This is a genomic window from Streptomyces sp. NPDC056231 (assembly GCF_048270745.1).
In the GTDB taxonomy this organism is placed as follows: Bacteria; Actinomycetota; Actinomycetes; order Streptomycetales; family Streptomycetaceae; genus Streptomyces.
The window spans coordinates 1-56402 of the sequence record NZ_JBLVKW010000019.1 but is presented as its reverse complement, the minus strand read 5'-3'; the positions used below and the strand labels follow the sequence as shown (position 1 = coordinate 56402).

Sequence of the window (56402 nt, the reverse complement as noted above, 5' to 3'; positions counted from 1 at the left end):
GTTGAGCACGTACTTCATGTTCCTGGAGCTGCGACACAAGGTCGAAATCCACCGGATGACCGGCCGGGTGGTCGAGTGCCCGATCGACGAGATGAACCGGCCGCGCGGGGCCGAGGACGCCCAGCTGCGGATCCCGCCGAATGAGCCGGAGATCGGGACGTTATTCACCGGCTGGGGCGGCGAGCTGGCCACCTGCCGGAAGTTCGCCCCCACCGCCCGGAACTACACCGCCTCGAAGCTGATGTCCCAGGTCGGCCTGCGGGTGAGCGAGGCATGTGGGCTCGACCTGGACGACATCAAGTGGGACCTGGGCCGCTTCGGCAAACTCCACGTCCGCCACGGCAAGGGGGCCCGTGGCTCGGGGCCGCGCGAGCGGATGGTTCCGCTGATCAACGGTGCCGACCGGACACTGCGGTGGTTCATCGAAGACGTGTGGGGCCAGTTCGATGACGATCACACTCGCCCTGGTGCCCCGCTGTTCCCCTCCGAGCGCAAGAACACCGACGGCTCCGCCCGCCGGGTCGGCGACGACGCCCTGCGCAACGGGCTCGACAACGCGGTCCAGGCTCATCTGGCGAGTTGGACGGACAGGTTGACACCGCACGTCCTGCGACATTTCTGCGCGTCCCAACTCTACGGAAACGGGCTGGACTTGCTCGCTATCCAGGAGGTCTTAGGACATTCCTGGATCGCTACGACCATGCGGTATATCCACGTGCAGCAGACCCGGGTCGAGGACGCCTGGGTCGCCGGGATGGAACGGGCCGCGAAGCGGCTGGAAGGACTGGCCCGATGAGGTGGAACCTGCGGCTGACCGCCGCGAACAAGGGTATCTGGAAGGCGTCCGAACTCCAGCGGAGCCTGGCCGAGCACGGCCTGGTGATCTCGGCCGGCAAGATGTCCGGGCTGTGGTCCGGGCAGCCGGTCTCGCTCAAGCTGGAGGACCTGGACGTCATCTGCGTGGTCCTCGGCTGCGAGATCGGAGACCTGCTGATCCCCGAACCGGAGAAGGTCCGCCGCCCTGGCCAGGCAGAGGAGACCGAACGGGCCGCGGTCGGTGCGGGAACCGCCGCACCGAAGGTGATCCCCAAGCGCCGGGACGGCCGGTCGCTGCCGCCGGAGTGAGCCGATGGCACGGTTCCCGAAGGGCTACGTCAAGCCCACCGACTCCTGCGACAGCTGCCTGGCCTGGGGAAACTTCAGCGGCCGCCTCTGCCCCACCTGCTACATGTTCGGCCGCGGCCACGATGTGGCCGCATGCACCGGCTGCCACCGCGTCCAGCCGCTGAAGTGGAACTACTGCCGCCTGTGCTGGTGCCAGGCCCGCCTCCGTGCGAAGGCCGTCGTCGGCCAGCCCACGGACGAGACGGACGTGCGGAACCGGCTCGCCGCCGTCCGGCATCACCAACTGTTCTTCGTCGGGATGCACTACCGCAGGAGACCAACCCCCGCGGCTCGGACGCGCGGAGGACGGCGGGGAGCCCCGCCCAAACCACCTCCTTCACCGGCCTGGCGCCCGGATCCCGGCTGGCGGCAGCTACCGCTGTTCACACAGATCCCCCGTGACTACAGCCGGCTCGCTCTGGCCGACGCCGATCTGACCAGCCCTTGGCTGGCCTGGGCGAAGTACCTTGCCCACCGGCTCGCCGAGGCCCGCGGCTGGGGACGTAACATCCGCTTCGCGGTCAACCGCGGCCTGGCCCTCGTCCTCACCGGCTACGTCGAGGGCGACGTCATCCGGCACACGGAGATCTTCGCCCCGCTGCGGGCCCTGGACCTGCCGGTCGGCCACACCGTCACGGTCCTGGACGAGATGGGGATCTTCGAGGACGACAGCGAACCCTCCTTCGAACGCTGGCTCGCCGAGAGGCTGGAGGGTCTCGCACCCGGCATCCGCTCGGAGGCCGAGCGCTGGACCCGCGTCCTGCGCGACGGCGGCCCCCGCAGCCTCCCGCGACGGGAAGGCACGGTCTGGCTCTACCTCAACCGAGTCCGCCTGGCCCTGCTGGAATGGTCGAACCCCTACGACCACCTGCGCGAAGTGACCCGCGACGATGTCCTCACCTACATCAAGACACTGCACGGCCACCAGCGCCACGACCAACTCGTCGCCCTGCGCTCGCTGTTCACATGGGCCAAGCGGAACGGGCTGATCTTCCGCAACCCCACCAGTCGGATCAAGGTCGGACAATACGAGTACGCCGTGCTGCAACCGCTCGTCCCCGAGCAGGTCGACCGCTCCGTCGCGGCGGCCACCACCCCGGCGACGCGGCTCATCCTCGCCCTCGCAGCGGCCCACGCCGCCCGGGTCGCCCAGATCGCCAACCTCATGCTCGACGACCTCGACCTCGGCAACCGGCGGCTGACCATCGCCGGACGTGTCCGCCCGCTCGACGACCTCACCCTGAAGCTGCTGCTGGAGTGGCTGGAGCACCGGCGAAACCGGTGGCCGAACACCGCGAACCTCCACCTACTGATCAACAACCAGACCGCCACGAAGACCAGCCGCGCCAGCAACCACTGGATCAGCGCCGCGATGCGCGGGCAGGACGCGACGCTGGAACGGCTCCGCGTCGACCGCCAACTCGAAGAGGCCCTGACCCACGGGCCCGACCCGCTCCACCTCGCCGAAGTGTTCGGGCTCGATGAGAAGACCGCGATGCGTTACGCCGACTCGGCCCGTCAGCTGCTTCTGGCCTCGCCCGTGAGCCCCCCGGCGGAACTGTCAGAGAAGCCGAATAATGTCCAGTGACGTCCGTCCAGTAGGAGAGACCATGGCTCTCGACGCCGTTGAAGCGATCCGCCAGCTTCAAGACCGGAGTTCCGCCAAGCGCCGCTCGGCCGCGAAGCGACTTCGAAAACTGGGCGACTCAGATGCCGGTCCTGCCCTGCTCGAAGCCCTGAAGAATGAGGTGAGGGATTCGCGGACCTGGGAAACCCAGTACCAGATGACGATGGCGCTCGGTACTTGCGGCTCCCCGTCCGACCTTCCCTACCTGCGAGATCTCGTCCTTCAGCGCGACACTCTCCATGCGGTTCACACTGCCGGGGGCGACGCCATCGTCCGGCTGAGCTACATGGAGCACTCCCACACCGAGGCGATTCGCTGGTGCATGAGTACCGGTAACGAGACTCTTGTGGGCGGAGCGTTGCAGGCCGTGGCCATGCTCCGGCTTGCCCTGGATCAGGAAACCGTGACAAACGTCCTCGACTTCATCGAAGCCAGGTCCCCACAGGATGGGATCTACTTCTGGCCCGCTGTTGCCGCGGCCGGCTGGACCGGGCAGCGAGCGCACGACTTCCTCACCTCATGCGTCTCAAGCCCCCGATCCGATGTCGCCGAAGCCGCCACTAACTCCCTTGCCGGGAACTACGGCACCTACCGACCCTTGTAAGCGGTCCCGCACCCTGGGTTCGTCATGAACCCGCGCCTCCTCGCCTGAGAATCGGCTGTCGGACCCGTGGGTTCCTACCGAGAACCCTTCAGTTTTCGCGAACTCACGGGGCTCCTCGGCCTTGGGGACCATCGGTACAGCCGTTGGCGCTAAGCCCTTGATCATGGTCGCTAGTGCCGCATCAAGCAACGTTCGCCCCGTCAGGCAACCAGTGGATCACGTCGTCTCGCCGCGGCCGTCTGCCGATCATTCTGACGTCGTCCTCCCGGCCAGGAAGCGGGAGTTCGGCGTAGCTGGCTACGTGCCAAGATCTCGGAATGAATGAACTGAAGATTCATCCTCGCGCCGGTGATCACATGCCGGGCTGCACCGAGGCTCTCGCCACCGTTCACGCGGCAGATCGCTACCCAGTGGATTGGCCTGCCGATCCCGAAGGATGGCTGACTCCCCGAAGCATGCTCGCTGCCTGGGTGGCCGTAGACGGTTCGGAGATCCTGGGCCATGTGGTCCTAGCCCGTCCAGGGAAGGCGCTTGCGACCGCTGTCGGGCTGCCCGCTCAGCGTCTGGTATCTGTCGCACGGCTCTTCGTCAGCGCCCGTGCTCGTCGACGAGGGGTAGCGGCCAAGCTGCTGGACAAGGCGGTCGAAGAAGCGGTAGTCCACGGACTGAGGCCCGTTCTGGAAGTCGAGGCCGGTGCGACCGCGGCCATCAAGCTCTACGAGCGTGCCCGCTGGCGTTATGTCGGTAGTTTCGCGGCCGACTGGACCACGGCCGACGGCCGCGTCGCGCAGATGCGCTCGTATGTTGGCCCCTCCGAACGAGGCGAACGTTGCCTGATGCGGCACTAGCTGCGGGTCTCCGAGTTCGGGTGGGGCTGGGCCTGGAGGCGTTCGCGGAGGTCGATCTCTTCGGGGGTGAGCGGGTCCTCGGGGCGGCGGATGCGTACGGGCTTGGGCCTGAGCGGCAGGCCGTCGTCCACCGTGGCGGCCTCGGCTTCGGCCAGGGCTCGGTAGAGCGAGGCGACCGATGGGGACTTGCCCGCGTTCTTCCCGACCTTGACGGTGAGTTTCTTTGCGATCTCGGGGACGGGGACGCCCTTGTCCTTGAGTGCGACGGCGAAGGTGAGCATGTCGTCGTCGATGACCTTAGGGCGTCCTCCGTGGTTGCCCTTGGATGCGGCGATGACCTGGCCTTCGAGGGTCTTCTCCCGGATGTAGTTGCGCTCGATCTGCCCGGCGACGGCGAGGACAACGAAGAACATCGCGCCCATGCCGTTGGGGTCGTAGATGCCGGTGAGCGGGCCGGTGAGGAGTTCGAGCTGGATGCCGCCGGCCTGGAGTTCGGCGGACAGCGTCATCAGCTCGGCGGCGTTGCGGGCGAGGCGCTTGAGTTCGTGGACGGTGAAGATGACGGGGGTCTCGGGCGCGGCCTCCTTGAACTGGTGGGCCAGCGCAAGCGCCTTCTCCAGCTCGGGCCGGACCTTGACCCGGGTGCTGATGTGCTCGGAGAAGACTTTGTGGCACTTCGCCCGGCGGAGGGCTTCGAGCTGGCCCGCCAGTTCCTGCCGGGCGGTCGACGTGCGGGCGTATCCGATTCGCACCGGCCGCTCGGTGCGGGGCGCGGGCACCACCGCGAGCGCGGGCCCCTGCTTCCATGCGCGGCCGGGACCGCGGTCGGCGGGCACCGGGATCTCCAGTTCCTCGCGGAGCGCGGGGACGAGAACGAAGCGCGGGGTGTGGTACCTGGCGGCGGTCTTGCCGCCCTGGGTACGGCAGGCGCTGCCGGCGGGCGCGTCACAGTTCGGGCAGTCGTGACGTTCTACCGCCAATGCGGCCTGATCGGGTGCCAAATCCATGACGGCAGTCTCTCGGAAGTGCCTCGCACAACGTGCGGGTTTCGAGAGGACTTTTGCGAGTGGCGACCTGGTGAAACGTGATCGCTTCCGGGCCTCTCGCGGAACTCTCACAGATGACCATTTGTGAGAAGTGAGGCCCGGGCGCGTACTCCCGGACGAGACGTATGCGAGGGAACGGCGCACTCCCGAGGGAAGAAAAGTTAACAAAATGCTTGACTATTCGATGTCGGCATCGAATAGTTAGGCACATGCTTAACCAAGCTGGGTCGTTGGACCGGGTGTTCCAAGCGCTGGCGGACGCGACTCGCCGGGACATCGTTGAGCGGTTGATCCGCGGGCCTGCCTCGGTCAGTGAGCTGGCCCGGCCGCTGGCCATGTCGCTGCCAGCGGTGATGCAGCACCTACAGGTACTGGAGGCGTGCGGACTGGTCCGGTCTGAGAAAGCCGGAAGGGTACGCACCTGCCACATCGAGCCGGGTGTGCTGCGAACGGCCGAGGACTGGATCGCGGCGCAGCGCACTGTCTGGGAACACCGCCTCGATCGCCTCGGCGACTACCTGACCGAACACTGCGACAGCCCAGATCAAGGGAGCGCACAATGACCGATCACGTGGTCACGCATGCCACGTTCACCCTCGAACGCCTCTACGCGGCCTCACCGGCCACAGTGTTCGCCGCGTGGGCCGCCCCCGAAGCAAAGGCCCGCTGGTTCTCCGGCCCCGGCGCCGAGCACGAGCTTGATTTCCGCGTCGGTGGGCGGGAGGTCAACCGCGGCCGCTCTGGCGGTGGGCCGGTGCTGACTTTCGAGTCCTGGTACCGCGACATCGTCCAGGACGAGCGGATCGTTTACACCTCCACTCTGTCCGAGGGGCAAGACCTTGCGACAGTGTCGCTGACGACGGTGGAGTTCCACCCTGAGGGAGGTGGCACCCGGCTGCTGCTCACCGAGCAGAGCACCTTCCTCGACGGCCGCGAAGAACCAAGCTGGCGGAAGCAGGGCACCGGCAAGTGGCTTGACGCGCTCGCCGCCGAACTGCTGCGAAGCATCGAGCAACAGTGATGACCACGAGCAACCTTTCGCAGACTCGCCGTTGGCGGGTGCTGGCGCTGCTGGGCACGGCGTTCTTCATGACGATTCTGGACGGCACCAGCCTGCTCGCCGCTCTGCCCGCGATCGAAGGCCACCTTCGCCTGCACGGTCCTGCCATCCAATGGACCGTGACGGCCTACGCGCTGGCCTTCAGCGGGCTGCTGTTGTTATGCGGCCGCGCTGCGGATCTGCTGGGCCGTCGGCGTGTGTTCATCGCCGGGATGGTGCTGCGGGTCGTGGCCTCCCTGGCGTGCGGGCTCGCTCCATCCATCCAGGCCCTGGTGGCCGCCCGGGCGGTGCAGGGCGTCTCGGCCGCGATCATCGCTCCGGCCGCGTTGTCGATGGTCATGAACACTTTCCCCGAAGGGATCGAGCGGAACAGGGCGCTCGGTATCTGGGGCGGCCTCGGCGGGTTCGGCGCCACCGCCGGTCTACTACTGGGCGGCATCATCACGGATATCTTCGGCTGGCAGTGGGTGTTCTGGGTCAACGTCCCTGTCGGGACCCTCGTGCTGGTGCTCGCCCCCGCCATGCTGCGCGAAAGCCGGGACCGAGCACGCTCCCGTTCCTTCGATATCCCTGGTGCGCTGACCATCGCCCCGGCACTCGTTCTGCTCGTATACGTGATCACCCGGGTGCCGACATCCGGGTGGGCGAATGGACAGAGCATCGGGCTACTGGCCGCCGTGGCCGTGCTGGTCTGGATGTTCATCCTGATCGAGAAGCGATCGGTGGCCCCGCTCGTTTCCTTTCAGTCGCTGCGCTCGCGCATGCTGATCGGCGGCAACCTCCTCCTGCTCATCGCCGGCATGACCGTCGACGGCATGCTCGTCACCCTCACCTCTTTCGTGCAGCAGGTGCTCGGCTGGCCGGCGGCGCAGTTCGGGCTGGCGGCCGCGATGATGACCGTCACCGCGGCCGCAGGCGCCCTGCTGAGCCAACGGATCGTGCCCAGGCTCAGCCTGGGGCGGGTAGCTGCCGCCGGGACCGTCCTGCTCGGTTGTGGCTGCCTGCTGCTCACCCGCATACCGGCCGGTGGCCCGATGAGTCTTCTGCCGGCGGCCCTGTTCTTGTTCGGGGCGGGAATGGGCGCCGTCACGGTATGCGCACAGATCGCCGCGCTGACCGGCGTCACCGAGAAGGACTCAGGCCTGGCCGCCGGCCTCGCCGACACCTCCTTCGCCGTCGGCACCGCCCTCGGCACTGCCATCTGCGCCAGCGTCGCTGCCGCCCGCACGTCCGCGATCGGTGGTCCGACACCGCTCGCACTCACCACCGGGCAGCATGCCGCGTTTGGGGCAGCTGGCGTCTTCGCCGCTCTCGCCTTGATCACCGCGTTGACGCTCCTCAGCAAGCGATCCGGCCTATCCCGCAGTGTGTCGGCAGACGCAAGCGAGAACGTATCTACCAGGGCACCGTCGACCTCACCTTGATCTACGGGACACACCCTTGGCTCGCTTCTGGCGTGATTCCGTGATTCCTGTTCCGCATTCCGTGACTCCTCCCCCTCATAAATTGAGGGGGCTTCTCGCTATGCCGGTTGGGCTTCGCGACGGACCAGCCCGGCCCGTAGAACGTTGAGAGCCCCGACTGTGTCTGCGTGCGCGGTGTGGCCGCACGAGACGCAGTGGAACTTCTCCTGTGTGGGCCGGTTCTCCTTCGCGGTGTGCCCGCATTCGGGGCACCGCCGGGAGGTGTTGCAGGGGTTCACGGCCATCACTTCCCGCCCGGCGCTCTCAGCCTTTGCGTTCAGGATCGCGAGGAACACCCCCATCCGGCATCGGCGATCGAGCGGTTCAGCCCGGCCTTCGCCGCGGCCCCGTTGGGCAGGAAGCTGCCCGGCTGGTCGGGGTCCGGCCTCGGGGCCGGGATCTTGCTCATGTTGCGGATCTTGAGGTCTTCGTGTGCGATGACATCGTGCTCGCGGACCAGGGCCAGCGCGGTCTTGTGGGCGTGGTCGAGCCGCTGACGGCGGACCCTGCCGTGCAGCTTGGCGACCTTCTCAACCGCCCGGCGGTGATGTGCCGTCCGCTTGTCCCGTCGGACACGCGGAAACCTGGCGAGTGTCTGCTGTGCTGCCTCGAGCTGCGCGGCAGCGCTGCGTCCGTGACGCGGGTTGGGGACAAACCCGCCGCCTGAGTCAGCGAGGAAGTTGGCTATGCCCAGGTCGATACCGACCACGCTGCCAGTCTTGGGCAGTGGTTCGGGCTGTGACTGCTCGGCGGTCAGCACGACGAACCACTTGCGGCCCTCGCGCTTGACCGAGACGGTCTTGACCTTGCCGACCACGGGCCGGTGCTGGTGCACCTTGACGTGCCCGACGCCCTGCAGACGAACGCGGGTGACCGGGTCGTGCGGGGTGGAATCCCACCGGCAGCCGTCCCCATCCTTGGGGAAGTCGACCGTGTCGAACCAGTTGACCCCACGAAAGCGCGGATACCCCGGCACGCCGTCGCTGGTGCCCCTCCCTAGAAGGCCAGTACCTCGAACAGGTCCTCCGTGGCAGCCACCAGGGACTGCTCGCACCAGATGACCTTGCCTCGGGGGGTGTACCGGGTGCCCCAGCGCTCGGCGAGGCGGGCGACCAGGAACAGTCCGCGGCCGCCCTCGTCCGTCGTGGCGGCGTAGCGCAGATGCGGGGATGTGCTACTGCCGTCGGAGACCTCGCACACCAGAGTGCGGTCGCGCAGCATGCGGACGTGGATCGGCTCGGTGCCGTACCGGATGGCGTTGGTGATCAGCTCACTGAGGATCAGTTCCGCAGTGAAGGCCAGGCCGTCGAGTCCCCATGCCGAGAGCTGCTCGACACACTCGGAGCGAATCCGTGAGACGGCGGCGGGATCGGCCGGCACGTCCCACGAGGCGACCTGGCCGGGCTTGAACAGGCGGGTGCGCGCGACGAGGACCACCACGTCGTCGCGCGGCTCCGGCGGGGCAGTCGCGTCGAAGACGGCTCCGCAGACCGCCTCCGGAGCGTTCTCGGCGGCGGTACGGACCAGGTGGCCGCGCAGTGCGGCAAGTCCGTCGTCGATGCTGCGGTGCCGGTCGTGGACGAGGCCGTCGGTATACAGCACCAGCCGGGTCCCCTCCCCCAGCCGCTGCTCCGCCACCTCGAAGGGCAGTCCTCCGACGCCGAGCGGCGGCCCTGCGGGCAGGTCGACGAAGTCCACGCTGCCGTCGGGACGTACGAGCGCGGGGGCGGGATGGCCCGCCCTGCCCATGGTGCAGTCTCCGGAGACCGGGTCGTAGATCACGTACAGGCAGGTGGCGCCCGTGACGTCGACCTCCTCGGAGGTGCCGGTGCTCGCCTGGTCGAGGCTGATGACGAGGTCGTCGAGACGGGCAAGCAGTTCGTCGGGAGGCAGGTCGAGGGCGGAGAAGTTGCGCACGGCCGTGCACAGTCTGCCCATGGTGGCTGCGGCGTGCAGGCCGTGGCCGACGACGTCGCCGACGACCAGCGCCACGCGGAATCCCGACAGGGGGATGATGTCGAACCAGTCGCCGGCCACGCTGTGGTGGGCGGGCAGATAGCGGTACGCCAGGTCCAGGGCGCTCTGCTCGGGCAGCCCGCGGGGCAGCAGACTGCGCTGCAGCGCCTCTGCCATGGTGTGCTCGCGGGTGAAGCGACGGGCGTTATCGAGGGAGATGGCCGCGCGGCTGGCCAGCTCCTCGGCGAAGGCGACGTCGTCGTCCCCGAACGGCGGGGAGGGCTCCGCGCGCCAGAAGTGGGCCATGCCCAGGGTCAGGCCGCGCGCCTGCAAGGGCGCGGAGATCAGGGAGTGGATCCCGTACGCGAGGATCGCGTCGGTGTTGTCCCGGTCGCGGGCCCGCCAGGCGTGCGCCTGGTGCAGATCGGCGGCCCGCGCCGCGTGCCCGGTCTCCGGGCTCGCGCCCCCGGCTGCGGCGGGAACAAAGCTGATCATGGATCCCAGGGGATAGAGCGGCGGGTCGTCCCTGATGCCGCTCATGGCCATGCGGCGGATCTTCGGTCCGCCGGACTTGCCGGTGTCCGGGGACGGCTCGTCGCCGTGCAGGACGGGGTCGGCCAGTTCGACCGTGACGAAGTCCGCGAACCGGGGAATCACCACCTCCGCGAGCTCGTGCGCGGTGCGCACCACATCCAGGGTGGTACCGACCCGCACCCCGGCGTCGTAGAGGAGTTGCAGCCGCTCACGGGACAGTTCGACCTGCTCGTACATCCTCGTGATCCCGTCCGGGCCCAGGCCGCGCGTCTGACGGTACAGGCGCCGCCGCACGAGTACGGCGCCGCCCATGCCCAGGCAGAGTGCGGCGGCGGCGCCGCCGAGCAGGAGCGGCACCTCGTGCTGCACCGAGTTGCCCAGGCGCTCGACCGTGACGCCCACCGAGACCAGTCCGGCGACGGAACCGTCGGGTCTGCGCACCGGGGCCGTCGAGTCCACGGCCCACCCCAGGGGGCTCTTGAAGCTGCTGGTGTACGGGCCCTTCAGGGCGGGCCGGTACCCGCCGTAGACGTGTTTTCCGATCAGCTCGGGGTTGGGATGGGTGTAACGGATCCCCTGGGGGCTGAAGACCACGACATAGTCGAAGCCAGCGCTCTTCCGAATATTCTCCGCGACCGGCTGCAGCGCCGCGGTCGGATGACGGCTGTCCAGTGCCTTCGCTGTCGCCGGATCCGCCGCCAGAGCGATGGCCGCGGCACGCGTGCTGTGCTCGGCGTCCTTCGTGGTGGAGTTCCGGGCCTGCAGGATGAGCGCCGACAGCCCCACCGTGACCAGCAGCAAAACGACCACCAGCATCCACAGGAACACCTGCCCGGCCACGCTGTGGACGCTCAGCCACGAACGCGTGCGGCGCCACCGCGACCGGTGTCCCGCAGGCCCGTCCGCGGCCGTCTTCCCAGGGACAGAACTACGCTCTACGTGCATCCGGGCCGTCTCCGTACGTACGGATCCGCGTCTTCCACGCTAGGCACACCGCTCGGTACTGCGCATGCCAGGCGGCTCGGGCGTTCGCCGGTGAGGTCGGCCGGAGCAGCCAGCCGTCGCTGCCGCCCGACAGCTGGAGGGCCTGTTCGAGGTCGCCGCCGTCCTCGCGGACCGCCACGCATTTTCCGCTGTTCCTGCTGACCAGCTGCCAGGCGCGGAACGTGGAGTAGAAGCGGAACGTCCAGTACTGCCCGAGGAAGAGACCGTCCTCGTCGCCGCACAGGTACACGGTGCAGCTGCCAAGCGGCCACGGCGATCACGCTCACCGCACCGACCGCCGCCCCGTCGAGGAACGTGCGCCCACGACGCCGGGCCCGGAGCGCTCCGGGGGCGCGGGGGCCGCGGACTTGCCGTCGATCTTTTGACCAAACGTGTCCAACGCCCGTCGCACGACGTCGAGGGGGTCCTTGGTGCTGGTTTTTCGCCGAGCCGGTCAGCGCCCCGGTGCGGGCGGCCTACCTGGCGGGTGTCAGGTGGTGCTTGGCGGCGGAGACGACATGGTGATGGGTCGCCCGAGCGCACTCGTGCCAGAACGGTTTGGCGGTCAGGTATGCGCCGAGTACGGAAAGGATGCCGAAGGAGACATCCACACTGAGGCGCCCTTGCTTGGCCCAGTAGACGTCTTGCAGATCGAGGAGCAAGGCGAATTCGTCGGCGATGAGGGCGGTCCCTGCGCCGTAGGCAGCGGCGACGGCCGGGTGGCCGACGGCGCGCTCGTCGCCGCGTACGGCGATGATGCCAATGCCGGCAAGGGTGCCGATGCCGAAGTTGTAGTGGTGCAGGTGCTGACCGCCGGCGGAGATGTTCCCCCAAGGCAGCCATCCGCCGCGAATGCCGTGGGTAATGGTCCGCACGGTTCCCCACGTGACGCCGAAGGCGATCCACGTCACGATCAGTGATCTTTTCGTGGGGGTGAGGTGCTGGTTTGCCGATTCGCGCCAGCGTGCGATGAGCGGCGGCCGGGACCGGTTCAGCTCTTGGGACGTGTCAGTGACCACGAGGGTGACCTCCGGGGTTCGGCGCAACGAGGTCCGCGTTCTGCTGCGTGGCATCGCCGACCGGAGTGGATGAATCCGCCACGACGGGAGAAGGACGAACTGCACCTCCCACTCAAACGCCGTTGCGGTGCAGCTCAATGAAAAGCCCACGTCATTCAAGGCGGCGACTCAAACGCTCCAAACGAGTGAACTGCGGCGGGTTCTCGCATTGTCGTCGGGTGGTGACTTTTGGTGATCCCTGCTGTATGCCGGTGGTATGCGGCAGGTGGGTGCCTGACTGCTGAGCGGCGGGCGTTTCGTGAGCAGGTACGGCTGGCGGGCGGTTCGCGGCGGGTGAGAAGACCCCGGTGATCGCGAAGGAGTTGCGGGTGAGCGAGCGTTCGGTGGAACGCCGGCGTCGAGCTTGGCGAGAGGGTGGACCGGAGGCCCTGCATTCCGCCGGGCCTGCGACGATGCCTAAGATCTCGGATGCCCGGTTTACAGTGCTGGAGGACAAACTGGGCCAGGCCCGGCCGCCCGTGGCTTCGAAGATCAGCGGTAGACCTTTCGGCCGGGTTCAGGCGGTGATCGCCCGCCGATCACCGGGTCATTGATGCTTTTCCGACCTCACTTTGTGGCGTTGTGAAGGCCGAGGACGACCTTGACGATGTCGGTGATCCGGACGGCAGCCGCCGACGAGTGGTCAGACGTCAGACTGATCGGGGGGGTGGGGGCATGGACACCTGCGCCCCACCCCAGTCCGCTGATTCAGCCTGCCACCAGGGCCGGATCGCTCGTACCCGCCTCGCCCGTCTCGACGTGTCCGGCAAAGCGGCGCAGGAACGTGGCATCCGTGTCGGAGGCCACCGAGATGTCGTACCAGCGGCTGCTCCCCCGTAGGTCCACCGAGTGGTTCACGGTCGCTCCCGCCCGCACTGTGAACGTCTGGACAGAACCGCCATAGGCGTCGCGCAGCGTCAAATAAGCGTCCCCAGAACCAGTATGAGTGATCGTCAGATCCAGATTCCCGTTGGCAGCCGCGCCTCCGCGCTCAGGATGCGTTTCCCTCCCCGGCTGAAGCCGGGGATACCCACGCAAGATCAGGGATGGCCTTCTCCCCGGCTCTGATCAGCCGACGAGAGTGCCCGCGTCGAGTCACTCCTTGACGCCGATTCCACCGAAGGCATCGACATCGGCGGAAACGGTCGCGCTCTCGGCGTCGGGCCGCCACTCGCTGAGCCGGACAAAGCCCGGGTCGAGGATCCGCAGCCCGTCGAAGAGAGTGACGATCTCGCTCGGCTCACGGACGTAATAAGGCACGGCACCGCTCTCGATGTATGCCTTCTCTGCGGCGATCATGCCCTCGCTGGTACGCGTGCCGTCGTACACCACGAGGTAGCTGCCAGACGGCAGGCCCGCCATCAGCCGGCCCACCACCTCACGCGCCCGCGAGAAGTCGCCCGCGTGACCGAGTATGCCGAGCAGCATCAGGGCCACAGGCCGGTCGAAGTCGAGTGTCTTCGCGGCCTCGGCAAGGATGGCGTCCGGCTCGTAGAAGTCGGCATCGATGTAGTCGGTGGCTCCCTCGGGTGAGCTGGTGAGCAGGGCGCGAGCGTGCGCGAGGACGAGCGGGTCGTTGTCCACGTACACGATGCGTGACTCGGGGGCTATGCCCTGGGCCACCTGGTGTGTGTTGTCCGCAGTGGGCAGGCCGGTCCCGATGTCCAGGAACTGCCGGACACCCTGATTCTCCACCAGGTGACTCACCGAGCGGCGCAGGAACTGCCGTCCCGCCACCGCTACGTCAACAAGGCCCGGGAAGAACGTCTTGATCTGGTCGCCGATCTCACGGTCGACCTCGTAGTTGTCCTTGCCGCCGACGAAATAGTTCCAGAAGCGGGCGGAGTGCGGCCTGGTTGTGTCGATCCGTTCCGACACCGGCCTGGCGAGCCGACTGACGGACGGCTGCTGCTCACTCATGAAGACCTCCAAGCCCCACAAACAATCAATCGATGGCCACAACTTACCTGTACGTCCATGTTGTTGCGGCTGGTTCCTGACACTGGTGGCACAGTTCAGTTCCCCGCGCGGCAGCGCGACACCTTCCCCTGTTTCCCCCCTTCGATATCGATCCCCCAGGGATCTCTCGAGGTTGTCCCCCACTGAGGTCCGGGGTTTGGAGCGTCCGGCAGTAGGCGTCACTTCAGCCTGAGCGCGGTGGGGCGGCCATCCCAGCGGTAGAACGATCACCGCGGCTCGTGCCTGCTCTTCATCCCGGGCTTGCTGCGTGCTGCGCAGCAGGGTGGCGGCGACCTCCGGGCGGCGTTCGGCGAGGTGGGCCGCTGGGGATCGGCGGCAGGCGCATCATCGAAGGTGTGGAGACCATCGACGAGGAGTGGCGATGAGGCTGTCGTTCCTTGAGCCCCTCTACGCGGAGCCGGGCCCGTACGTCTCCGTGTACCTGGACACCTCCCGAGACGTCGACCATCCCGAGCGGGCGATCGCGCTGCGCTGGCGGCGGCTGCGCGAGAGCCTGTCCCGTCAGGGCGCGGACCGGTCTCTGCTGAACACACTGGAGGAGGTCGTCGGCGCCGACACAGAAGTGCCGGGGGTGCACGGGCAGGCCGTCTTCGCCGCCCACGGCACGCTCGTCCTGGACGGGGAGCTTCCGAGCCCGCCCGAGCACGACTCCGCGCGCTACAGCACCCTGCCGGACGCTATGCCCCTGGTCACCCAGCACGTGCCGGAGATCCCCTACATGGCCGTGGTCGTCCACTACAGCGGCCTTCCGACCGCCGCCACCCACGGCTGGGTGACGCTGGAGGCGGAGACCGGCATCTGGCCCGCGTCCACCGTCACTCCTGGTGAGCGGCTGCACCGCAGGGTCGCGGTGGCGACCTGGCACCGCGCCTCCGTCCGGCTCGGCCACCGGCTGGACGAGCGGGCGCGGCACGCCCATACCGACGCCGTCGTCGTGGGCGGGAACGAGTGGGCGTGCAACGTACTGATCCGCCGCCTGCCGCACACCCTGCGGGACAAGGTCGTACGCGTGGGCGGCCCCACACCCACCGACACCGGACGCGCCCTGCTGGAGCCACAGCTCGACGGCGTCTTCCGCGGCCGCATGGCCGCGCACGACTGGGAACTCGTTGATATCTACATCAGTCGGCGTGCCCTGGACGGGCCCCTGACGGAGGGGCTGGCCGCCACCGTCGCCGCCCTCCAGCGGGGTCAGGTCGCGGTCCTGCTGCTGAACCGGCCGCCCGAATCCTCGCTGCGGCTCTGGGTCGGCTCCCGGCCCGCCCAGCTCGCCCTGACCGAGGCGGAGCTTGTGTCCTTCGGTGTGCGGGCCCCGCGCGAAGAGCGCGCCGACGAGGCCCTCGTCCGGGCCCTCGTCGGCACCGGTGCCGAGCTGGTCGTCGTACCGGAGAGTGCGCTGAGGCTGCACGAGGGCGTGGGCGCCCTGCTGCGATACAGCGACGCGGGTACCCCGTCCTGACGCCGACGCGCTCTGCTGCCCGGATCACCGGCTGATGCGCTCAGCGCTGATAGGTCCCGACCAGGGTGCCGGAGGTCAGCTCCCGGCCCTGCAGGGCACGGTGCACGTCCTCGGCGCCCGGGTGGTCGTGCAGCGGCAGCGGTCCGGACAGGGCGTACAGGCGGAAGAAGTAGCGGTGCGGCCCGTGCCCCGGTGGCGGCATCGGCCCGCCCCAGCCCATGCGCCCGAAACCATTGGGCCACGGCAGGCCGCCATGGGGCTTCTGCCCCTCCACCACCCCGGTGGTCCCCGGATCGATGCCAGTCACCAGCCAGTGCACGAAGGTCTTCCCCGGTGCGTCCGGATCCTCGCACAGGAGGACCAGCTCCGTGGCCTCGTCGGGCACCCCCGACCAGGTCAGGGGCGGCGAGATGTTCTCTCCCTCCCCGCTGTACCTCCGGGGGATCACCGTATGGTCGTCGAACGCGGTACTGCTGAGTTCAATTCTGCTCATGCGCGCCGCCATACCCGCCAGGACGGCACCGCCACCGGTCCGCACCGCAAACCCCCCCGTTCGGCCGAGTCCGACCGGCCCACTCCACCAGGCGGGGGTAAGGATGGCTGTGTGCCGACAAGGATCCTGCTCGAGGCCCGCCCTGGCGCAGGCAAGACCACCGCCCTGCGTCGACTGGCTGCGCTGCTGCCCACCCGCGCAGCCACCGGCTTCACCACGGAGGAGATCAGGCAGTCCGGCGCCCGCGTCGGTTTCGCCCTGGAGACCCTGGCGGGGCGGCGGCAGGTGCTCGCCCATGTCGACCTGCCCGGTCCGCCGCGGGTGGGGAAGTACGGGGTCGATCCGGACGTCATGGAACGACTGGCGCTACCGTCGCTGCGGTCGGCGGCGACCGACGAGGCGCCAGGCCGACTGGTGCTCATCGACGAGCTGGGCCGGATGGAACTGGCGTGCACGGCGTTCCGCGACGCAGTCGAGGCGCTGTTCGCCGCAGAGGTCGACGTCGTCGCTACCGTCCACGCACACCGTGACCCGTTCACCGACGCCCTCAAGCGACGTACCGACATCGAGGTCGTGCACCTCACGCCGGCCAACCGGGACGCCCTGCCCGGGGAGCTCGCGTCCCGACTGCAGCAGCCCGGGGCGCGCGAAGGGCCTGGATGAGCGATTCCAAGGGTTAGTGGTCGTGGGCGGTCAGTGAGCGCAGGACGGGCTGTCCAGTCTGGTCGTTGTGCCAGATGGCGTCGTCAGCATGAACATGCGCTGCATGAGGCGGCGACGACGTCGGCAGGTGTGCGGCCGTGGTGCTGTTCGAGGTTGAGCCGGCCCTTGACCTCCGCGCCAGGCAAACAAGGTCCTCGTCATCACCTGGCGGGAGGTGGCCGACGCCGAACCGCCCGAACTCCCGGGCCCGCAGCCGACTTGATTCCCCGCCGGTCCACCGCTGGCCCTTCGAGCCGCTGGAGGTCCATCAGCGGGACTCACGTCCCGGAAGGTGTAACGATCTTCGTCCGCCGACCCCCTGAACCCCTGTTCAGATCACACCGACCTGCGGGAACGCCGCAGCCGATTCTTCCGTCAAGCAGGACGCCATAGAAGATATGTACGGGACTTGAGGTTCTCGAGTGGACAAGAAAATCGCGGGACTGGCGCTCACCGGCGTCCTGCTCATATCGGGCTGTTCGGCGGGCTTCCAGGCGGCAGAGCCTGCCGCTTCGAGCTCCGTTCGCGCGCCGGCGGCGTCCCCCCGGGCGGAAGACACAGCGCCCGTCGCAGGCACCGCACACGACGCCGCGGCCTTCCGCGCCTGGGGCCTCAAGCCTCTCGCCGCACCGCCCGCCCCGCCGAAGGTCAAGCCAGTGAAACGCCGGGCGGGCGAACCGGTGCCGGTCATCAGTGACATACCCACCAAAGACAAAATAGTCTTCATCACCTTCGACGACGGCGCCGAGAAAGACCCCAGGTTCGTCAAAATGATGCGCGAACTGAAGGTCCCCTTCACGATGTTCCTGACCGACTCGCTCATCAGCGCCGACTACGACTACTTCAAGCCGCTGCAGCAGCTCGGGAACACGATTCAGAACCACACCCTGACCCACCCCAACCTGCGCACCAAGAGCGCGGCCGCGCAACGCGAGGAGATCTGCGGCCAGCAGACCAGGCTCGGCAAGGAGTACGGAACCGTCCCGCGTCTGCTGCGACCGCCCTACGGCAACTGGAACGAGAGCACCCGCAGCGCCGCGGGACAGTGCGGAGTCGAAGCGATCGTACTCTGGCGCGAGTCCATGCAGATCACCAACATGCAGTACCAGCGTCCCGACAAGAAGCTCCACCCCGGCGACATCATCCTGGCCCACTTCCGTGGCCCCGGAGAACTCAAGGGGCACTCGATGACCGAGATGACGGCGAACATGCTGCGCCACATCCAGGAACAGGGCTTCACGGTGGCACGTCTGGAGGACTACATCTGACGCACAGACCGGTCATTCCCGAGGTCGTCGCCACCGTATCGCGCCTCAAAGGTGCACTGGATCACTGACCAGCGGTCCGAGGCGGCTGCCCGGCGCTTCTCCGCACCAGCGCACGATGACGGCATCCAGTTGCCCTGACGTCACGTCCGGGTGTCGTCGCCGAGACCCTGCGGACCACGGCGTCACCTACGCAGCGGTGGAACGGGCACTGGGCTGCGGCACCGATCCTGTTCGGCTGGAGCCCCGCACGCCGGTCGGGGCCCTGTTCCGCCGAGCAGACGCGCCTGTGCTCTCGCCGCCCCGGGCTCGTACGGAGACGGGCGGGTCCGGAACGGCCCCCGGGCGACCGCAACCTGTCGTGTCCGTCGAGCCTTGAGGAGCTGGACGGCGGCCACTCCCGGCTGAAAGCCTCTCAGCCAAGGCACAGACAGTGAGAGGCAAGAACCACGTCATGCTGATGCACCTGCAGAAGTACCAGGCCGAGGCCGACGAGGAGGACACGATCAACACCGCCGAAGAGGGCCGGCACCCGCTGGACTCCGCCAGCGTCATGAGTGCGAAGAAGACTCTCCTCGAACTCCTCGACCGTGCAGGCGTGTGCCAGGGCGAGGCCGAAGAGCTGATCGCGCTTGTCGAAGCCGGCGCGATCGCGGACGCGCACAGCGAGGTCGGAAAGGCCGAGTGCGTCCCGGAGGGTAAGGGAGAGCCATACCGCAGCGGTTGGCTCGACGGCGCCCAGGCCGTCAGCGATGACCTCGTCCGTATCGCTGAGCGAGCCCTCCAGCGTGCCATCGGTCCGGCGATGTCCGACTCCGTACACCCGAGCTGTCAGGGGGACGCCGCGCGTGGCCGTCCCCCCGTCGGGACGGTGGATGTAGAGCGTGCGAAGGTCACAGTGACGCCGCTCTATCTCGCGTTCAGCCACACCTCGGACCTCGACCCCGAGGCGTCGGACGAGGTCCTCACCGCGGTACTCGGCACGATGAACATCGTGGAGCGGGTCGGGTACGCGGGACGGCTGGAGGAGTTCGCCGAGTCCCATCGAGCGCACCTGGCTCAGTTGTACGCGCAGTACGGGCCCGGTAGCCGCATCGCCGTACACGGCCGATACTCCCTCCTCCACTCCCCCACCAGCGTCGCCGTACTCGAACGCCTCACCACCTCACCGTCGGCACTGCGGAGAAAATGGGAGGACGCCGAACTGCCTCCAGCGTGGCTGGAAGGACTCGGGTTCGCCTGGCGTGCTTCGGATCCTCCGCCGGGGTGACCTCGTCCCGGGTGCGGACGGCGATTCCCCGGCTTCGCTCGACGCGCGGCTGCGAATCAACGGGGCCGAGTGCCTGCAGGTCACGGACGGCTCCGTGACCTGCAGGCACTCGTCGCTGCCAATCCGTGCATAGGCTGCAGTAGTCAGATGCGGCTGCCGGAGGCAGTGTCCGACGACAGCCGCTGGGCGAGGTAGATCGGCATGGCGGACAGCAGGACGAGGACGGCGGCGACGACGTTGACGACGGGGGCCTGTTGGGGGCGGGCCATGTTGGAGAAGATCCAGACGGGGAGAGTCTGGACGCCAGGCCCGGCGGTGAAGGTCGTCACGACGATCTCGTCGAAGGACAGGGCAAAAGCAAGGAGTCCGCCCGCTACCAGCGCGGAGCGCACCAGCGGGAAGGTGATGTCGACGAACGCACGGAAGGTGTGAGCCCCGAGGTCCATGGCGGCTTCCTCGTACGTCACCTGCATCCGGCGCAGCCGGGCGATCACGTTGTTGAAGACGACCACCATACAGAAGGTGGCGTGGCCGACGACCACCGTGAACATCCCCAGGCCAACGCCAAGCGGTTCAAGGACCGTACGAAAGGCAGTGTTGAGCGCGACGCCGGTGACGATGCCTGGCAGCGCGATCGGCAGGACGACCACAAAGGAGATGGCCTCGCGTCCGAAGAACTTGTAACGCTGGCAGGCAAAGGCGACGAGCGTACCGAGGACCAGGGCGATCGCGGTCGCGCCGATCCCGGCCTTGACAGAGGTCCAGAGCGCGTCGCGGGCGCCGGAGCTGCGCCAGGCGTCGACCCACCAGTCGAAGGTGAGACCGGGTGGGGGCCACCCAGAACTACGGTCTGGATTGAGGGAGTTGACGAGAACAAGGAGCAGCGGAACGTAGATCACCGCGAAGCCGAGCCCGGCGGCGATGCGCAGTGTGACGCGCGCGGGGCGGGAGAGATTCATCGGGGGCCTTCGCTATGCGTGATGCGGAGGTGCGGGAGAGTAGTCAGAGACTGCTGAGGGCTCCGGTGCGGCGCACCGCGAGCAGATAGAGCACGATGATCACCACGGGCACCGTGCCGAGTGCGGCAGCCAGCGGCAGGTCCAGGGTGATGTTGGAGTAGATGAGGTTGCCGATGAGCTGCGTCTTGCCGCCGACGATCTGTACGGCGATGTAGTCGCCGAGGCTGAGCGAGAACGTGAAGACCGAGCCGGCCGCGATGGACGGCAGGATCATCGGCAGCACCACTGACCGGAGGGTCCGGCCGGTGCGGGCGCCGAGGTCGGCGGAGGCATCCAACAGGTTGGCCGGGAGCTGCTCCAGTCCGGCGTGGATCGGCAAGATCATGTACGGCAGCCACAGGTAGGTCAGTACGAGGACGGTCGCGGTCAGGCCGTAGCCGGGCCCCTTGATGCCGAGTGGCCCCAACACCCAGTCGAGCAAGCCGCCTTGAGCGAGGATGAGCCGCCAGGCATACGCCTTGACCAAGTAGCTGGCCCACAGTGGAGTGAGGATGGCCACCACGAGGAGCGGCCGCCACTTGCGGCTCGCGATGCGGGCGGTATAGAAGGCGATCGGAAAGGCGATCAGCACACACAGCGCGGTGACCGCGAGGGCGACGCCGACGCTGCGCAGGGCGACCTGCCGGTAGACGTCGGCGGTGAACAGCGCGGTGAAATTGTCCGTGTTCCAGATCCTCACCACGTTGGAGGTGAAGGAGTCCGTGGCCCAGAAAGCGGACAGGAACAGGACGGAAAGCGAGCCGAGGTAGGCCAGGACCAGCCACGCCAGTGGCGCGGAGAGCAGCAGAGACAGCTGCAACCGGGGGCGACGGTGCAGGGTCCCGGCGAGCCGCCGGACGAATTCGGCGGCCGGCACGGAGTCGGTCATCGGTACGTAACCCTCAGCCCTTGATCTCGGTCCAGGCCTGCACCCACTTGGCGTACGGTACGCACGTGGTGTCCTTACGCCCATCAACGCACTGTGCGATGGGCGTGGTCCAGAAGTGGACGTTCTTCCAGTAAGACTCGTCAGCAGCGTGATAGGTGGCGCAGTGGTTCTCGTCCGCGGTCAGCTTGCAGGCCTGCGCGTTGGACGGGGCCTCACCGAAGTACTCGGCAACCTGGGCGTTCGCCTTGGGCGAGACGATCCAATTCATCCACTTGTAGGCGCAGTTGGGATGCTTCGCCTTGGCTGAGAGCATCCATGTGTCGGACCAGCCGGTGGCACCCTCCTTGGGAAGGATCGCCTTGACCGGAACCTTCTCGGCCTGAGCGGTGTTGAGGATGACCTGCCAACTGGTGCCTACCACCGAGTCACCGCTCTTGAAGGCGGATACCTCCTTCAGGTAATCGCTCCAGTACTCACCGATGTTGGCATTCTGCTTCTTGAGCAGTGCGACGGCGTCGTCGAACTGCTTCTGGTTCAGAGCGTACGGGTCCTTGATGCCGAGGGACGGCTTGGTCTTCATCAAGTACAGGGCCGCGTCCGCGATGTAGATCGGCGAGTCGTACGCGGTGACCTTCCCCTTGTACGCCGAGGACTCGCCGAAGACCGCGGACCAGGAGTCGGGCGCCGGCGTGACCTTCTTCGTGTTGTACATCAGCAGATTGGCGCCGCGGCCGTGCGGGATGCCGTAGGAGACGCCCTTGACCGAGTTCCACTGCTGGTTCTTCAGCCCGGAGAAGACGTCCTTGTAGTTGGGAACCAGCTTGGTGTTGACGGGTGCTGCGTCGCCGGAGGCGATCAGCCGCAAGGCTGCATCACCGGAGGCGGAGACCGCGTCGTACTGGCCGGTCTTCATCAGGCTGACCATCTCGTCGGAGGTGCCTGCGGTCTTGGTGTTGACCTGACAGCCGGTCTGCCCCTCGAAGTCGGTGACCCAGTCGACCTTCGGGTCGTTGGATCCGTCCTCGGCGTATCCGGCCCAGGCGATCAGGTTCACCTGGCCCTCCGCCTTGCCGAGGGCCTTCTGGGCGACGAGCTTGGGCGGGGTGAAGCCGCTGCCGCCGGACGACGTAGCGGCGTTGTCCGACGAACCGCAGGCGGTAGCGAGAAGCAGGGCGCCGGCCGCGGCCGCTGCTCGGGACGTTCGGTTCAGACGCACAGGGATCTCCACGGAGGGGGAAGGGGCGGGGACTGAGTCGTGCGGGTTTGCGCTCACCGGGCCTCAGGCACCCTGAAGTTGTGCCGTTGGTGCCACTGGAGTCTGACCCGGGAGCCACGGAAGGCGGCGACGTCCTCGGAGGAGGTCTCCAGGTTCTGCTGGAGCGCGGTGAGCCGGCCGCCGGCGTCGAGATCCACCAGGAGGCGGGTCGTGTCGCCCAGGTAGACGACCTCCGCGACGATGCCGGTGGCACTGGAGTGCTGCGCGTCACCGACGGCGGTTTCCTTGAACACGCGGATCTTCTCCGGCCGGATGCTGTACGTTCCCCTGTCGCCCACAACCTGCTCCGCCGCGCTGCCGGTCAGGAGGTTCGACGTACCGACGAAGCCCGCGACGAACGGGGTGGCGGGACGTTCGTAGATCTGGGCCGGGGTGCCGACCTGTTCGACGCGACCCTGGTTGAAGACTGCGATCCGGTCGCTCATCGTCAGCGCCTCCTCCTGGTCGTGCGTGACGAAGACGAAGGTGATGCCGAGCTCGCGCTGGATCGCCTTGAGCTCGACCTGCATCTGCTCGCGCAGCTTGAGATCCAGGGCACCGAGCGGCTCGTCGAGCAGCAGCACCTTCGGGCGGCCGACCAGGGCGCGGGCCAGCGCCACGCGCTGTCGCTGGCCTCCGGAGAGCTGGGACGGGCGACGCGTGCCGAAGTCCGCGAGGCGTACGCTCGCCAGGGCCTCCCCGGCCTGCTTCAAGCGCTCTGCCTTGGGTACTTTACGGATCTTGAGACCGTAGGCGACGTTCTGCTCCACGGTCATGTGCGGGAAGAGCGCATAGTCCTGGAAGACGGTGTGCACGTCGCGTTCGAAGGGTGCCAGAAGAGTGACATCGGAGCCCGCGAGCTCGATGGTTCCGCTGGTGGGAGCCTCGAAGCCGGCGATCATCCGGAGCACCGTGGTCTTGCCGGAGCCGGATGGCCCCAGCATCGAGAAGAACTCGCCGTCCGCAATCTCCAGGTCGACTCCGGCCACGGCCTCCGTCCGGCCGAAGGACTTGCCGAGGCGCTGTAGCCGGATCGCCATTCCCTCCATGGGTGGGAACCTTTCTGGTGCTGTGGGGAGTTGGCCGCAAACATATGAAGGCATAGTTCTCAGTTCAATACCCCGCTAAGGTAAAAGCTGAGTCAACTGGCAAGGTGTTGATCGTGAATCGAGACAAACCCGACGCCCGTAGAGCCGTATTCACGCCCGTTGACACCCTGGCCCGGGTGGAGGCCGTCGTGCGGCGGCTCGGTGACGCCATAGACCTCGGGCTGCTCGCCGACGGCGAGCAACTGCCTGGCGAGACCGACCTCGCAGCTCAACTCGGCGTCTCCACCGTGACCCTGCGCGAAGCTCTCATGGCACTGCGGCAACAGGGCCTGGTCACCACCCGCAGAGGCCGAGGCGGGGGCAGCTTCGTCACCGTGCCCAACGGTCCTGCGGAGGACCGACTCCTTGCCCGCCTTTCCGGCTGGAGCACCGAGGAACTCCGCGATCTCTCCGACCACTGGGCAGCAGTCTCAGGTGCCGCCGCCCGGCTCGCGGCCCAACGCACCGAGCCCGAGGATCTGCAGCAACTGCAAAGATCTCTCGGAGAGTTGGTGGACGCCGAGGACTTGAAGGCATGCAGCCGCATCATTGGCCGCTTCCACGTCGAGCTGGCCGCAGCCGCCCAGTCCGCCCGGCTGACCAGGGAAGAGGTCACTCTCCAAACCGAGGTGGGCGCACTGCTCCCCCTCGCACTTGGAGAGAACGAACATCTCAAGGACATAGCGGATCGTCACCGCGCCGTAGTCACCGCCGTGCATGATGGTGCGGATGACCGCGCCAGGGCCCTGGCCGAACAAAGCGTGCAGGCCGCCATGTCGCGCCTGATCGAAATCCGACTCGGCTCGGCCGACGGTCCCCGTCCGAAGGAGGGCCCCGATGGGCAGCAGTCCCCGTCTCGCAAGCGCCGGATCGGCGCTACCTGACGAGATGGCGGTCGCCGACGCGGCTGCCCGTGTCCGCGACGCGCTCGAAGGAGTCTTCGACGCGGTTGGCAGGACGGGTTCGGACACGGAAGCGGTGCTCGCCTCGGCCGTCACAGACCGCCGTCGGCCGGTCTCGGCCGATCTGACCGCGCTCCGCACCGGCCTGCACGCACGTCTCGCCCAGAACGATCTGGTCTCAGGGCTCGGCTTCGTGGCTGCGTCAGGTCTGCTCGACGACGTACCGGCGTGGCTGGAGTGGTCGCAGAGGGCCGTGGACGGTTCCGTACATCCGCTGTTGCTCGACCTGGACCCGGAGCGCTCGGCGTACTCCGACTACACCCACTGGGACTGGTTCGCCCTGCCCCGCGACACCGGACAGCGGGCGGTCGCGGGCCCGTATGTCGACTACCTTTGCTCCGACGAGTACAGCCTCACACTCTCCGCACCGGTGACGGTCGGGGGACGCTTCATGGGGGTGGCCGCTGCCGACGTCTATCTGCGGCACTTCGAAGCGGTGGTCATGCCCTTGCTCCAACGCCTGACGGGACCCGCGCGCCTGGTCAACGCGCGCGGCCGAGTCGCCGCCTCCACCGACCCCCACCACCTGGTCGGATCGCTCACCAAGGGCCCGAACTTCGCAGCAGTACTGACCGCACCGGCAGGCGCCGCCGAACACAGCGGGCTGCGACTTCGGCCCTGCGACGGAGTCCCCCTCATCCTGGTGACGGCGGCACCCTCCGGTCAGCCCCAGGAGGCCGGCCTGCGGGCCGAGGAGCCCGGGGCGTAGATCGCCTGCGCCCCGTGGCCAAGGGGGCGGAAACGTACGCATCCTTGGCCAGGAGTGGTCACTGCACCCCGTGCGGCCGAAACTGGATGCTGATGCGTCCTCCCGCGGCCCGCGAGGTCTTGGGGATGGCGTGCTCCCAGGTCCGCTGGCAGGAACCGCCCATCACGATCAGGTCGCCGTGCCCGAGCGGCCGCCGGACGACATCGCCGCCGCGGCACGGGCGGAGCAGCAGGTCGCGGGGCGCTCCCACGGAGAGGATGGCGACCATCGTGTCCTCGCGGGCGCCCCTGCCGATGCGGTCGCCGTGCCAGGCCACGCTGTCGTGCCCGTCGCGGTAGTAACACAGGCCGGCGGTTGTGAAGGGTTCACCGAGCTCGGCAGCGTAGTACGTGGAGAGTGACTGCCGCGCCTCGTCGAGGACGGGGTGCGGCAGCGCTTCACCGGCACGATAGAAGGCGAGCAGGCGCGGGACGTCCACGACCCGCTCGTACATCTGCCGTCGCTCGGCCTTCCAGGGAACGTCCGTGGCCAGCTGCTCGAACAGAGAGTCGGCGCCACTCAGCCAGCCCGGCAGGAGGTCGATCCAGGCGCCGTCGCCGAGCCCCGTTCTGCGGAGGCCGTCCAGTGGGCATAGAAACGCCTCGTCGCCCTGATCGAACAGGGACCCCTGGAGCTGGTGCGATGCCATACCTGCAGCCTACCCAGAATCGAACACGTGCGCTATTGGTAAAGGTCCCGCACTTCTGCCATCCACGGGCGCCCGGGCGTTGCGGGTGGGCGCCGCGATACGGGCCGGCCAGCCTGGGGACTGCCCCGACAGGAACCGGCCCTCCCGCGCGCCGGGAACAGCGGATCAATGCCCGGCGTGCGCCGCTGCCCCTCGGCCATGCGCACCGACACATGACGCCAATATCGTCTAAATTGGTGCAAGTGGGGCTGTGGCTGCTGTGGTCACGCCGGACTTGCGGGACTGCGTCGACACGGCTGCACGTGTACTGAGACAGCGTGACCCGGTCCGGCCGGGCCACGGGGACGGATACCCATGACCGACGGCCAACAGGGTCCAGAAGACCACGGTCCGGACCCCCTCGGAGACTTCCTCACGCACTTTCTCGGCACCGGACAGGGCGGGGAGCCGCCCGACCCGCGGCGCATCGACTTCAGCACCATGCTGAGCGGTCCCGCACGGCAGCTCGTCACCGTCGCCGCGTCCTATGCCGCCCGGCACGGGAGTACCGACCTCGACACGGAGCACCTCCTGCGGGCCGCGCTCACCACCGAGCCGACTCGTCGCATGGTCTCGCGAGCGGGCGCCGATCCCGACGCGCTCGCCGCCGAGATCGACCGGCAGGCCGGGGAAGGGCCACGAAGCCACTTCATCGCCGTCACACCGGCGGTCAAGCGCGCCCTGCTCGACGCCCATGAGATCGCGCGCTCCGCCGGATCTTCCTACATAGGCCCGGAACACGTGCTGTCGGCACTGGCCGCCAACCGCGACTCCACAGCGGGACAAATGCTCAACGCCGCGCACTTCTCGCCGCCCGCCAGCGCCCGGGACGGCCACGCGCCCGCGCCCGGCAGCGCCGGCCAGCGTACCGGCCCCGGCGAGCGAAACACTCCCAACCTGGACAAGTTCGGCCGCGACCTCACCGACCTGGCCCGGGAGGGCCGTATTGACCCGGTCATCGGCCGCGACGAGGAGATCGAGCAGACCATTGAGGTCCTCGCCCGCCGAGGCAAGAACAATCCCGTCATGATCGGCGAAGCCGGAGTGGGCAAGACCGCCATTGTCGAGGGACTGGCCCAGCGCATCGCGGACAGCGACGTGCCGGACATTCTGCTCGATCGGCGTGTCGTCCAGCTCGACCTCTCAGGAGTCGTTGCCGGTACCCGCTTCCGTGGGGACTTCGAGGAACGGCTCAACGGACTCATCGAGGAAATCCGCGCCCACTCGGGCGAGCTGATCGTCTTCATTGACGAACTGCACACCGTTGTCGGAGCGGGCGGCGGCTCCGAGGGCGGCCCGATGGACGCGAGCAATATGCTCAAGCCCGCCCTCGCCCGCGGCGAACTCCATGTCGTGGGGGCCAGCACGCTCGAGGAGTACCGCCGCTACATCGAGAAGGACGCCGGGCTTGCCCGCCGGTTCCAGCCGGTTCTGGTGCCCGAGCCCAGCTCGGCGGATGCCGTCGAGATCCTGCGCGGTCTCCAGGACCGCTACGAAGCCCATCACCAGGTTCGCTACACCGATGAGGCGCTGCTCGCCGCCGTCGAGCTGTCCGACCGCTACCTCACCGACTTCTATCTGCCTGACAAGGCGATCGACCTCATGGACCAGGCCGGCGCCCGGGTCCGGCTGCGCACCTCCACCCGCGGCACCGACATCCGCGCCCTGGAACGCGAAGTGGAGCAACTCACACGGGACAAGGACCAGGCCGTCGCCGCCGAGCAGTACGAGCGGGCGACCGAGCTTCGCGACCGGCTCGCCGACCTCGAACAGCGGATCGACCAGGCAAACCACGCGCCGCAGCCGCGCAGCCATGTCGCCGAGGTCACCGTCGAAGACATCGCCGACATCGTGTCCCGCCGGACCGGAATTCCCGTCAGCAGCCTCACCCAGGAGGAGCGGGACCGACTGCTGAACCTGGAGCAACATCTGCACCAGCGCGTCATCGGGCAGGACGAAGCAGTGACCGCCGTCGCCGACGCCGTCCTGCGCTCGCGAGCCGGCCTGGCCGATCCCGGTCGCCCGATCGGGAGCTTCCTCTTCCTCGGTCCCACCGGCGTCGGCAAGACCGAACTCGCGCGCGCACTCGCGGAGGCACTCTTCGGGAGCGAGGACCGGATGATCCGCCTCGACATGAGCGAGTACCAGGAACGGCACACCGTCAGCCGCCTGGTCGGCGCTCCCCCCGGCTACGTCGGCCACGAGGAGGCCGGACAGTTCACCGAAGCGGTACGCAGGAACCCCTACTCGCTGCTGCTCCTGGACGAGATCGAGAAGGCGCACCCCGACGTCTTCAACATCCTGCTGCAGGTGCTCGACGACGGGCGGCTCACCGACTCCCAGGGCCGCACCATCGACTTCAAGAACACCGTCATCGTCATGACCAGCAACCTCGGTTCGCAGGCCATCACCGGTCGCGCCGGCGCGATGGGCTTCGGCGCCGGCTCCGCGGACACCGACGAGCGGGCGCGCCGCGAGCGGGTGCTGCGCCCACTGCGTGAACACTTCCGGCCGGAGTTCCTCAACCGCATCGACGAGATCGTGATCTTCCACCAACTCGCCGACCAGCAGCTACGGCAGATCACCAACATGCTGCTGGACGACTCCAGGCGTCGGCTCCGCGCTCAGGACGTCACCGTCGAGGTCACCCTGGACGCCGTCGAATGGCTCGCCCAACGCGGCTACCAGCCCGAATACGGTGCCCGCCCGTTGCGCCGCACGATCCAGCGTGAGGTCGACAATCGGCTCTCCCGCATGCTGCTCGACGGCAGCCTGCAGCCCCACAGCCGCCTCCGGATCGACATCGCCAACGGCGAGTTGACCATCCACAAAGAGGAAGAACCACCGCGCCCCGCGACCTGACCCCGAGCGGCGTCCCGGACAGGCCATACCCGCCACCTCACGACACGTGCGCCGTCGGTACAGCGCCGCCCCGTGCTGAACCGCCCTTACGGCGTGGCTGGACACGCTATGTTCCGAACCGGCTCGTCCTGATCGATGATGACGTACCGGGCTGCCGTCCTCGGTACGCCACCGGCTGTCCCAGGAAGGGGTTCCCTATGCGGGAAACGACGCCAGCGCAGTCCCCGTCGGACGACCGCTCCGTCCACGGCTCGAACGAAGAAGCCGATGTGATCGTGGTGGGGGCGGGGCCTGCGGGCTCGTCCGCGGCCTTCCACCTCGCCAAGGCAGGCATTGATGTCCTGCTCCTGGAAAAGGCCCACTTTCCCCGGGAAAAGGTGTGCGGAGACGGCTTGACCCCGCGAGCGGTGCACCAGCTCATCCGGATGGGCATCGACATCAAGGCTCCGGGGTGGACGCGTTCACGTGGTATGCGATGGGTGGCCGGTGAACATCAGGTGCACATCGACTGGCCCTCCTTGGGGCGCTACCCGGACTTCGGGCTCTCGCGCAGCCGGCATGACTTCGACGACATCCTGGCCCGCCACGCCGTTGCTGCCGGAGCACGGCTGCGCAACGGGGTGAAGGTGACCCAGCCCGTAACCGACCGCGCGGGCCGTATAACCGGTGTCACCGCCACGGCCGGAGCGAAGGAGCCGGTGGTCTTCCACGCACCGATCGTCATCGCCGCCGACGGCGCCTCCGCCCGCTTGGCCCTCGCCATGGGCCTGCAGCGGGACAGGAGCAGGCAGATCGCGACAGCCGCCCGCCGCTATTACCGCAGCCCAGAACGGTCTCAAGAGGAGTACCTGGAGTTGTGGGCCGATCTCCGCTTCCCGGGGAGCAATCACTACCTGCCGGGATACGGTTGGATCTTTCCCATGGGAGACGGCCGCGTCAACGTCGGGCTCGGTGCGCTGCCTCACCGGCGGCACGGAACCGCGGACCTGCGGACCACGTTGGACCAATGGCTGGCCCGTACTCCGCACACCTGGGGGCTGCATGAGGAGAACGCCGAGGGCCCTGTCCGGAGCGCGGCGCTGCCCCTGGGTTTCAACCGTCACCCCCTCTACACTCGGGGGCTCCTCCTCGTCGGCGACTCCGGAGGCATGATCAGCCCCTGGAACGGGGAGGGCATCGGCCAGGCCATGGAAGCCGGCGAAGTCGCAGCCGAGAGCGCTGTACTCGCCCTCGCCCTTCCCCCGGGCCCCGGGCGGGAGCGAGTGCTGCACAGTTACCCCGTCGAGATGAACCGCCGCTGGGGGCGCTACTACCGTCTCGGCAACGCGGCCGCCGACGTCGTCTTCAGCCGTGCGGGCTTCCAACCGATCCTCAATCGGTACGTCATGGGATCGCCGTTTCTGCTCAATACCCTGGCCCGGATGCTCACCAACCTCACGGACAAGCCCTCGCACGACGTGATCGACCATGTACTCAACACCGTCGTCCGCCTGGTCCCGTCACCGCATGTACGCACACGCTGAACGGCCCGTCGGCGGTGCCTCCCTGGCGTGGTCCTCCCGGCCGCACGTCGCCACGCCGGAGGACGGCACGTCCATGGAGCCGACGGCGGACCTGCCGGCCGCCGGTCGCCTTCCTCGCTCAGTTCATCGGTGAGCCCGGGGTTCGATACGCCTGCCGGGAGGACCAGTGGCAGGCGGTGGCGGCTCTGGTGGAGGAGCGCCGGCGTGCACTGGTGGTGGGGACCGTCCCTCGGCTTCTCGGGACTGCAAGAGACCGCCCCCCTTGGTGCCGGCCACCCTGTCCGCGACGCGCACGGCCGACAGGCCGGTAGTCACCCAATCAAGGTTGCGTCAAAGCGAGACGGAACGGAACGCGCGAGCGGCCACCTGTGACTACAACTGAGGTGGAGGTGAACCCCATGCTTCCGTACCTCTCCCGGGACCGGGTGGCGCTCGTGGCGGCTGTGACTCTGCCGCCGGCCGTGTGCGCGGTGCTGGTGCCTTTCCGGGCCAGCATGTCCAACACCAACGCGGCTCTGGTGCTCGTCGTCGCCGTGGTGGGCGTGGCGGCACTGGGCCGTCGTCTCGCCGGCGTGCTCACCGCGCTGTCCGCGGCAGTGTGGTTCGACTTCTTCCTCACCCGCCCCTACGAACAGTTCGCGATCACCAAGTCCGCCGACATCACCACTGCCGTACTGCTCCTCGTCGTCGGCGTCGTCGTCTCCCAGCTTGCGGCCCGCGCCCGGGAACTGAAGGTGATCGCCATCACCGACGACGACTACCTGGCCCAGATCCACCACACCGCTCGCCTTGTCGAGACCGCCACCGACCCGCACACCGTGATCGACCACGTGCGTGGGCAGCTGGTGGGGCTGCTCGGCCTGAGCGGCTGCCGCTTCGAATACGGCACTCTCATCGGACACCCACCCAGTCTGAGGGAGGACGGCAGCATCTCCTGGGGCCGCCGGCACTGGGACGTCGACCACAACGGACTGCCGGGCGAGGAGCTGGAACTGCGCGTCTTCCACAACGGGCGCTTCTACGGCCGGTACATGCTCCAGGCCGCACCCGGCGCCGCCCCACCGCTGGCCGCCCGCCTTGTCGCGGTGACCTTGGCCAACCAGGTCGGGACGGCACTCGACACCGTCAGCCACGAACGCGTCTGAGACCCAGGAGCGCCGAATCTCCCAGCCCGGCCAGAGCGTGGTTGAGCTCGACGACGTTGACGCGGCAGCGGCGGGTGAACCGCCCCGGGTTCGATGGGGGTGTCCCCCCAACCCGGGGCGGTACGCCTGTACCGCGTGGCGTGAGGCGCGGTACAGCCGGGGTCCTCGGCGACGCCGTGGGCCTGTCGGCGGTGACCTGCAACAACTGGGCCCCACGGACACAGCACCTCAGAGATTCACGATCGTGCGTTGCGCAGCTCGAGAATGTAGGTCGCAGTAAGCGCAACGGCACGGTCTTCGTCATGTGACAGATCTGCGAGGGCACGTGACGTCGTGATCCCCGGGATGTCCGCGAGCGCCTGTGTCAGCCGTCGACGTGCAGACGATCCAATGGCGCTGTGGACGAGGCAGTCGACGAGCCCGGTAGCGATCTGCTCCGCCAACGCGGGATCACTCGCCAGCGCGCTCAATGCATCGGCCGCGTCGACGTCGTTCCTCTCCTCGACGATCATGTCGATGAGCGTCGGGACCGCGTCGGTTACTCCGCGCGCCCCGAGCGCCAGGGCCGCGTATCTGCGGACCACGATGTCGGGGTTCGTGAGGGCGTCCTGCAGCAGTGCGGTCGCCTCACCGTTCGGAATCTCGGCGATGGACTGGACGGCACGTTTCCGCACCTCGGCCGCGGTGGAGCCGAGGCCCTCCGCCAGCAGTGCCAGCCCGCTCTCGCCCGATTGCGCCAGAGCCCAGCGAAGGGCTCCGGCGACGTTCGGGTCGGACTCGCTCAGCACGGCCTCGACCAGTGCTTCCACCGGCACGGGAACTTCCTCGACTGCGGACAGCGCCGCGCGCTGCCGTACCCCTGCGCTCTTCGACCCCAACGCCTGGAGGAGCGCGACGATCTGGAGGACGTCCTCCCAGCGGGTGGGTTCCGCGGCACCGATCCGACGGAGTCGCGTGAGCAACTCCGTCTCCGCTGCGATGCGGTCTCGCGTCTGACGGATCAGGTCGTCCACGAGCTCCGCGGGCGCGAAGCCGGGTTCATCGAGCGCGCGCCTGACGTCGCGCAGCGACAGCCCCAATGACCGCAGGCTCTCGATGTGGAAGATTCGCCGGATGTCCTCGCCGGAGTACTCGCGATAGCCAGAATCGGTACGGCCCGTCGGCCGCACGAGGCCGAGCGATTCGTAATGCCTGAGCATGCGGGCGCTGACCCCGGACCGTCGCGCGACATCACCGATGAACACTGTCTACCCCTCCTCCTGGCCGAGGGCTGCGATGCGCTTCGCCTCCTCGATCGCGAACTCGAATCCGGCATCCGGGTCGCGCCACAGCCGTTCCGTGGCGATCGCGTGTGCGCGCACGCGAGCGTCGAGATCCGTCGTCGCGGCGCCCAGTGTCGGCAGCATCACCTCCCCGAGCGCGATCAGCGCCCGGCTGAGGCTCAGTTGCGTCTCGCGTTCGCCGCGCCCGAGCTGTGTCGCCAACGCTACGGCCAACTCGTGCTCCTCACCTTCGGGCACGAGCACGACAGCTGCCCGCCAGGCGCTCCGGGCCACCTCGTCGTGGGCGTCGGACAGCAGCGCCGGTGTGATCGCCGGCCACGCTTGCCGATCCCCGATCTTGGACAGCGTGTGCAACGCCTGGCTCCGCGCCTGCGCACGCCCTGAGCGGACTTCGTCGAGAAGCACCGGGACCGTCATCGATGCCGCGTGGCGGGTGAGTGCCCATGTCAGCATTTCACGCACGTAGAACTCGGGTTCGATCGCGCATCGCTCGATGAGCTTGCCGATGAACCCCGGGTCCGGGGTCGTGCCGACCGCCAGCGCTGCCTGCAGCCGGACCGACGAGCTGTTGTTCTCCAGCCCCTGGAGAGCTCGCATCGTGTTCGTGTCCTCTTTCGGCATGATCATCGGGATCACCTCCTTGAAACAGTGAAGACCTTGTCACTGTGTCAAGGTCAACCGGAGCCAGGTCGAGAGATGGTCAGGCATCCTCGGCCCACCGAGTCCGGCGCTTGTCACGTCAAACGAGACGTGCGTGACGCAATGAGGCTTGTGATGTGACCGACGGCCCCAGTCGACGACCGTTCTCCCAGGCTTCGTCACAAAGGGAGAGCTGATCGCTGTATTGGACGTGTTGACGGTATGCCAACACCTCCCCCCAGGGCGCCAGTTCACGGCCATTACATAAGCTTGAAGCACGCTGGGTAGCCCGTGTCACCCTCGACGCCTGCCAGGCGTTCGAGAGTTCCGTGGTCATTCCCGAGACGCTGGACCATCGAGCCAGGATCGACCGGTCTTCGCACCACCCGTGGCCATCGACCCATCCACACCACCCCGATAGCATGTTCGAACTCACGACGAGCGCCATCGCCCGTCCTTCACCGGAAATCCACGCATCCGGCACGAAGAGTGTCATTTACTAACATCTAACAAATCGGCCAAACAATTGATACCTAAAGCATCGCGGATTCTTTCACGAAGGAACAATAGAATTACGTTCGCCGTGTGGCGTCAACCACGGGCGATACTGTGGGCCACGGCGGCGGTGGTGACCCTCGGATTCCTCATCGCGTTGGAGATCGCCGCGCGTCGCTACGGCGTACCGGGACCGATCACCACCCAGGCGCAAGAGGTGGTATTCGCCCCCCAATCGGGATTCCTGCTGTACGCCAGCATGGGGCTGATGATGGTGGTGCTCACCTGGCGACAACGCTTCATCGCGGCCGGTGTCGCGATCGGCATCGACCTCACCTTCCTACTGGTGCGGTGGGCGGCCGACGTCAAAGTGACCGACGGTCACCCCTTCGGCAACGGCGCCTTGTGGGTGATTTTGGGCTATGCGGTCATCGCTCTCACGCGCCGCACGGGCCGGGAACGCATGTTGCTACTGAAGGGTGTCGGGCTGGGCCTGCTGCTGGTGACCGGCCGTAAGACTGGCGACACCTGGCTACTCATCACGTCGAAGACTCGCCCGGCGGTCCTCGACCAGTACGTGGCAGTCGCCGATCAGGCGTTGGGCAACCCGTCGTGGCTGGTTGGCCGGATCGTCAACGCCACTGGTCCGATCGGCACCCATTTTCTCGACTACGTCTACACTCTGCTTCCGGTGGCCGCGGTCGTCGTCACGGTGTACCAGCTACGCAGCGTGGCGGTCGAGCGTCGCTTCCCACGCCACCACCTGGTGCGCACCTTTCTGGTCATCGGCCTCCTCGGGCCGGGCATCTACATGATCTTCCCTGTGGTCGGGCCGATCTTCGCCTATGGCGCCGACGGCGGGCACTGGGCGGTGGCCAACCTGTGGCCGGACACGCCGCCGCCGATCAATACTCCGCACCACATGCCCTTCGACGAGATCACCCCACGCAACTGCATGCCCAGCCTGCACACCGCGTGGGCCACCGCGATCTTCATCCATTCCCGCAAGGGCCCACGGATTCTGCAATTCGCAGGCGCGGGCTGGCTTATTGCCACCCTCGGCGCGACGCTGGGCTTCGGATACCACTACGGCGCGGATATCGTTGCCGGCGTGGTGTTCACGTTTACGATCGAGGCAGCGCTGCGCTCGCTGGAATGCGGCTGGGACCGGTCAGGAATCCAGCTGGTCACCTACGGTGCAACGGTCTTCGCTGCACTCTTGGTGTCATATCGCTATCTGCCGATGGAGATGGCCGAACATCCGTGGGTGTTTGGACCACTTCTCCTTCTGGCGATGGCCTCAGTTGTCCACGGCTACGTACGGACCACCAAACTGTGGGAACCGACGGACGCACCAGCTCCGCAAACGCAACCGCAACCCGAACTGGTTTGAGTCACGTTGCATCAGAAGGCATGCGAGTGCCAGGTGCGACTCGTAGATCCCGTGACTGCGTCGTCGCCAACCAGTAGGCCCCGAGTAGCGCTTCAGACCCATTTGCCAGTGAAACGTCCGCCACGGGTGGCCACGGGATCTGGGATCCCACACTTCATGACCGGGCTGAGCGAGCGTTCCTTCGGAGAGCCGGCGACCGCTCTGCGCGGCGAAGGTTGCAACTCGGTCCGCAAGTGCGGGGCATGCATCCTTGGATCGGGTTGTCCGATGATGTCCGGATGATGTAGCTCCTGGTAGGGCAGCGATCGACCGAGATGAAGCTATTCATGCCAGGAGCAGGGGGCGTCACCCCGCTGGCGAGCCCGGCGGGGACCCCGGCTTCTTCGCGTCGGCCTCGCAGCGCACAGCGCTGTCCCGTGACGTGACCGTCGAAAGCGGCGCAGCGATCTGTTCCAGCGACTTCTGTTCTGCGGCCACCGCGAAGAAGACGGCCACCAGGCCCGCGATCACCATCAGGGCCGCCCCCACACAGAACGCGAGAGCGGCATTCCCGACGACTCCACTCTGCGTCAGGCCCGCGAAGAGCAGGGGGCCGGAGATACCGCCGGCCGCCGTCCCGATCGCGTAGAAGAAGGCGATCGCCAGGGCCCGTGTCTCCATCGGGAAGATCTCACTGACCGTGAGGTAGGCCGAACTCGCACCCGCCGACGCGAAGAAGAGGACGACGCACCAGCACAGCGTCATCGTGATGGCGTCGAGCCGTCCGGCATCGAACAGCCAGGCAGTAAGGAACAGCAGCACTCCGGAGAGGATGTAGGTCCCCGCGATCATCGGCCGGCGGCCCCAGGTGTCGAAGAGACGTCCCAGGAACAGTGGGCCCAGGAAGTTGCAGAACGCGATGACGGCGAAGAAGTAGCCGGTTGTTCCGGTGGAGACGTCGAAGAATGTGACCAGGATGGAGCCGAAGCCGAAAGTGATCGCGTTGTAGAGGAACGCCTGTCCGACGAAGAGCGCGAAGCCGAGCGTCGCACGCTTGGGATAGTCACGGAAGACGGTCTTCCCGATCTCGATGAAGCCGACGCGGCGTCGCTTTTCGACAGTGATCTCGCTTTCCGCCTCCGGGAGCGGGCGGCCCGTCTCCTCCTCGATTTCCCTTTCCACATCGTCGACGATCTTCTCCGCTTCCTCGGACTGTCCGTGGATGAACATCCACCGCGGGCTCTCCGGCACATGACGGCGTACGAGAAGGATGGCCAGTCCCAGAACGACGCCCAGGGCGAACGTCAGCCGCCAGCCGACATCCTTGGGGAAGATGTCGGTATCGAGTGCGAGGACCGACAGGAGAGCACCTCCCATCGCACCCAGCCAGTAACTGCCATTGATGATCAGGTCGACGCGGCCCCGGAACCTGCTGGAGATCAGCTCGTCGATGGCGGAGTTGATGGCCGCGTATTCGCCGCCGATACCGAACCCGGTCAGAAAACGAAAGAGGAAGAACCACCAGACGGAGAAGGAGATGGAGGTGAGCGCGGTCGCCGCGAGGTAGACGGTGAGAGTGATCAGAAAGAGCTTCTTACGGCCGTAACGGTCCGTGAGCCAGCCGAAGAAAAGAGCGCCGGAGCAGGCGCCCGCCACGTAGAACGCTGCCGCGACCCCCGTGACCTGGGCACTGCTGATCGGCAGGCCGCTGCCGGCTTCGGAGAGCCGGCCGGCGATGTTCCCGACGACGGTAACTTCCAGGCCGTCGAGGATCCAGACGGTGCCCAGGCCGATCACAATCATCCAGTGCCATCGCGACCACGGCAGGCGGTCCAGTCTCGCGGGGACCTTCGTCGTGACCGTTCCGGCGACTGCTTCTCCGCCTCGGCTCATGGGACTCTGCCTCCTGAGAGGATGGCCTGCGTCGCCGCCCTTGGCGCCGAGGCCGGCCACCCCGGGTCCAAGCGGATAAACAGCATCATGTAGCGAAGCCCTGCTGGGGAGGCGCGCCGGTTGACGTGCAGAGGGGTACACCCGATCAGGTCCTGTCCGAAGAGCGTCCGCGCGGCAGCCGCCGCTGCCGTGCCGGCCCTCCGGCAGCTACTGAAGCGACCGCAGCCCAAGTGATGCGACAGGGTGCGTGCCAGCGTCGGCTTGCGCGCACCGGGCAAGCCGTTGACCAGGACGACGGGGGGTGGGCTCATGCCACGGCCGCTCGGGCGTTTGACGAGCTGTCCGCGTTCGAAGCGAGCGCCGGCGTGGACCAGTGGGCCTCAGGGCTGCATCAGCCAACGTTCGCCAAGCAGCGCATCAAGGACGACGCGGGCGGTTTCCGCCAGCTGCTTGCCCTGCTCGCTGAAGCCGGTGACTGCGCTCAAGCCCCGATACCGGTCGCGGTGGAGACCGCCCGCGGCCTGCTGTTCGCGTGCCTGCGCACCACCGGCCGCAAGGTGTACTCGATCAACCCGATGGCCGTGGCACGCTACCGCGAGCGGCACCGCAGCGCCCGCGCGAAGTCCGACCACGCCGACGCGATGACACTGGCCAACATCCTGCGGACCGACGCCGACGTGCACCGGCCCCTGCCCGCCGACTCCGAACTGGTACGGGCGATCGCCGTTCTCGCCCGCGCCCAGCAGGACACGGTGTGGAACCGAGCCCAGCTCAACAACCAGCTGCGCTCGCACCTCAAGCAGTACTATCCGGCCGCCCTCGCTGCGTTCGCCGTCCGCGGCGTGGGCCTGGACTCCCGGGAGGCCCGCGTGGTCCTCGCCGTGGCACCCGACCCGCACACCGCCGCCCGCTTGACCCGTGCCCAACTGCGGTCCGCCCTGCGCAGATCCGGACGGCAGCGGAACATCGAGGTCTGGGCGGAACGGCTGCGTACCATTTTCACCGGCGACTACCTGCACCAGCCGTCGCTCATCGAGCAGGCGATGGGGCGGCAAACCCTCGCGCTGGTGGCCCAGTTGGATGCCGCCTGCCGGGCGGCCGACGACCTCGCCGAGGCTGCGGCCGAGGCGTTCGCCACGCATCCGGACGCCGAAATCCTGGGCAGCTTCCCCGGGATCGGGCCGCTCACCGGCGCACGCGTTCTGGCCGAGATCGGTGACGACCGCACCCGCTTCGCCGATGCCCGCGCCCTGAAGGCGTATGCCGGCTCGGCGCCGGTCACCATCGCCAGCGGCAAGAGCCACCTCGTGCGCCACCGGCGGGTGAAGAACCAGCGGCTGGCCGCCGCAGGCTACGTATGGATCTTCGGGGCACTGCCCTCCCCACAGGTCAAGGCCGAACACGACCGACGCCGGGACCTTGGGGACCGGCACACCGCCGCCATGCGCAACGTCGTCAACCGCTTCCTGGGGTGCCTCTACCACTGCCTGCAGACCGGGCAGAAGTTCGATCCCGGCAAGGCGTTCCCCACCACGTCCACGGCGCCGGTGACGCTCGCAGCTTGACTTCTTACCAAGCTCGGATGTCTGTGGATCGGTTTCGGGAGGGCACGCAGAGGGCGTACCTTCCCGAATGATCCTTTGATGGTCACCGAGTAGGCCCGCGTTCGCAGCGCGGGTCGGGAAGGCACGCCCGTGCTCAGCGTAGTCACCGACGACGGTTCCACCGAGTTCGGTTCCCTGATCGACGAGATCGTTCGCGAGGGGGCCCGGCGGACGCTTGCCGCCGCACTGGAGGCTGAAGTCAACCAGTACATAGCCAAGTTGGCTGCCGAGACGGACGCGGCCGGGCGTATCCTGGTGGTCCGCAACGGCCGCCACCGGCCCCGCACCGTGGCCACCGCCGCAGGTCCGGTCGAGGTCACGGCCCCGCGCGTGAACGACAAGCGGGTCGACGCGGCCACCGGGGAGCGGATGCGGTTCTCCTCGAAAATCCTGCCGCCGTGGTGCCGCAAGTCGCCCAAGGTCAGCAAGGTACTGCCGCTGCTCTACCTGCACGGCCTGTCCTCAGGCAACTTCGTGCACGCGCTGGAGCAGTTCCTCGGCTCGGCAGCCGGCCTGTCGCCGGCCACCGTGACCCGGCTGACGAAGCAGTGGCAGGACGACCATGCCTCCTTCCAGCAGCGCGACCTGTCCGACAGCGACTACGTGTACGTGTGGGCCGATGGCGTACACCCCAAGGTCCGGCTCGGGCAGGCACACTCCTGCGTCCTGGTCCTGATGGGAGTGCGGCTGGACGGCACCAAGGAACTGATCGCGCTCGCCGAGGGGCTGCGCGAGTCCACCGAGTCGTGGGCCGACCTGTTGCGCGACTGCCGCCGCCGGGGCATGCGCGATCCCGAGCTCGTCGTCGGCGACGGCGCGATGGGGCTGTGGAAGGCGCTCGCCGAGGTGTTCCCGGCTGCCCGGCACCAGCGCTGCTGGGTCCACAAGGCCCGGAATGTCACGAACGCTCTGCCGAAGTCCGCACAACCAGGCGCAACGAAGGCGATGCAGGAGATCTACAACGCCGAGGACCGGGCGCATGCCGAGAAGGCGATCGAGGCGTTCGCGAAGACCTACGGCGCGAAATGGCCCAAGGCCGTGGCGAAGATCACCGAGGACCGGGAGGAGCTGCTGGCGTTCTACGACTTCCCGGCCGAGCACTGGATCCACCTGCGGACCACGAACCCGATCGAGTCGACGTTCTCCACGGTCAAGCTCCGCACCAAGGTCACCCGCGGCGCCGGCAGCCCCGCCGCAGCCCTCGCGATGGTCTTCAAACTCGTCGAATCCGCTCAGAACCGCTGGCGCGCGGTCAGAGGAGCTCACCTCGTCGCCCTGGTCCGTGCGGGCGTCACGTTCGAAAACGGCGTCCTGGTCGAGCGCGAGGAGGCCAGTGCAGCATGACCCATCAGGTGAAATGCCCGCTGCTGTTCCTCGATGTGGACGGGCCACTTCTTCCGTTCGGCCGGGGCCCGCAGCGCGAGCCGAAAGACGCAGGCCCCCACCCTCACCTGGCGCGACTCAACCCCGAGGTGGGGATTCGGCTGGCGGCGCTGCCGTGCGAACTGATCTGGGCCACAACCTGGGAGGACGAGGCGAACGCCGAGGTGGCACCCCGGATCGGGCTGCCGAGGCTGCCAGTCGTGAACTGGCCGGAGTCATCCGCCGAGCATGAACACGAGGACCAGTGGTTCGGACTTCACTGGAAGACCCGGACCCTGGTGAAATGGGCGGTCGGCCGCTCGTTCGTCTGGGTCGACGACGAGATCACCGACGCTGATCGCGACTGGGTATCCATGCACCATCACGGCCAAGCCCTCCTCCATCAGGTCGACTCCTCCCGAGGACTCGACGACGCGGACTTCACCGTCCTCGATGCGTGGCTACGAGCCAGGTGAGTCGCCCGTGATCCGACGCATACTCTAGTGCCGGTCTGGTTGATCACTGGCATATGCTCCGCGTGCCCGCATGCGAGGCAGACCAAGGGGGCGTTCATGAGTGATTCCTGGAGTGCCGGTTCGGAGACCAGGGGCGGGGACTGGGCGGGCGAGGAGTCAGGAGGGACGCCGTTTCCAGAAAACGTGAGCGGTCCGCCTGACGGCGGGGCCGGGCTGTGGCGCATGCTGTCGTGCCTGGGGATCGTCGTACTTGTCCTGGCAGTGCTGGCCGGAGGGATCGTCTGGCTGTTCCAGGATGAACTGTTCCACCCGTTCGGCGACGTCCGGGCATGCGAGGGAAGCGACGTGCAGTTGCCGGGCGTGATCCGCGCCGGGGGTGCATCGATACCCGCTGGCGCCTCCGACGTCCACTACTTCACCCGGAACGGCAGCGCTGTGGTCACCTTCGTGAGTAACCAGATGCCGGACTACCTTCACCGCGCGGGCATCCTCCTCGACGGCGAACCTCTGTTCGATGAGAGGTATGGCACCAAAGGGGTTGCTGACGATGAGATCGATCTCCCGGATGGTCTGTGCGGCCCTTCCCTGCAGGGTCCCGTATGGATCTACCAATCCACCAGCACCACCGGGTCCAGCGTCAGCGTCATGGTCGAGCGCTCTCCTACGGTCAACGATTACTTCCGAGTCCCCGCCCGCGCTGTGGTCACCTACAACCTTTTCTAACGCGAGCGGTGGAAAGTTGACCGTCTACTAAATAGTCCTCCGGTCGACCAGCAGGAGCGAAAAAGCCAACGGCGCTGATTGGTTCAGGCGCCGTGGGCATGGAAGACCGTGGTGGTCGCGGGCGTCCTCGGACCGTCACTTCGGCGCCGTGTCCGTGCAACTCTCCGTAACCTTCATCACGTTGAAGATCACCGGGAATTCGGTGATCTGCTGGTTCGATCCCGGCTGGGAGTTGCAGATCTTCCACGCAGCCGGGTCGTCCACAGGACGGCCCTGTCCGCTCGCGTCCTTGAAGGTCATGTCGAATTCGGAGCTCATCTGCTCGTACGCGCGCCCGGCGTTGCCGCCGATGACATCGGGCATGGTGGCGGCGACGGGCGCAGGGTTTGCCGAACGACGCGTCTCGGCGGACTGTGAGCCTGTCGGCGTGCTTGCCGGGAAATCCGGCACGGACGACGCGCCACAGGCGGTGACTGAGGCCAGGAGTGTGGCGGCGAGGGCGGGTCTCAGAAGCTTGGTGCGGGCCATGTATCCCCCGAGTGTGATGGTGGTTCGCAACAGTATTCACGGTGAGAACAAGAGAAGGCACCGCTTTCTTGATCAACTCTAATCCGGTGGCCGTGCCCGATCACAGCTCGGCGGGCGGAACAGCTCGGGACGAGTGATCGCGGCGGGTGTGTTCCCTGCGAGCTCTGCCCCGACCACCAAAGACGCAGCATCGACAGCCAGCTCATCCGCAGCCTCCTGCAGCACGCCCGCCAGCAGGGCCGGACCTCACTCAGGACGTCCTTGCCGTCAACCAGAGAGCCCAGGTCCTCTACCGGCGACTGGGCCTGCATGAGTTCACCTGGCACGGCGAGAACAACATCAAGATCAGGATGTCCACCAAGTCGTCTCAGCCCGGCGCGATCCACAGATCTTGACAATGACTCTTGACCACGGGCCGGATCCCTTATGCATCCCGTTCATGAAAGACGCTGGATCGTTGGGCGCATCCCGCCTTACGGTGGCGCCATGAGCAATCTTTCGGAAGCGCCTGCCACGCCCGTCGAGGCCTTTGAACCCCCCTACTACGTGGCTGTCTTCACTACGGTGCGAACCCAGGACCAGAGCGGCTACAGCGAGACCAACGCACGCATGGAAGACCTGGTGAAGGACGTCCCCGGGTTCCTGGGGATGGATCACGCGCAGACTCCTGGCGGGCTGGGCATCACCGTCGGGTACTTCCGCGACGCCGACGCCCTCGCGGAGTGGCGGAGCAACGCCGAGCACCGCGCGGCGCAAAAGCGCGGGCAAGCCGAGTGGTACCAGAACTACACACTGCATGTGGCGAAAGTGGAACGGAGCCACGGATTCACGCGAGCGTAAGTCCCGCAGAGCCTGACAGCAGCCTGACCGACCGAAGTCACAAGCCGGCATCGAGCAGGCCGGCGTGCCCCTCGCGAGTCCGATCCAGCGCTGCATCTGAGAACCTTCGTCCTGTTGCGACGTGACGCACCGTTTGGATCCTGGTCCGGCAAGCGCCGTCCCGCCAGGCTGTCCGGGTGGCAGAACGGTTCGCGGTGTTCGGTTCTGCGGCCCTTGCTTATCGAGGCCAGCGTGCGGGGGGGCGATGGCCTCTGCTGGCGCGCCAGTGGCGTAGACGTCCCGGCAGGTCTCCCACACATCCGGCCCGACCGTCCGAATCTTCTACGCCGTGCCTTTCGGATCAGGCCAGCTCAGCGGTCCACGGCCAAGCGGCCTCGCGGCTGGCCTCGATGAGTCCGACCATCCGGAACGCGGCGTCCGTGAGGCCGCCGAAGGTGTGCCGGTGGGGGCCCGTGGGGCCGTGGGCGGGCCGGTACCCCGCCAGGTTCCACGTGTAAACCGGGATGTCGGCCGGAACCGGTTCGGCCGGCCCGCCGAGGTCGTAGGGGGCGGCCTGCTCGTCGGTGACGATCAGGACCCGGTCGTGCTCCCGGTAATGGGTCCGCACCGCCTTCGTGGTGTAGGTGCCTCCGAGGCTGTGGAACCGTTTCAGCACCTCGAGCACCGGCTCGCCCGGCTCAAACGGCACCGCTGCGCTCCTCCAGCCGAACTCCACCAGATCCGCCTGCTCGGCACGCATGGCGAGCGCGGTGCCGAACACGGCCGCCGCGTCCGCCCGAGTCAGCTTGGACCGCTCGGAGACGGTGTCCCAGAACATGGAGTCGGACCGGTCCACCAGGATCAGAGTCCGGCCGGGCAGGGGCGGTACGTTGGCCAGGGAGTGGCCCAGTGCCCGTTCCAGCGCGGCCGCCCAGCGCTGCGACGGCGCGTGCTGATGGGCAGCCAGGTAGCGGAAGGGGAACTGCCGGGACCGGGCGACCTCGGAGGCGTCCGAGAGCCGTGCGGCAACCCGGGCCGCGACTTCGTCCGAGACCCCCGCCTCGTCGAAGTTCCGCAGGTTCCGCAGGAGCGCCATCGGCGCCATCGTGGGGATCACGGCATCCCAGACGGCGGCGTCCATCGGTCCGTGGAGCCAGCCCGCCAGGGCCTCCCACGTCATGCCCGCAGCGGCCAGCCGCTCGGGGCCGCCCGGCCCGGTCACCACCACCCGCCGCTCGTCCGCAGCCGACTCCATCAGGGCCCGGTGGGCGGTCAGCAGGTGATCGGAGGCCGGCGGAACCGCCTGCTCCGGGTGGTGCCGGCGGTCCAGGGCGTACCGGAAGAGCGCGCCCTGCCAGGGCTTGTCCGGGTCGGGGAAGGCGTGCACCAGGTTGAGCACGTCGCCGAAGCGGAAGCCCTTGGACGCGGTGTCGTACTTGAGCAGGGACCGGGAGGTGTACAGCCGACGTACGCCATCGGCGATGCCCCGCTTCACGGGCTGCGGCACGTTCCGCCCGTAGACCGAGATCCAGTGGGCGAGCAGCTCGCCGGGCTCGTCGGCGCGCTGGAGCACCGAGTCGATCACGGACCGGTTGGACGGGCCTCCGGACGCCCTGGCCTCGAGCCGGGCCCGCACGTACGCGGCGGCGCCCACCAGGGACGCCGTGCGCATGTTGCCCTCGCTGCGAAGCCAGCGCAGCAGGCCGGCCGTCCACACGGGGTCCTGGACAGCGAGTTCAGCGACGAGACGGGCGTACCGGTCGTCCCGCGCCTCACCGCTCTCGTAAAAGGTCCGCTGGGAGACGAAGTTGCCGACCGCAAGGAGGAAAAGCTCCTCGCGGGGCTCCCGGACGAAGGCCGGGCCGCCCTCGTAGGTGCGGAAGTCCGGCCTGGTGGGCCCGTGATGGAACCGTGGTGGGGGCAGGGAGCGGGCGGCCACCGAGACGTGCGGGGCCACGAGCATCTCGGGCCAGATCTTGGAGACGCGTGGGGTGTAACGAGGCAGCGAATCCCCCCGGATTCAAAGGATTGGACGGCCCCGGCCAAAAGGTCCGACGGGGCGGAGACGCCCGCGCCTGCCGAGATCAAAGGGGCGGCGGCATCACTTGGTTGTCAGAAGGAAGTAGCCGCAGCCGAGCGCATCGGAGGCGCGGTCGCGATGCCAACCTACAAGGGCCACCGGGCCACACACCAGCGATTAAACGCAGGCCCGTTTTCCGTTATCTCGCTTCGGCGCATTCGTCGACGAAGGCGCAGAGCCGACCAATCAGACTCAGGTAGGTGGCGGGGTCCGTGGTGTGCTGCATGTGGTTGCCACAAGCCACCCAAGCCCAGGAAACGCGCGGCTTGGTCGCCTCCGAGATGCAGGTCGATGAACACGAGAGCGCCCATGGCCACGGTCTGGTCGTATGCGAGGTCGGGGCGGCGAAGACAGCGATCAAGGTAGGCGACGAGCAGATCAGCGTCGCGCCGCGTGCCGAAACTGGCCAGGGTCAGGCAATAGGCCAGCCCAGCACAGCAGACCTCGCTGGCCAGCAGGAGCTCCCCGAGGCGCTCACGGAACTCGGTCCGGCGGGAGACGGCCACGAGCCATGCGGCAGTCCTCCGCTGCTCCCGCCAACCGCTCTCCAGGAGGGTGGCGATCTCGTGCGCGGTGATGAGTCCAGCGTCTACCTCTGACCTCAGAAGCCGTATCTCAACCGAACGTGAGCGCTTGATTTCTGCTGGTCAGGCATGGTCTAGCTCGGAATGAGGGAGTCATCCGGTGTCTTGTTTCCGCTCCATGAGCGAGGGGTGCGCGATGGCGTCGGTGCTGGGAATGCTGGAGGAGCGGGAGACAGCTGCCCGTGTGCGGGTGGAAGGGCTGCGGGTGGAAGTCGCCCGGTTGGCTGGGGTGTTGGAGGCCGCCGAGATCGAGCTGGACCGGCGGGTGATCGCGCGGGAAGAGCTGGTCGAAGCCCTGGCAGCGTCGGCTGCCGAGACCACCGCCGTGACCGAGGCCGAGGCGGAGCAGGAAACCGCGCCCTCGCCCGCGCCGGTGCTCGCGGTCCCGCCCCGCCACCAGTGCGGCCACCGCCCGCAGCCGCAGGGCTTCCTGCGCCGACGGCGACAGAGGCCGCGCGTCCCCCACCAGATCGCTCACACCCCACCAACGGCCCAGAACCCGAACCGTTTCGGATCAATACTGGTCGAGAGAGGTCGAGAGGGGTGGGGCGCGCTCAGGCGCCGTGCCAGGACTTCCACAGCGCGGCGTACCCGCCGTCGGCCGCCAACAGCTCTTCGTGACTGCCCAATTCGGTCACCCGGCCGCCGTCCATGACCGCGACCCGGTCCGCGTCGTGGGCGGTGTGCAGGCGGTGGGCGATGGCGATCACGGTGCGTTCCTTGAGCACAGCCGCCAGCGAGCGCTCGGTGTGCCGGGCCGTGGTCGGGTCGAGCAGGGAGGTGGCCTCGTCCAGGATCAGCGTGTGCGGATCGGCCAGGACCACCCGGGCCAGGGCGAGTTGCTGGGCCTGCTGGGCGTCCAGACGGAGCCCACCGGCACCGAGTTCGGTGTCCAGCCCGTCCGACAGCTCGTCCACCCAGTCGATATCGACGGCGGCCAGCACCGCGTGCAGGTCCTGGTCGGTCGCGGCGGGCGCGGCGATCAGGAGGTTGTCCCGGACGGTGCCGAGGAAGACGTGATGCTCCTGGGAGACCAGGACGACGTGTCGGCGCAACTGGGCCGGGTCGAGCTCGGCGACAGGCACCTGCCCCACCGTCACCCGTCCGGTGCGGGGCGTCTCCGCCCCGGCCAGCAGCCGGCCCAGAGTGGACTTGCCGGCTCCGGACGGGCCGACGACCGCCAGCCGCTCGCCCGGACGGACGGTGAGGTCGACGCCGTGCAGGACGTCCCGCTCGCCCTGGTAGGCGTACCGGACGTCGACCACGTCGATCCGGTCGTCCTCGGGCCGGCCGCCGCCGGTCACGGCCGGGGCGTCCACCTGGCCGATGCCCTCGACTCGGGCGAAGGAGGCGTTGCTGCGCTGGAGTTGGTCGAGCCAGAGCAGGACCTTGTCCAGCGGCTCGGAGAGCTTCCAGGAGTAGAGAGCACAGGCGACCACCGCGCCGGTGGTGACCGCGCCGGTGTCGCGCAGGGCGGCGCCGAGCAGCAGGATGCCGGCGACCGGGGCGATGTACGAGAACTCGACCACGGGAAAGAGCACGGTGCGCAGGTTGAGGGTGTAGGTACGGGTGACCCGGCAGTGCTCGACCGCCTCGGCCGCGGCGGCGATCCGGCGGCCCTGGAGGCCCAGGGCCTCGACGGTGCGGGCCCCTGTCGCGGTGGAGGTGAGGATCTCGATCAGCGCGGAGTTGGCGGCGCCTTCGGCGAGGTAACCCGCGTGTGCACGGTGCAGGTACCAGCGGGTGGCGAACCAGATCCCGGAGAGGCAGAGCAACCCGCAGATGCCGAGCAGCGGGTTGACCGCGAGCATGGCGACCAGGATCAGGAGGATCTGGACGAGCGCCACGGAGACCTCCGGCCCGGCGTCGCGCAGGGTGGTGCCGACGCTGGCGACGTCGGCGGTGCCGCGCGTCAGCAGGTCACCGGCGCCGGCGCGTTCGGCCACCGAAGCGGGCAGGGCGAGGGAGCTGTCGACGAACCGCTCTCGGATCCGCGCCAGAGTCCGCTCGCCAAAGCGGTGAGCGGCGTAGCGGGCGAAGCGGCCGAGGAGCAGCTGCGCGAGCGCGAAGCAGAGGATGCCGAGGGCGAGTCGGTCGACGTGTCCGATCCCGGCGCCGCCCCGGACGTCGTCGATGATCCGGCCCAGCAGCCAGGGGCCGCCCAGACCGGCGGCCGCGGCCAGTCCGTTGAGGGTCAGCATCGCGGCGACCGCACGGCCATCCTGCCCCATCAGACGCACGGCGGCCCGGCGGACCTCGGCGGGACCGGCGATCGGGAGCCGCCCGGGGGCGGTCTCGGTCTGAGCAGTCATCGGACGGCCTCCTCGGCGGGCGTGGACTCGGTGGCGGTTTCGCCGCGGGCCACCAGCGCGCGGTAGCCGGGCTCTGATGCGAGCAGCTCCTGGTGCGGGCCGGCCGCCGCCAGACGGCCGTCGACGAGGTAGCAGACGGTGTCGGCCTGCTCCAGGAGGACGGGGGAGGTCGAGGTGAGGGCGGTGGTGCGCCCGGTCCGCGCCCGGCGCAGCCCAGCGGCCATGGCGGCCTCGGTGTGGGCGTCCACGGCGGAGGTGGGCTCGACCAGCAGGAGCACCTCCGGGTCCGCCAGCAGGGCACGGACCAGCCGCAGCCGCTGGCGCTGACCGCCGGAGAGGTTGCTGCCCTGGGCCTGGATCATGGTGTCCAGGCCATCGGGCAGTGCCTGCACGATGTCCTCCGCCGCGGCGTCTCTGACGGCCTGGGCGATGGACGGGCCGGTGTGCTCGGACCGGCCGCCGACCACGGTGCGCAGCGTGCCGGAGAAGAAGTCTGCGTCGTTGTCCGCCACCACGATCCGGCTGCGGATCTCGGCCAGGGCGACCTCGGCGAGCGGCACGCCGCCCCAGGTCGCAGCGGACGCGCTGTACCGGCCGAGCCGGTCGACCACGGCCGCGGAATCGGCCGGGCGAGCGCTCACGATCGCGGTCAGCCGGCCCGGGACCAGTTCCACACCGGTGTCGCCGTCGTACAGGGCTGATGGCTCGTCATGGGTCGGCCGAAGTGTTGCGGCGTCTTCGAAGGCGGGCTTCAGGTCGAGCATCCGGACCACCCGTCGAGCGGCCACCAGACCCCTGGTGAGGTCGTATCCGCCCTCGATGAAGTTGGAGACCGGTACCACCAGGACGGCGACGTAGCCGTAGACGGCGACCAGCGTGCCGATCGTGATGGTGCCCTCGGCGGCCATCCGGGCGGCCAGCCAGGTCACCAAACCGAGGAAGAGGGCGGGCAGGCCGACCGAGAGCGCTTGGATCCAGCTGGTCACCGCGCCGACCCGGTAGCCCTCGGCCTGCAGGTCCTGCGATCCGCGCAGGTAGCGGCCGGCCAGCATCTCCTTACCGCCGATGCCGTTGAGTACGCGCATGCCGCCGACGATGTCCCCGAGCCGGGCGGTCAGCGCCCCCTGCTGCTCGCGATACTTGGACTCCGCGCGCTGGAGGCGTTCCAGCAGCGGCCCGACCACGACCGCGAGCAACGGCACCCCCAGCAGGACCACGAGGGCGAGCGGGACGGAGACCGACAGCAGCAGCGCGGCCGCCACCAGGTACGCGACGACAGCGCCGACGCCCGGGCCGGTAATCGTCAGTGTCTGGCTCATCTGCGCGACGTCGCCCACACCGATGCTGGCCACCTCGCCGGCCGTCACCTTTCGGGGCAGTTCGGCACCCAGCCGAGTGGAGTGCGCGACCACGACCTTGATGGTCCGGAAGGTAGCGTCCATCCGGACCCGTGTCATGATGCGGTGGCGCATGATGCCGAGCCATGCGTTGAGCAGCGCGGCGCCGACCAGTGCGGCCACCCAGCCGACCAGGACGCCGGTCTTCCCCCGCTGGAGCCCGTCGTCGATCGCACGCTGCATGAGGTACGGCGGCAGCAGGAGGCAGACCATCCAGAGGGTGCCGATCACCGCACCACCCGTCACCCGTCGGCGCTGACTCATGGTCAGCCACCACAGGTAACGCGCAGCACTTCGGTGATCCGGGGTTCCCGGGTCGGCATACGAATCCGTCATGAGTGAAACCCTAACCGTCTTTCCTGGGCCTTATTTGATCAGAAACGGTTCGGGTTCTGGGTCGTTGGTGGGGTATGTGCGATCTGGTGGGGGACGCGCGGCCTCTGTCGCCGTCGGCGCAGGAAGCCCTGCGGCTGCGGGCGGTGGCCGCACTGGTGGCGGGGCGGGACCGCGAGGACGTGGCGGCGGTGTTCGGGTGTCGCTGAAGGCGGTCGACATCTGGTGGACGAAGTGGCAGCCGGCGGGCAGGAGGCACTGGTCATGCGCCCGCGCGGCAAGCCGGTCGGGGTGCACCAGGTGCTCGGGGAGGCCGAGCAGGCCGCCGTGCGGCAGGCGGTCCTCGATCACCGGCCCTGTGACATGGGGTTGAGTGGGCAGTTGTGGACGCGGAGGCTGGTGGGAGAGTTGATCGCGAAGCTGTACCGGGTGCGGCTGACCGAGGTGGGGGTGGGCAAGTACCTCAAACGGTGGGGGCTTTCCTTCCAGCGCCCCTACAAGCGGGCCGCCGAGCAGGACCCTGAGGCCGTGGCGCGCTGGCACGAGGAGACCTGGCCGAAGATCCGCGTGAAGGCGAGGAAAGACGGCGGTGAGATCCTCTTCGCCGACCCAGTCGGCATCCGCTCCGACCAGGTCACCGGCCGCACCTGGGGCGAGAAGGGCAGAACACCCGTGGTGCGGCGGAGCGGGAACCGGTTCTCGGTCAACGCGATGTCGGCGATCAGCACCAAGGGCCGGATACACTTCATGGTCTTCACCGAGAGCTTCACCGCCGAGGTGATGTGCCGCTTCCTGGACCGGCTCGCCGGCCACTTCGACCACAAGGTCCATCTCGTGGTCGACGGACACCCCGCCCACCGCTCCAAGAAGGTCCGCGACTGGCTCGCCGCCCACCCCGACGACGTCAAGCTGCACTTCCTGCCCCCATACTCGCCCGAGCTCAACCCCGACGAACTGGTCAACGCCGACTTCAAACACAGCCTGCCCAAACAGCACCGAGCCCGGAATCAGGCCGAACTCGCCGCGGAGACACGCCCCTTCTTCTACAGACGCCAGCGCCAGCCACACATCGTCCGCGGCTACTTCGGCGGCCCACACGTCCGCTACATCCTGGACGAGAACCCAATGAGTTTCTGATCAATAAGGGCGTGTTCCTCCTGTTCGCTTGGATAGTTGGTGATTCTTCGGTGTGTGGATGAGGGGCCCTTGAGGCCGGTGAGACGAGTGTCTTCAGAGCGCTCTTCTGGAGTGACGGGCGGGACGGAATATGTCCTGGGACTGCCTCATCCCAAGACGGGAGGGCGCATCGGCTTTGCTCCCGCTCTCGGCATCGCACGCCTGGGCACGTGCCGCTCCAAGCAGTACGTCCAGAACATGACCGAACGCCGCCCGTATCCGAGTGATCTGTCCGATGCCCGCTGGGGGTTGATCGAACCGGTCCTTGCAGCCTGGCGTCTCGAGCGCCGCAGCAGGGCCCTGAGCATCGGCCGCCCGCCCGAGCACGATCTGCGTACCATCCTGGACGCCATCCTCTACGTGGACCGCACCGGAGTGCAGTGGCGCTACCTCCCTCACGACTTCCCGCCCTGTAGCCCCGTTCACCGGACTGAGCCCGCGCCTGTTCAGCAAGCTGGTGATCGTGCTGCGGAGCAACGGCGCGGACAGGGCCTGCAGGGGCCGGCCGTGGAGCCTTCCGCGGGAGGACAGGGCGCTGCTCGTCGCGGCCTACTGGCGGACGGACTTGACGATGCGGCAGATCGCTCCGCTGTTCGGCATTTCGAAGTCTGCAGCCCACCGGATCATCGATGACCTCCGGCCGATGCTCGCGCTCCAGCCCCGTAAGCGGTTTGCCGAGGACGCCGTACTCATCGTGGACGGCACCCTGGTGCCCACCCTCGACCACGCCATCGCCGCGCAGTCGAAGAACTACAGCAGGCACGGTCCGGCAGTAGGCCGTGGTCGCCGACGACCCGCAGCGTGGCGCCTGCCGTGAGATGCCCCAGTCGCAGCGCCCGTACGGTGTCCTCGCCGCGCAGCAGCCCGGCAAGGAACCCGGCCGCGAACGCGTCACCGGCGCCCACCGGTTCGACAGCCTCGACCCGCGGCGCGGGCACGGTGTGGACCCGGGAGCCGTCGAAGGCGCGGCCGCTCGCCCCGCCGTCCTTGACGACGAGGATGCGCGGTTCCGGCAGCAGGTCCCGCACGGCACAGGCGTCGGCCAGTCTGCCTCCCCACAAGGCCTGGGCCTCGTCGAGGCCGACGAACGTGATGTCCGCCCGGCCGGGCGAGCCCGAGCAGGATGGAGGCCGCCGTACCGTCCGTCCACAGGGCGGCCCGGTGGTTGACGTCGAAGCTGACGGAGCAGGGGCGTTCACCGATCGCGGGCTCCAGCAGCGCGGTGAGCACATCCCGGCAGCCCGCCGAGAGCGCCGGGGTGATGCCGCTGAGGTGGACGAGCGCGGCGGTGCACACGGCATCGTCGTCCAGAGGTCCGGGGTCAGGGCAGAGGCGGCGGAGCCGCGGCGGTAGTAGTGGACCCGGGTGCCGTCGACGCCGGGGTCTTTGACGAGCAGTCCGGTCGGGCGGTGCCGGTCAGTGCGTACGCCGCTGGTGTCGACGCCGGACGTGGCCACTTCGGCGCAGATCCGGCGTCCGAACGGGTCGTCACCGAGCGCGAAGCCCCAGCGGGCGGGCACCCCGTGGTCGGCGAGGTACATCGCCACATTGGACTCGGCGCCTGCGATCCGGACCCCGAGCAGAACCGGCCGTCCAGTGGGGCGACGGGTTCCGGGACCAGCGCGGCCATGGTCTCACCGATACAGGTCACCGGTCCCGGGGCGGGCCGCCAGTGGGTTTCCCGGAACGCGTGGATCGCGGTCACTCGGCCGTCCCGGGGCGGTAGGCGGAATGCGGCAGGCCGGGCACCCCGACGCGCACGGCGAAGACCGCACCGTCCAGCGGTCCGGGTGCGGCAAGGCCGTGCCGGGCGCTGGTGACGTACAGGGTGTCCCCGTCGAGGCACAACCCGGCGGGCTGCGTCACGGGGAGCCTGATCTGCTGGTCCAGGGTGCCGTCGGCGCGGTAGCGGTGGACGGCGCCAGCGCCCCAGACCGCGGTCCACAGGGCTCCCTCAGCGTCCACCGTCATGCCGTCGGGGCAGCCGCGGTCGAACACGGCGAAGGTGTCCGGCGTACCCGGCAGCCCGGTGCCGGGGTCGACCGGGTAGCGGCGGATGACCCCCTTCACACTGTCGGCGAGGTACATCACGGTGCCGTCCGCGCTGAACGCGGGGCCGTTGGGTCCAGTGAGGCCGTCCAGCACCCGGATCACCGTGCCGTCATAGTCGATACGGTACAGGGAGCCCGCGCCGTCCTCGGCGCTGTAGGCCATGCTGCCGGCCCAGAATCTGCCGAACGGATCGGCGGTCGCGTCGTTCATCCGCATGGCCGACGCAGCCCCGTCCTCCAGGCGTGAGAGCCACTCGGTCCGCCCGTCCGAAAGGATCAGGCAGACACCCGTTCCGGCGGCCGCGATCCAGGTGCCCGGGCGTCCGTGGACGCGGGCGACCGCCCCCAGGGGTACGGACAGCCTGGCGAGTTGCGTCAGCGGAGCCGTACGGTCCGCCGGTCCGGCCAGCAGCCGTCCGGTGAGGATGTCTACGAGGACGATGCCGCCGTCGACCGCGCGTATCCCTTCCCCGAGCCCGAGCCGGTCCTGCCAGCACACGGCCGGTGTGCCGACGGTCATCGCGTGGGATCCGCGGAAGCGCTGGCACATACGGCGTCGCGGAAGGCACGGACCCGCTCGCGGAGCGCGTCGAGGCTGCCGCCGTCGGCCGCGTCGCCGATCAGCGGCGAGCCGACGCCCACCGCGGTGGCGCCGTGCGCGAGATAGGTACTGGCCGCGTCGGCGTCCACTCCCCCGGCCGGCACGAACGGCGCGTCCGGGAACGGGCCGTGCAGCGCCTTCAGATATCCGGGGCCGCCGGCCTGCGCCGCGGGAAATATCTTGAACGCGTCCGCACCGAGCCGCTGCGCCGCAACGATGTCGCTCGGGGTCATCACCCCCGCGAGCACCGGCAGCCCGAGGCGCTTGGCCTCCGTGACGGCCTCACAGACGGCTGGAGTGACGACGAAGTCGGCTCCCGCGTCACGTACCGCCTGTGCGTGCTGTGCCGTCAGGACGTTGCCCGCGCCGAGCGGAGCACCAGAGCCGAGGGCGGCGCGGGCCCGGCGAATGACGTCGAGTGTGTCCTTGCCGCTGAGGGAGACCTCGATGAGCGGGAAGTGCTCCTCGGCCAGGGTCAGTACGGTCCTGAGTGCGGCGTCCGCGTCGTCGCCGCGCACGATGGCGACGATCCGGTGGGTGCGCAGCGCAGTCAGCAGGTCCACGTGCGAATTCCCTTCCCTGTCCGTATTGCTGGAAGCGATAGCCGGGCTCGGCGTGAGCAGGTAGTCGATCATTGCACGACCCCCGTCGCTGCGAATCCGGCGGCCGAGCGGAAGTCCGCGCAGTCGACGGACTCGGGGCCGTCGGCCCGCTGCCAGGGCCGGGCCCAGGCATCGCCGTGGTCGGGTGTGCCGCCTACGGTCGGTACGCATTCCTCCAGCCCACCGGCGTCGGCGAATGCTCGGACCGCACGCCGACAGCAGCGCGCTGAGCGGACTCGGCCGACGGCCGCCACCCCCGGTCCGGCAGTCACCGACCTTCCCCAGCGGGCCGGAGCACCGCCTCGCCACCCGGGTGAGGAGACTCCGTCCTCCGGGAGCCGGTGCCGCCCACCACTCACACCTGCGGACGCACCACCGCCACCTCCCGGCGGGCCGACCCCGCACAACGGTCCTGACATGCCATGGGCTGGAGCAATGGTCGGCCCAAAGCCCCGCAGCGCAGCAAGATGGACCTCTTGACCACCTCATGTGCCAGGAGTCCCGCGTGTACAGGCTGTGTGAGTGGAGCCACCAGAACCGCCGTCCGCGTGCAGGCCACACAGTAGCTTCGTCCTGCGACCGGGCAGCCTCCGTGCTCGCGTCGCTCACTCCGCGACGAAGTGAGCGGTGAGGCGGCCAGGCCGCCCCGGGGCGGCGAGCGGATCGGCAGCACGGCCTGGCGGTGGGGGCCCGCAGGTGCCGGCCGTGCCCGCCTGGATGCGCTGGCTGCCCGCCTTCTACGTCGCGGGGGTCCTGGCGCTCGAACCCATTACGCCCGTGGAGTGGCCGGTGAGTTTCATGCTCATCGCCCTCCCCGTGATCGCCGCCTTCGCCCACGGCCCCGCTGCCGTCGCCGCCATCACCGTGTTCGCGATCGCCTTCGAAGCGGTGCTGGCCGGCACCCCGTGCTGCGCGGGCCGCCAGGTGGAATACGTGTGGGAGCGCCACTACGTGGCCGCCTACCTGTGCACCGCTCTGCTGGGCGTTCTCGGAACAATCCTGGCTGCCCACCGCGTGCGCCGGGAACGCACCCTCGCCACCGTGCGTTTCGTGGCCGAGATCGCGCAGCGTGTCCTGCTCAGCCCGGTCCCTCACCGCATCGGCCCCATTCTGGTGGAAGACCTCTACCTGTCCGCCGCCGCGGAAGCACGCATCGGCGGTGACCTGTACGAGGCCGTCCCCACCACGTACGGACTCCGCCTCGTCATCGGCGACGTCCGGGGCAAGGGACTCCCTGCCGTCGAGACGGCCGCCACCCTCCTAGGCGCCTTTCGCGAGGCCGCCCACGACGAACCCGACCTCGCCGCCGTTGCCCGCCGGGCGGAGACGAGCATGACTCGCAGGGCCGCCCGCATGGCCGGAAACGACGTGGGTGAACGCTTCGTCACTGCTGTCTTCGCGGAGATCCCCCGCCAGCACGTGGTCCGCATCGTCAACTGCGGCCACCCCCCGCCCCTCCTCATCCGCTCCGACGAGGTCACCGAGCTGGAGACGGCCGACCCCGCACCGCCCCTCAACCTCGGCATGCTCCTCACGGAGGCGTACCGCGTCGACGAATACCCCTTCCGCCCCGGCGACCAGTTGCTGTTCTACACCGACGGCGTCACAGAAACACGCGACCCCACCGGGGCCTTCTACCCGCTCCGCCAACGTGTCCTCTCCTGGGGCCCCCTCCAGCCCCGGGAACTCCTCGATCGCCTCCATCACGATCTCCTCACTTACAGCAACAACCGCCTCGACGACGACACCGCGGCCCTCGCCGTGTACCACCTGCCGGACGACTAACGACCTTGGGAGCGATTGAGGTCGGGGCATGTTCGCCTGACGAGTCGGCTGGTGGGTGATCAGCAGGCGGCCTGCCGGGCGAGCACGAGTTCGGTGCCGGGCTTGCGTCGCGTGGGCCTGCGGGCGGAGCGGTCGGAGACCAGTCCGACGATGGCGAGGTGGGTCTCCGTGTAGGTCTCGCGGCGGCCGGTGAACCGCTGCAGGGGCCGCCACTGCTTGTACTCGGCGTTGGTGTGCTCGACATGGATCCGTGCCGAGGACTGCCGGCGACGTCGCTCGCGCCAGGCGTGGTGTTCGCCCAGTGGGGCGTCGTCCTTGGGCTTCTTCGGTGGGGCGTCGACCTGGTCAGGAAACTCGTTGGCCAGCCCACGGTAGCCCTCGTCGACCTTGGCCTTGACATCGGGGTACTGACGGAACTGTTCGGCGATGCCCTCGCTGCGCACGGCGGTCTGGTCGTGCATGCGACCGGGCCGGACCACACCGCTGAACAGGGTGCGGCCCTGGCCGTCGCTGAAGGTCGTGGTTTTGATCGTGTTCTGCTTCTTCTTGCCGGACACGAAGGCCTTGCGGCCCGGACGACCCGCTTTCGGGCGGCGGACCTGGACCTCGGTGCCGT

Annotated in this window: 48 protein-coding genes and 5 pseudogenes (1 of these 53 running past the window's edge); 28 read left to right on the top strand and 25 right to left on the bottom strand. The window is 68.3% G+C overall.

Annotation, left to right across the window (positions count from 1 at the left end; all coding sequences use genetic code 11):
- The 5 genes from ACNPQM_RS17415 to ACNPQM_RS17395 all read left to right on the top strand — a co-directional run.
- Positions 1-796, top strand: the 3' portion of a protein-coding gene (locus ACNPQM_RS17415) for a tyrosine-type recombinase/integrase (protein WP_418084695.1). It extends 284 nt beyond the left edge of the window; the window shows 796 of its 1080 coding nt (coding positions 285-1080); its start codon lies off the left edge, out of view; its stop codon occupies positions 794-796.
- Positions 793-1125 carry a helix-turn-helix domain-containing protein gene (locus ACNPQM_RS17410; RefSeq protein ID WP_069816392.1) on the top strand — a complete coding sequence of 111 codons (333 nt, stop codon included), beginning with the start codon at positions 793-795 and terminating at the stop codon, positions 1123-1125. Before ACNPQM_RS17415 ends, ACNPQM_RS17410 begins: the two co-directional genes overlap by 4 nt.
- 4 nt (positions 1126-1129) lie before the next feature.
- Positions 1130-2752 (top strand): hypothetical protein, encoded by a 1623-nt coding sequence (locus tag ACNPQM_RS17405; protein ID WP_418084694.1) that lies wholly within the window; start codon positions 1130-1132, stop codon positions 2750-2752.
- Between the two features lie 22 nt (positions 2753-2774).
- Positions 2775-3395 carry a HEAT repeat domain-containing protein gene (locus ACNPQM_RS17400; RefSeq protein WP_418084693.1) on the top strand — a complete coding sequence of 207 codons (621 nt, stop codon included), beginning with the start codon at positions 2775-2777 and terminating at the stop codon, positions 3393-3395.
- Positions 3396-3712: 317 nt separating this feature from the next.
- Positions 3713-4243 (top strand): GNAT family N-acetyltransferase, encoded by a 531-nt coding sequence (locus tag ACNPQM_RS17395; protein WP_418084692.1) that lies wholly within the window; start codon positions 3713-3715, stop codon positions 4241-4243.
- On the opposite strand, the gene ACNPQM_RS17390 is transcribed toward ACNPQM_RS17395, so the two are convergent.
- Entirely contained in the window at positions 4240-5250 is a 1011-nt protein-coding gene (locus tag ACNPQM_RS17390; protein WP_418084691.1) for a recombinase family protein, read from the bottom strand. The two genes, ACNPQM_RS17395 and ACNPQM_RS17390, sit on opposite strands and share 4 nt — an antisense overlap.
- Before the next feature lie 248 nt (positions 5251-5498).
- Here ACNPQM_RS17390 and ACNPQM_RS17385 point away from each other — a divergent pair, with 248 nt between their 5' ends.
- Genes ACNPQM_RS17385 through ACNPQM_RS17375 form a run of 3 tightly spaced genes read left to right on the top strand, consistent with a single transcriptional unit; the run spans position 5499 to position 7773 of the window.
- Positions 5499-5852 (top strand): ArsR/SmtB family transcription factor, encoded by a 354-nt coding sequence (locus ACNPQM_RS17385; protein WP_418084690.1) that lies wholly within the window; start codon positions 5499-5501, stop codon positions 5850-5852.
- The gene (locus ACNPQM_RS17380) at positions 5849-6310 is read left to right on the top strand and encodes an SRPBCC family protein (protein ID WP_418084689.1); all 462 of its coding nucleotides are present in this window, start codon (positions 5849-5851) and stop codon (positions 6308-6310) included. Before ACNPQM_RS17385 ends, ACNPQM_RS17380 begins: the two co-directional genes overlap by 4 nt.
- The gene (locus ACNPQM_RS17375; protein ID WP_418084688.1) at positions 6310-7773 is read left to right on the top strand and encodes an MFS transporter; all 1464 of its coding nucleotides are present in this window, start codon (positions 6310-6312) and stop codon (positions 7771-7773) included. Before ACNPQM_RS17380 ends, ACNPQM_RS17375 begins: the two co-directional genes overlap by 1 nt.
- Positions 7774-7871: 98 nt before the next feature.
- On the opposite strand, the pseudogene ACNPQM_RS17370 reads toward ACNPQM_RS17375, so the two are convergent.
- The 4 genes and pseudogenes from ACNPQM_RS17370 to ACNPQM_RS17355 form a co-directional block, all read right to left on the bottom strand.
- Positions 7872-8788 (bottom strand): annotated as a pseudogene (locus ACNPQM_RS17370) (RNA-guided endonuclease InsQ/TnpB family protein).
- A gap of 20 nt (positions 8789-8808) precedes the next feature.
- Positions 8809-11142 (bottom strand): SpoIIE family protein phosphatase, encoded by a 2334-nt coding sequence (locus ACNPQM_RS17365; protein WP_418084687.1) that lies wholly within the window; start codon positions 11140-11142, stop codon positions 8809-8811.
- Positions 11143-11230: 88 nt separating this feature from the next.
- Positions 11231-11536, bottom strand: coding sequence for a hypothetical protein (locus tag ACNPQM_RS17360; protein ID WP_418084686.1), 306 nt, complete (start codon positions 11534-11536; stop codon positions 11231-11233).
- 226 nt (positions 11537-11762) lie between these two features.
- Positions 11763-12305 (bottom strand): hypothetical protein, encoded by a 543-nt coding sequence (locus ACNPQM_RS17355; protein WP_327248733.1) that lies wholly within the window; start codon positions 12303-12305, stop codon positions 11763-11765.
- A gap of 347 nt (positions 12306-12652) precedes the next feature.
- On the opposite strand from ACNPQM_RS17355, the gene ACNPQM_RS17350 reads away from it, so the two are divergent.
- Positions 12653-12898, top strand: a complete 246-nt coding sequence (locus ACNPQM_RS17350) for a hypothetical protein (protein WP_418084685.1) — start codon at positions 12653-12655, stop codon at positions 12896-12898.
- Positions 12899-13052: 154 nt separating this feature from the next.
- On the opposite strand, the gene ACNPQM_RS17345 is transcribed toward ACNPQM_RS17350, so the two are convergent.
- Entirely contained in the window at positions 13053-13382 is a 330-nt protein-coding gene (locus ACNPQM_RS17345) for a phospholipase domain-containing protein (protein ID WP_418084684.1), read from the bottom strand.
- Between the two features lie 57 nt (positions 13383-13439).
- Positions 13440-14264 (bottom strand): SAM-dependent methyltransferase, encoded by an 825-nt coding sequence (locus tag ACNPQM_RS17340; protein WP_358859658.1) that lies wholly within the window; start codon positions 14262-14264, stop codon positions 13440-13442.
- A 421-nt stretch (positions 14265-14685) separates the two neighbouring features.
- On the opposite strand from ACNPQM_RS17340, the gene ACNPQM_RS17335 reads away from it, so the two are divergent.
- On the top strand, positions 14686-15783 hold the full coding sequence (locus ACNPQM_RS17335) for a hypothetical protein (RefSeq protein ID WP_418084683.1): 1098 nt from the start codon (positions 14686-14688) through the stop codon (positions 15781-15783).
- A 40-nt stretch (positions 15784-15823) separates the two neighbouring features.
- Here the strand turns inward: ACNPQM_RS17335 and ACNPQM_RS17330 are convergent, their stop codons facing one another.
- The gene (locus tag ACNPQM_RS17330; RefSeq protein WP_418084682.1) at positions 15824-16276 is read right to left on the bottom strand and encodes a YbhB/YbcL family Raf kinase inhibitor-like protein; all 453 of its coding nucleotides are present in this window, start codon (positions 16274-16276) and stop codon (positions 15824-15826) included.
- A gap of 111 nt (positions 16277-16387) precedes the next feature.
- On the opposite strand from ACNPQM_RS17330, the gene ACNPQM_RS17325 reads away from it, so the two are divergent.
- The 3 genes from ACNPQM_RS17325 (at position 16388) to ACNPQM_RS17315 (ending at position 19513) form a co-directional block, all read left to right on the top strand.
- A complete protein-coding gene (locus ACNPQM_RS17325) occupies positions 16388-16939 on the top strand; it encodes a nucleoside-triphosphatase (RefSeq protein ID WP_418084681.1) in 552 nt (183 codons plus the stop codon).
- A 461-nt stretch (positions 16940-17400) separates the two neighbouring features.
- Positions 17401-18246, top strand: coding sequence for a polysaccharide deacetylase family protein (locus tag ACNPQM_RS17320; protein ID WP_418084680.1), 846 nt, complete (start codon positions 17401-17403; stop codon positions 18244-18246).
- Positions 18247-18697: 451 nt separating this feature from the next.
- Positions 18698-19513, top strand: a complete 816-nt coding sequence (locus ACNPQM_RS17315; RefSeq protein ID WP_418084679.1) for a hypothetical protein — start codon at positions 18698-18700, stop codon at positions 19511-19513.
- Positions 19514-19656: 143 nt separating this feature from the next.
- On the opposite strand, the gene ACNPQM_RS17310 is transcribed toward ACNPQM_RS17315, so the two are convergent.
- The 4 genes from ACNPQM_RS17310 to ACNPQM_RS17295 are packed head-to-tail and all read right to left on the bottom strand — an operon-like array spanning position 19657 to position 23704.
- On the bottom strand, positions 19657-20472 hold the full coding sequence (locus ACNPQM_RS17310; RefSeq protein WP_418084678.1) for an ABC transporter permease: 816 nt from the start codon (positions 20470-20472) through the stop codon (positions 19657-19659).
- 43 nt (positions 20473-20515) lie between these two features.
- Entirely contained in the window at positions 20516-21400 is an 885-nt protein-coding gene (locus tag ACNPQM_RS17305) for an ABC transporter permease (protein WP_418084677.1), read from the bottom strand.
- Positions 21401-21413: 13 nt separating this feature from the next.
- The gene (locus ACNPQM_RS17300; RefSeq protein ID WP_418084676.1) at positions 21414-22616 is read right to left on the bottom strand and encodes an ABC transporter substrate-binding protein; all 1203 of its coding nucleotides are present in this window, start codon (positions 22614-22616) and stop codon (positions 21414-21416) included.
- A gap of 53 nt (positions 22617-22669) precedes the next feature.
- Entirely contained in the window at positions 22670-23704 is a 1035-nt protein-coding gene (locus ACNPQM_RS17295; protein ID WP_418084675.1) for an ABC transporter ATP-binding protein, read from the bottom strand.
- Positions 23705-23817: 113 nt separating this feature from the next.
- Between ACNPQM_RS17295 and ACNPQM_RS17290 the strand changes: the two genes are divergently transcribed.
- Both ACNPQM_RS17290 and ACNPQM_RS17285 read left to right on the top strand, forming a co-directional pair.
- Positions 23818-24627, top strand: coding sequence for a FadR/GntR family transcriptional regulator (locus ACNPQM_RS17290; protein ID WP_418084674.1), 810 nt, complete (start codon positions 23818-23820; stop codon positions 24625-24627).
- Positions 24581-25414, top strand: a complete 834-nt coding sequence (locus tag ACNPQM_RS17285; protein WP_418084673.1) for a cache domain-containing protein — start codon at positions 24581-24583, stop codon at positions 25412-25414. Before ACNPQM_RS17290 ends, ACNPQM_RS17285 begins: the two co-directional genes overlap by 47 nt.
- A gap of 58 nt (positions 25415-25472) precedes the next feature.
- On the opposite strand, the gene ACNPQM_RS17280 is transcribed toward ACNPQM_RS17285, so the two are convergent.
- On the bottom strand, positions 25473-26102 hold the full coding sequence (locus tag ACNPQM_RS17280) for an alpha-ketoglutarate-dependent dioxygenase AlkB (RefSeq protein WP_418084672.1): 630 nt from the start codon (positions 26100-26102) through the stop codon (positions 25473-25475).
- Between the two features lie 354 nt (positions 26103-26456).
- Here ACNPQM_RS17280 and ACNPQM_RS17275 point away from each other — a divergent pair, with 354 nt between their 5' ends.
- The 3 genes from ACNPQM_RS17275 (at position 26457) to ACNPQM_RS17265 (ending at position 31671) form a co-directional block, all read left to right on the top strand.
- Entirely contained in the window at positions 26457-29003 is a 2547-nt protein-coding gene (locus ACNPQM_RS17275) for an ATP-dependent Clp protease ATP-binding subunit (protein ID WP_418084671.1), read from the top strand.
- Positions 29004-29200: 197 nt separating this feature from the next.
- Positions 29201-30526 carry a geranylgeranyl reductase family protein gene (locus ACNPQM_RS17270; protein WP_358859645.1) on the top strand — a complete coding sequence of 442 codons (1326 nt, stop codon included), beginning with the start codon at positions 29201-29203 and terminating at the stop codon, positions 30524-30526.
- Positions 30527-30924: 398 nt separating this feature from the next.
- Positions 30925-31671 (top strand): DUF4118 domain-containing protein, encoded by a 747-nt coding sequence (locus tag ACNPQM_RS17265; protein ID WP_358860734.1) that lies wholly within the window; start codon positions 30925-30927, stop codon positions 31669-31671.
- 236 nt (positions 31672-31907) lie between these two features.
- On the opposite strand, the gene ACNPQM_RS17260 is transcribed toward ACNPQM_RS17265, so the two are convergent.
- Both ACNPQM_RS17260 and ACNPQM_RS17255 read right to left on the bottom strand, forming a co-directional pair.
- Positions 31908-32915, bottom strand: coding sequence for a HEAT repeat domain-containing protein (locus tag ACNPQM_RS17260; RefSeq protein ID WP_418084670.1), 1008 nt, complete (start codon positions 32913-32915; stop codon positions 31908-31910).
- 3 nt (positions 32916-32918) lie between these two features.
- Positions 32919-33581, bottom strand: a complete 663-nt coding sequence (locus tag ACNPQM_RS17255) for a HEAT repeat domain-containing protein (protein WP_418084669.1) — start codon at positions 33579-33581, stop codon at positions 32919-32921.
- 637 nt (positions 33582-34218) lie between these two features.
- On the opposite strand from ACNPQM_RS17255, the gene ACNPQM_RS17250 reads away from it, so the two are divergent.
- A complete protein-coding gene (locus ACNPQM_RS17250; RefSeq protein ID WP_418084748.1) occupies positions 34219-35481 on the top strand; it encodes a phosphatase PAP2 family protein in 1263 nt (420 codons plus the stop codon).
- A gap of 345 nt (positions 35482-35826) precedes the next feature.
- On the opposite strand, the gene ACNPQM_RS17245 is transcribed toward ACNPQM_RS17250, so the two are convergent.
- Positions 35827-37353: an MFS transporter gene (locus ACNPQM_RS17245; RefSeq protein ID WP_418084668.1), complete on the bottom strand. Its 1527-nt coding sequence runs from the start codon at positions 37351-37353 to the stop codon at positions 35827-35829.
- 365 nt (positions 37354-37718) lie between these two features.
- Between ACNPQM_RS17245 and ACNPQM_RS17240 the strand changes: the two genes are divergently transcribed.
- The 4 genes from ACNPQM_RS17240 to ACNPQM_RS17225 all read left to right on the top strand — a co-directional run bounded on the left by ACNPQM_RS17240 (position 37719) and on the right by ACNPQM_RS17225 (position 41518).
- Positions 37719-38918 carry an IS110 family transposase gene (locus ACNPQM_RS17240; protein WP_418084667.1) on the top strand — a complete coding sequence of 400 codons (1200 nt, stop codon included), beginning with the start codon at positions 37719-37721 and terminating at the stop codon, positions 38916-38918.
- A 129-nt stretch (positions 38919-39047) separates the two neighbouring features.
- Positions 39048-40301 carry an IS256 family transposase gene (locus ACNPQM_RS17235; protein ID WP_418084666.1) on the top strand — a complete coding sequence of 418 codons (1254 nt, stop codon included), beginning with the start codon at positions 39048-39050 and terminating at the stop codon, positions 40299-40301.
- Positions 40298-40795, top strand: a complete 498-nt coding sequence (locus tag ACNPQM_RS17230) for an HAD domain-containing protein (RefSeq protein WP_382911152.1) — start codon at positions 40298-40300, stop codon at positions 40793-40795. Before ACNPQM_RS17235 ends, ACNPQM_RS17230 begins: the two co-directional genes overlap by 4 nt.
- Positions 40796-40891: 96 nt before the next feature.
- Positions 40892-41518, top strand: a complete 627-nt coding sequence (locus tag ACNPQM_RS17225; RefSeq protein ID WP_418084665.1) for a hypothetical protein — start codon at positions 40892-40894, stop codon at positions 41516-41518.
- A gap of 135 nt (positions 41519-41653) precedes the next feature.
- Here the strand turns inward: ACNPQM_RS17225 and ACNPQM_RS17220 are convergent, their stop codons facing one another.
- On the bottom strand, positions 41654-42076 hold the full coding sequence (locus ACNPQM_RS17220) for a hypothetical protein (RefSeq protein WP_418084664.1): 423 nt from the start codon (positions 42074-42076) through the stop codon (positions 41654-41656).
- A gap of 456 nt (positions 42077-42532) precedes the next feature.
- Between ACNPQM_RS17220 and ACNPQM_RS17215 the strand changes: the two genes are divergently transcribed.
- Entirely contained in the window at positions 42533-42886 is a 354-nt protein-coding gene (locus ACNPQM_RS17215) for an antibiotic biosynthesis monooxygenase family protein (RefSeq protein ID WP_418084663.1), read from the top strand.
- Positions 42887-43226: 340 nt separating this feature from the next.
- On the opposite strand, the gene ACNPQM_RS17210 is transcribed toward ACNPQM_RS17215, so the two are convergent.
- The 4 genes and pseudogenes from ACNPQM_RS17210 to ACNPQM_RS17195 all read right to left on the bottom strand — a co-directional run bounded on the left by ACNPQM_RS17210 (position 43227) and on the right by ACNPQM_RS17195 (position 49574).
- The gene (locus ACNPQM_RS17210) at positions 43227-44828 is read right to left on the bottom strand and encodes a TROVE domain-containing protein (RefSeq protein ID WP_418084662.1); all 1602 of its coding nucleotides are present in this window, start codon (positions 44826-44828) and stop codon (positions 43227-43229) included.
- Positions 44829-45084: 256 nt separating this feature from the next.
- Positions 45085-45535 (bottom strand): annotated as a pseudogene (locus ACNPQM_RS17205) (DUF6000 family protein); the annotation flags it as partial.
- 548 nt (positions 45536-46083) lie between these two features.
- Complete coding sequence (locus tag ACNPQM_RS17200; protein WP_418084661.1) at positions 46084-47841, bottom strand: ABC transporter ATP-binding protein; 1758 nt, start codon at positions 47839-47841, stop codon at positions 46084-46086.
- Positions 47838-49574 (bottom strand): ABC transporter transmembrane domain-containing protein, encoded by a 1737-nt coding sequence (locus ACNPQM_RS17195; RefSeq protein WP_418084660.1) that lies wholly within the window; start codon positions 49572-49574, stop codon positions 47838-47840. Before ACNPQM_RS17195 ends, ACNPQM_RS17200 begins: the two co-directional genes overlap by 4 nt.
- Before the next feature lie 222 nt (positions 49575-49796).
- Here ACNPQM_RS17195 and ACNPQM_RS17190 point away from each other — a divergent pair, with 222 nt between their 5' ends.
- The 3 genes and pseudogenes from ACNPQM_RS17190 to ACNPQM_RS17180 form a co-directional block, all read left to right on the top strand.
- The gene (locus ACNPQM_RS17190; protein ID WP_418084659.1) at positions 49797-50708 is read left to right on the top strand and encodes an IS630 family transposase; all 912 of its coding nucleotides are present in this window, start codon (positions 49797-49799) and stop codon (positions 50706-50708) included.
- A gap of 237 nt (positions 50709-50945) precedes the next feature.
- Positions 50946-51155: pseudogene (locus ACNPQM_RS17185) on the top strand (transposase); the annotation flags it as partial.
- A 22-nt stretch (positions 51156-51177) separates the two neighbouring features.
- Positions 51178-51501 (top strand): annotated as a pseudogene (locus ACNPQM_RS17180) (helix-turn-helix domain-containing protein); the annotation flags it as partial.
- Here the strand turns inward: ACNPQM_RS17180 and ACNPQM_RS17175 are convergent.
- The 3 genes and pseudogenes from ACNPQM_RS17175 to ACNPQM_RS17165 form a co-directional block, all read right to left on the bottom strand.
- Positions 51437-52377 (bottom strand): annotated as a pseudogene (locus ACNPQM_RS17175) (sugar kinase). The pseudogenes ACNPQM_RS17180 and ACNPQM_RS17175 overlap by 65 nt on opposite strands.
- Before the next feature lie 71 nt (positions 52378-52448).
- Positions 52449-53318: an SMP-30/gluconolactonase/LRE family protein gene (locus tag ACNPQM_RS17170; protein ID WP_418084658.1), complete on the bottom strand. Its 870-nt coding sequence runs from the start codon at positions 53316-53318 to the stop codon at positions 52449-52451.
- Entirely contained in the window at positions 53315-53962 is a 648-nt protein-coding gene (locus tag ACNPQM_RS17165; RefSeq protein WP_418084657.1) for a bifunctional 4-hydroxy-2-oxoglutarate aldolase/2-dehydro-3-deoxy-phosphogluconate aldolase, read from the bottom strand. The genes ACNPQM_RS17170 and ACNPQM_RS17165 overlap by 4 nt, the downstream gene beginning before the upstream one ends.
- A gap of 756 nt (positions 53963-54718) precedes the next feature.
- Here ACNPQM_RS17165 and ACNPQM_RS17160 point away from each other — a divergent pair.
- A complete protein-coding gene (locus ACNPQM_RS17160) occupies positions 54719-55786 on the top strand; it encodes a PP2C family protein-serine/threonine phosphatase (RefSeq protein WP_418084747.1) in 1068 nt (355 codons plus the stop codon).
- A gap of 59 nt (positions 55787-55845) precedes the next feature.
- Here ACNPQM_RS17160 and ACNPQM_RS17155 read toward each other — a convergent pair.
- Positions 55846-56402, bottom strand: a 557-nt coding sequence (locus ACNPQM_RS17155; RefSeq protein ID WP_418084656.1) for a transposase family protein, incomplete at its 5' end; no start/stop codon positions are given.

What these genes read in the sequence shown, in the direction of transcription:
- ACNPQM_RS17195 (WP_418084660.1), bottom strand. Translation starts at nt 49,574, where the DNA reads ATGACGGATTCGTATGCCGACCCGGGAACCCCGGATCACCGAAGTGCT.
- ACNPQM_RS17285 (WP_418084673.1), top strand. Translation starts at nt 24,581, where the DNA reads ATGGGCAGCAGTCCCCGTCTCGCAAGCGCCGGATCGGCGCTACCTGAC.
- ACNPQM_RS17295 (WP_418084675.1), bottom strand. Translation starts at nt 23,704, where the DNA reads ATGGAGGGAATGGCGATCCGGCTACAGCGCCTCGGCAAGTCCTTCGGC.
- ACNPQM_RS17310 (WP_418084678.1), bottom strand. Translation starts at nt 20,472, where the DNA reads ATGAATCTCTCCCGCCCCGCGCGCGTCACACTGCGCATCGCCGCCGGG.
- ACNPQM_RS17410 (WP_069816392.1), top strand. Translation starts at nt 793, where the DNA reads ATGAGGTGGAACCTGCGGCTGACCGCCGCGAACAAGGGTATCTGGAAG.
- ACNPQM_RS17210 (WP_418084662.1), bottom strand. Translation starts at nt 44,828, where the DNA reads ATGCTCGTGGCCCCGCACGTCTCGGTGGCCGCCCGCTCCCTGCCCCCA.
- ACNPQM_RS17375 (WP_418084688.1), top strand. Translation starts at nt 6,310, where the DNA reads ATGACCACGAGCAACCTTTCGCAGACTCGCCGTTGGCGGGTGCTGGCG.
- ACNPQM_RS17335 (WP_418084683.1), top strand. Translation starts at nt 14,686, where the DNA reads ATGAGGCTGTCGTTCCTTGAGCCCCTCTACGCGGAGCCGGGCCCGTAC.
- ACNPQM_RS17385 (WP_418084690.1), top strand. Translation starts at nt 5,499, where the DNA reads ATGCTTAACCAAGCTGGGTCGTTGGACCGGGTGTTCCAAGCGCTGGCG.
- ACNPQM_RS17405 (WP_418084694.1), top strand. Translation starts at nt 1,130, where the DNA reads ATGGCACGGTTCCCGAAGGGCTACGTCAAGCCCACCGACTCCTGCGAC.
- ACNPQM_RS17395 (WP_418084692.1), top strand. Translation starts at nt 3,713, where the DNA reads ATGAATGAACTGAAGATTCATCCTCGCGCCGGTGATCACATGCCGGGC.
- ACNPQM_RS17215 (WP_418084663.1), top strand. Translation starts at nt 42,533, where the DNA reads ATGAGCAATCTTTCGGAAGCGCCTGCCACGCCCGTCGAGGCCTTTGAA.
- ACNPQM_RS17230 (WP_382911152.1), top strand. Translation starts at nt 40,298, where the DNA reads ATGACCCATCAGGTGAAATGCCCGCTGCTGTTCCTCGATGTGGACGGG.
- ACNPQM_RS17315 (WP_418084679.1), top strand. Translation starts at nt 18,698, where the DNA reads ATGCTGATGCACCTGCAGAAGTACCAGGCCGAGGCCGACGAGGAGGAC.
- ACNPQM_RS17270 (WP_358859645.1), top strand. Translation starts at nt 29,201, where the DNA reads ATGCGGGAAACGACGCCAGCGCAGTCCCCGTCGGACGACCGCTCCGTC.
- ACNPQM_RS17390 (WP_418084691.1), bottom strand. Translation starts at nt 5,250, where the DNA reads ATGGATTTGGCACCCGATCAGGCCGCATTGGCGGTAGAACGTCACGAC.
- ACNPQM_RS17280 (WP_418084672.1), bottom strand. Translation starts at nt 26,102, where the DNA reads ATGGCATCGCACCAGCTCCAGGGGTCCCTGTTCGATCAGGGCGACGAG.
- ACNPQM_RS17265 (WP_358860734.1), top strand. Translation starts at nt 30,925, where the DNA reads ATGCTTCCGTACCTCTCCCGGGACCGGGTGGCGCTCGTGGCGGCTGTG.
- ACNPQM_RS17340 (WP_358859658.1), bottom strand. Translation starts at nt 14,264, where the DNA reads ATGAGTGAGCAGCAGCCGTCCGTCAGTCGGCTCGCCAGGCCGGTGTCG.
- ACNPQM_RS17160 (WP_418084747.1), top strand. Translation starts at nt 54,719, where the DNA reads ATGCGCTGGCTGCCCGCCTTCTACGTCGCGGGGGTCCTGGCGCTCGAA.
- ACNPQM_RS17330 (WP_418084682.1), bottom strand. Translation starts at nt 16,276, where the DNA reads ATGAGCAGAATTGAACTCAGCAGTACCGCGTTCGACGACCATACGGTG.
- ACNPQM_RS17255 (WP_418084669.1), bottom strand. Translation starts at nt 33,581, where the DNA reads ATGATCATGCCGAAAGAGGACACGAACACGATGCGAGCTCTCCAGGGG.
- ACNPQM_RS17400 (WP_418084693.1), top strand. Translation starts at nt 2,775, where the DNA reads ATGGCTCTCGACGCCGTTGAAGCGATCCGCCAGCTTCAAGACCGGAGT.
- ACNPQM_RS17380 (WP_418084689.1), top strand. Translation starts at nt 5,849, where the DNA reads ATGACCGATCACGTGGTCACGCATGCCACGTTCACCCTCGAACGCCTC.
- ACNPQM_RS17275 (WP_418084671.1), top strand. Translation starts at nt 26,457, where the DNA reads ATGACCGACGGCCAACAGGGTCCAGAAGACCACGGTCCGGACCCCCTC.
- ACNPQM_RS17170 (WP_418084658.1), bottom strand. Translation starts at nt 53,318, where the DNA reads ATGACCGTCGGCACACCGGCCGTGTGCTGGCAGGACCGGCTCGGGCTC.
- ACNPQM_RS17245 (WP_418084668.1), bottom strand. Translation starts at nt 37,353, where the DNA reads ATGAGCCGAGGCGGAGAAGCAGTCGCCGGAACGGTCACGACGAAGGTC.
- ACNPQM_RS17225 (WP_418084665.1), top strand. Translation starts at nt 40,892, where the DNA reads ATGAGTGATTCCTGGAGTGCCGGTTCGGAGACCAGGGGCGGGGACTGG.
- ACNPQM_RS17305 (WP_418084677.1), bottom strand. Translation starts at nt 21,400, where the DNA reads ATGACCGACTCCGTGCCGGCCGCCGAATTCGTCCGGCGGCTCGCCGGG.
- ACNPQM_RS17200 (WP_418084661.1), bottom strand. Translation starts at nt 47,841, where the DNA reads ATGACTGCTCAGACCGAGACCGCCCCCGGGCGGCTCCCGATCGCCGGT.